50 protein-coding genes (2 of these 50 running past the window's edge) are annotated in these 56,187 nt (G+C 71.8%); 26 read left to right on the top strand and 24 right to left on the bottom strand.

The genetic code is table 11. The annotated features are described in order from the left end of the window. Positions 1-830: the 5' portion of a universal stress protein gene (locus ACYSUO_RS01215; RefSeq protein WP_461774072.1), read on the bottom strand. 52 nt of this gene lie to the left of the window's left edge; only the first 830 of its 882 coding nucleotides appear in the window; it begins with the start codon at positions 828-830; the stop codon falls past the left edge of the window. A gap of 243 nt (positions 831-1,073) precedes the next feature. On the opposite strand from ACYSUO_RS01215, the gene ACYSUO_RS01220 reads away from it, so the two are divergent. From ACYSUO_RS01220 to ACYSUO_RS01230, 3 genes are all read left to right on the top strand, one after another. Next, positions 1,074-2,279 (top strand): serine hydrolase domain-containing protein, encoded by a 1,206-nt coding sequence (locus ACYSUO_RS01220; protein WP_461774073.1) that lies wholly within the window; start codon positions 1,074-1,076, stop codon positions 2,277-2,279. Between the two features lie 30 nt (positions 2,280-2,309). Then, positions 2,310-3,023, top strand: coding sequence for a TetR/AcrR family transcriptional regulator (locus tag ACYSUO_RS01225; RefSeq protein ID WP_461774074.1), 714 nt, complete (start codon positions 2,310-2,312; stop codon positions 3,021-3,023). A gap of 139 nt (positions 3,024-3,162) precedes the next feature. After that, a complete protein-coding gene (locus ACYSUO_RS01230; RefSeq protein ID WP_461774075.1) occupies positions 3,163-3,927 on the top strand; it encodes a hypothetical protein in 765 nt (254 codons plus the stop codon). Here ACYSUO_RS01230 and ACYSUO_RS01235 read toward each other — a convergent pair. Continuing rightward, entirely contained in the window at positions 3,899-5,554 is a 1,656-nt protein-coding gene (locus ACYSUO_RS01235) for a tetratricopeptide repeat protein (protein WP_461774076.1), read from the bottom strand. The two genes, ACYSUO_RS01230 and ACYSUO_RS01235, sit on opposite strands and share 29 nt — an antisense overlap. 169 nt (positions 5,555-5,723) lie before the next feature. Between ACYSUO_RS01235 and ACYSUO_RS01240 the strand changes: the two genes are divergently transcribed. From ACYSUO_RS01240 to ACYSUO_RS01250, 3 genes are all read left to right on the top strand, one after another. Continuing rightward, a complete protein-coding gene (locus tag ACYSUO_RS01240) occupies positions 5,724-6,125 on the top strand; it encodes a DUF3592 domain-containing protein (protein WP_461774077.1) in 402 nt (133 codons plus the stop codon). A gap of 114 nt (positions 6,126-6,239) precedes the next feature. Further along, positions 6,240-6,734 carry a hypothetical protein gene (locus ACYSUO_RS01245; RefSeq protein WP_461774078.1) on the top strand — a complete coding sequence of 165 codons (495 nt, stop codon included), beginning with the start codon at positions 6,240-6,242 and terminating at the stop codon, positions 6,732-6,734. Between the two features lie 556 nt (positions 6,735-7,290). After that, positions 7,291-8,841: an MFS transporter gene (locus tag ACYSUO_RS01250; RefSeq protein ID WP_461774079.1), complete on the top strand. Its 1,551-nt coding sequence runs from the start codon at positions 7,291-7,293 to the stop codon at positions 8,839-8,841. A 370-nt stretch (positions 8,842-9,211) separates the two neighbouring features. Here ACYSUO_RS01250 and ACYSUO_RS01255 read toward each other — a convergent pair whose 3' ends face one another. Further along, entirely contained in the window at positions 9,212-11,329 is a 2,118-nt protein-coding gene (locus ACYSUO_RS01255; protein ID WP_461774080.1) for an ATP-binding protein, read from the bottom strand. Positions 11,330-11,692: 363 nt separating this feature from the next. Here ACYSUO_RS01255 and ACYSUO_RS01260 point away from each other — a divergent pair, with 363 nt between their 5' ends. The 8 genes from ACYSUO_RS01260 (at position 11,693) to ACYSUO_RS01295 (ending at position 21,419) form a co-directional block, all read left to right on the top strand. After that, a complete protein-coding gene (locus ACYSUO_RS01260) occupies positions 11,693-12,220 on the top strand; it encodes a cupin domain-containing protein (RefSeq protein ID WP_461774081.1) in 528 nt (175 codons plus the stop codon). Positions 12,221-12,413: 193 nt separating this feature from the next. Further along, positions 12,414-13,208, top strand: a complete 795-nt coding sequence (locus ACYSUO_RS01265) for a triphosphoribosyl-dephospho-CoA synthase (protein WP_461774082.1) — start codon at positions 12,414-12,416, stop codon at positions 13,206-13,208. 114 nt (positions 13,209-13,322) lie between these two features. After that, a complete protein-coding gene (locus tag ACYSUO_RS01270; RefSeq protein ID WP_461774083.1) occupies positions 13,323-15,143 on the top strand; it encodes a PP2C family protein-serine/threonine phosphatase in 1,821 nt (606 codons plus the stop codon). A 184-nt stretch (positions 15,144-15,327) separates the two neighbouring features. Then, positions 15,328-16,968, top strand: coding sequence for an AMP-binding protein (locus ACYSUO_RS01275; protein ID WP_461774084.1), 1,641 nt, complete (start codon positions 15,328-15,330; stop codon positions 16,966-16,968). A gap of 42 nt (positions 16,969-17,010) precedes the next feature. After that, positions 17,011-18,219: an acyl-CoA dehydrogenase family protein gene (locus ACYSUO_RS01280; protein WP_461774085.1), complete on the top strand. Its 1,209-nt coding sequence runs from the start codon at positions 17,011-17,013 to the stop codon at positions 18,217-18,219. Then, positions 18,216-19,574 carry a phosphotransferase family protein gene (locus ACYSUO_RS01285; protein ID WP_461774086.1) on the top strand — a complete coding sequence of 453 codons (1,359 nt, stop codon included), beginning with the start codon at positions 18,216-18,218 and terminating at the stop codon, positions 19,572-19,574. The genes ACYSUO_RS01280 and ACYSUO_RS01285 overlap by 4 nt, the downstream gene beginning before the upstream one ends. Before the next feature lie 44 nt (positions 19,575-19,618). Next, positions 19,619-20,449, top strand: coding sequence for a crotonase/enoyl-CoA hydratase family protein (locus ACYSUO_RS01290; RefSeq protein WP_461774087.1), 831 nt, complete (start codon positions 19,619-19,621; stop codon positions 20,447-20,449). A gap of 43 nt (positions 20,450-20,492) precedes the next feature. Beyond that, positions 20,493-21,419 (top strand): enoyl-CoA hydratase-related protein, encoded by a 927-nt coding sequence (locus tag ACYSUO_RS01295; protein WP_461774088.1) that lies wholly within the window; start codon positions 20,493-20,495, stop codon positions 21,417-21,419. 23 nt (positions 21,420-21,442) lie between these two features. On the opposite strand, the gene ACYSUO_RS01300 is transcribed toward ACYSUO_RS01295, so the two are convergent. The 4 genes from ACYSUO_RS01300 to ACYSUO_RS01315 all read right to left on the bottom strand — a co-directional run bounded on the left by ACYSUO_RS01300 (position 21,443) and on the right by ACYSUO_RS01315 (position 26,152). Beyond that, entirely contained in the window at positions 21,443-22,282 is an 840-nt protein-coding gene (locus ACYSUO_RS01300; RefSeq protein WP_461774089.1) for an aldo/keto reductase, read from the bottom strand. Between the two features lie 93 nt (positions 22,283-22,375). Beyond that, the gene (locus ACYSUO_RS01305) at positions 22,376-23,401 is read right to left on the bottom strand and encodes a phosphotransferase family protein (RefSeq protein WP_461774090.1); all 1,026 of its coding nucleotides are present in this window, start codon (positions 23,399-23,401) and stop codon (positions 22,376-22,378) included. Next, positions 23,398-24,960, bottom strand: coding sequence for an acyl-CoA synthetase (locus tag ACYSUO_RS01310; RefSeq protein ID WP_461774091.1), 1,563 nt, complete (start codon positions 24,958-24,960; stop codon positions 23,398-23,400). The genes ACYSUO_RS01305 and ACYSUO_RS01310 overlap by 4 nt, the downstream gene beginning before the upstream one ends. Before the next feature lie 124 nt (positions 24,961-25,084). Continuing rightward, entirely contained in the window at positions 25,085-26,152 is a 1,068-nt protein-coding gene (locus ACYSUO_RS01315; RefSeq protein WP_461774092.1) for an AraC family transcriptional regulator, read from the bottom strand. A 259-nt stretch (positions 26,153-26,411) separates the two neighbouring features. On the opposite strand from ACYSUO_RS01315, the gene ACYSUO_RS01320 reads away from it, so the two are divergent. Then, positions 26,412-27,542 (top strand): NDMA-dependent alcohol dehydrogenase, encoded by a 1,131-nt coding sequence (locus ACYSUO_RS01320; protein ID WP_461774093.1) that lies wholly within the window; start codon positions 26,412-26,414, stop codon positions 27,540-27,542. Positions 27,543-27,579: 37 nt separating this feature from the next. Here the strand turns inward: ACYSUO_RS01320 and ACYSUO_RS01325 are convergent, their stop codons facing one another. Continuing rightward, positions 27,580-28,263 carry a GAF and ANTAR domain-containing protein gene (locus ACYSUO_RS01325; RefSeq protein WP_461774094.1) on the bottom strand — a complete coding sequence of 228 codons (684 nt, stop codon included), beginning with the start codon at positions 28,261-28,263 and terminating at the stop codon, positions 27,580-27,582. 111 nt (positions 28,264-28,374) lie between these two features. After that, positions 28,375-29,187: an acyl carrier protein gene (locus ACYSUO_RS01330; protein WP_461774095.1), complete on the bottom strand. Its 813-nt coding sequence runs from the start codon at positions 29,185-29,187 to the stop codon at positions 28,375-28,377. Positions 29,188-29,545: 358 nt separating this feature from the next. Here ACYSUO_RS01330 and paaI point away from each other — a divergent pair, with 358 nt between their 5' ends. Then, complete coding sequence (gene paaI / locus ACYSUO_RS01335; RefSeq protein ID WP_461774363.1) at positions 29,546-29,926, top strand: hydroxyphenylacetyl-CoA thioesterase PaaI; 381 nt, start codon at positions 29,546-29,548, stop codon at positions 29,924-29,926. On the opposite strand, the gene ACYSUO_RS01340 is transcribed toward paaI, so the two are convergent. The 10 genes from ACYSUO_RS01340 to ACYSUO_RS01385 all read right to left on the bottom strand — a co-directional run bounded on the left by ACYSUO_RS01340 (position 29,907) and on the right by ACYSUO_RS01385 (position 40,541). After that, positions 29,907-30,407 (bottom strand): nuclear transport factor 2 family protein, encoded by a 501-nt coding sequence (locus ACYSUO_RS01340; RefSeq protein ID WP_461774096.1) that lies wholly within the window; start codon positions 30,405-30,407, stop codon positions 29,907-29,909. The two genes, paaI and ACYSUO_RS01340, sit on opposite strands and share 20 nt — an antisense overlap. Before the next feature lie 92 nt (positions 30,408-30,499). Next, entirely contained in the window at positions 30,500-31,660 is a 1,161-nt protein-coding gene (locus tag ACYSUO_RS01345; RefSeq protein WP_461774097.1) for a thiolase family protein, read from the bottom strand. Positions 31,661-31,708: 48 nt separating this feature from the next. Then, positions 31,709-32,467 (bottom strand): 3-hydroxyacyl-CoA dehydrogenase, encoded by a 759-nt coding sequence (locus ACYSUO_RS01350; RefSeq protein ID WP_461774098.1) that lies wholly within the window; start codon positions 32,465-32,467, stop codon positions 31,709-31,711. A gap of 67 nt (positions 32,468-32,534) precedes the next feature. After that, positions 32,535-33,692: an acyl-CoA dehydrogenase family protein gene (locus ACYSUO_RS01355; RefSeq protein WP_461774099.1), complete on the bottom strand. Its 1,158-nt coding sequence runs from the start codon at positions 33,690-33,692 to the stop codon at positions 32,535-32,537. A 105-nt stretch (positions 33,693-33,797) separates the two neighbouring features. Next, on the bottom strand, positions 33,798-34,700 hold the full coding sequence (locus tag ACYSUO_RS01360; protein ID WP_461774100.1) for an acyl-CoA thioesterase: 903 nt from the start codon (positions 34,698-34,700) through the stop codon (positions 33,798-33,800). Continuing rightward, the gene (locus tag ACYSUO_RS01365; protein ID WP_461774101.1) at positions 34,697-36,376 is read right to left on the bottom strand and encodes a class I adenylate-forming enzyme family protein; all 1,680 of its coding nucleotides are present in this window, start codon (positions 36,374-36,376) and stop codon (positions 34,697-34,699) included. The genes ACYSUO_RS01360 and ACYSUO_RS01365 overlap by 4 nt, the downstream gene beginning before the upstream one ends. Positions 36,377-36,399: 23 nt before the next feature. Continuing rightward, entirely contained in the window at positions 36,400-37,545 is a 1,146-nt protein-coding gene (locus ACYSUO_RS01370; protein ID WP_461774102.1) for a CaiB/BaiF CoA transferase family protein, read from the bottom strand. Further along, a complete protein-coding gene (locus ACYSUO_RS01375; RefSeq protein ID WP_461774103.1) occupies positions 37,542-38,309 on the bottom strand; it encodes a crotonase/enoyl-CoA hydratase family protein in 768 nt (255 codons plus the stop codon). Before ACYSUO_RS01375 ends, ACYSUO_RS01370 begins: the two co-directional genes overlap by 4 nt. Before the next feature lie 212 nt (positions 38,310-38,521). After that, positions 38,522-39,397, bottom strand: a complete 876-nt coding sequence (locus tag ACYSUO_RS01380; protein ID WP_461774104.1) for a universal stress protein — start codon at positions 39,395-39,397, stop codon at positions 38,522-38,524. Positions 39,398-39,560: 163 nt separating this feature from the next. Next, on the bottom strand, positions 39,561-40,541 hold the full coding sequence (locus ACYSUO_RS01385) for an aldo/keto reductase (protein ID WP_461774105.1): 981 nt from the start codon (positions 40,539-40,541) through the stop codon (positions 39,561-39,563). A gap of 83 nt (positions 40,542-40,624) precedes the next feature. Here ACYSUO_RS01385 and ACYSUO_RS01390 point away from each other — a divergent pair, with 83 nt between their 5' ends. Together ACYSUO_RS01390 and ACYSUO_RS01395 are read left to right on the top strand one after the other, a co-directional pair. Beyond that, positions 40,625-41,266 carry a TetR/AcrR family transcriptional regulator gene (locus ACYSUO_RS01390; protein WP_461774106.1) on the top strand — a complete coding sequence of 214 codons (642 nt, stop codon included), beginning with the start codon at positions 40,625-40,627 and terminating at the stop codon, positions 41,264-41,266. 138 nt (positions 41,267-41,404) lie between these two features. Continuing rightward, on the top strand, positions 41,405-42,427 hold the full coding sequence (locus ACYSUO_RS01395; RefSeq protein WP_461774107.1) for a hypothetical protein: 1,023 nt from the start codon (positions 41,405-41,407) through the stop codon (positions 42,425-42,427). A 10-nt stretch (positions 42,428-42,437) separates the two neighbouring features. Here the strand turns inward: ACYSUO_RS01395 and ACYSUO_RS01400 are convergent, their stop codons facing one another. Continuing rightward, complete coding sequence (locus ACYSUO_RS01400) at positions 42,438-42,815, bottom strand: VOC family protein (RefSeq protein WP_461774108.1); 378 nt, start codon at positions 42,813-42,815, stop codon at positions 42,438-42,440. Positions 42,816-43,042: 227 nt separating this feature from the next. Here ACYSUO_RS01400 and ACYSUO_RS01405 point away from each other — a divergent pair, with 227 nt between their 5' ends. The 6 genes from ACYSUO_RS01405 (at position 43,043) to ACYSUO_RS01430 (ending at position 48,191) form a co-directional block, all read left to right on the top strand. After that, positions 43,043-43,951, top strand: coding sequence for a LysR substrate-binding domain-containing protein (locus ACYSUO_RS01405; protein WP_461774109.1), 909 nt, complete (start codon positions 43,043-43,045; stop codon positions 43,949-43,951). Between the two features lie 16 nt (positions 43,952-43,967). Next, entirely contained in the window at positions 43,968-45,071 is a 1,104-nt protein-coding gene (locus tag ACYSUO_RS01410; protein ID WP_461774110.1) for a mandelate racemase/muconate lactonizing enzyme family protein, read from the top strand. Between the two features lie 43 nt (positions 45,072-45,114). Next, positions 45,115-45,969: a catechol 1,2-dioxygenase gene (gene catA / locus ACYSUO_RS01415; protein WP_461774111.1), complete on the top strand. Its 855-nt coding sequence runs from the start codon at positions 45,115-45,117 to the stop codon at positions 45,967-45,969. 6 nt (positions 45,970-45,975) lie between these two features. Then, complete coding sequence (gene catC, locus ACYSUO_RS01420) at positions 45,976-46,272, top strand: muconolactone Delta-isomerase (protein WP_461774112.1); 297 nt, start codon at positions 45,976-45,978, stop codon at positions 46,270-46,272. Then, positions 46,235-46,906 carry an alpha/beta fold hydrolase gene (locus tag ACYSUO_RS01425; protein ID WP_461774364.1) on the top strand — a complete coding sequence of 224 codons (672 nt, stop codon included), beginning with the start codon at positions 46,235-46,237 and terminating at the stop codon, positions 46,904-46,906. Before catC ends, ACYSUO_RS01425 begins: the two co-directional genes overlap by 38 nt. Positions 46,907-47,015: 109 nt before the next feature. Beyond that, a complete protein-coding gene (locus ACYSUO_RS01430; RefSeq protein WP_461774113.1) occupies positions 47,016-48,191 on the top strand; it encodes a pyridoxal phosphate-dependent aminotransferase in 1,176 nt (391 codons plus the stop codon). 18 nt (positions 48,192-48,209) lie between these two features. Here the strand turns inward: ACYSUO_RS01430 and ACYSUO_RS01435 are convergent, their stop codons facing one another. The 3 genes from ACYSUO_RS01435 to ACYSUO_RS01445 form a co-directional block, all read right to left on the bottom strand. Further along, positions 48,210-48,524 (bottom strand): EthD family reductase, encoded by a 315-nt coding sequence (locus tag ACYSUO_RS01435; protein WP_461774114.1) that lies wholly within the window; start codon positions 48,522-48,524, stop codon positions 48,210-48,212. A gap of 103 nt (positions 48,525-48,627) precedes the next feature. Further along, positions 48,628-48,825: an antitoxin gene (locus tag ACYSUO_RS01440; protein ID WP_461774115.1), complete on the bottom strand. Its 198-nt coding sequence runs from the start codon at positions 48,823-48,825 to the stop codon at positions 48,628-48,630. Positions 48,826-48,935: 110 nt separating this feature from the next. Beyond that, the gene (locus ACYSUO_RS01445) at positions 48,936-51,038 is read right to left on the bottom strand and encodes a glycoside hydrolase family 3 N-terminal domain-containing protein (RefSeq protein ID WP_461774365.1); all 2,103 of its coding nucleotides are present in this window, start codon (positions 51,036-51,038) and stop codon (positions 48,936-48,938) included. 178 nt (positions 51,039-51,216) lie between these two features. On the opposite strand from ACYSUO_RS01445, the gene ACYSUO_RS01450 reads away from it, so the two are divergent. Together ACYSUO_RS01450 and ACYSUO_RS01455 are read left to right on the top strand one after the other, a co-directional pair. Beyond that, a complete protein-coding gene (locus ACYSUO_RS01450) occupies positions 51,217-52,029 on the top strand; it encodes an endonuclease/exonuclease/phosphatase family protein (protein ID WP_461774116.1) in 813 nt (270 codons plus the stop codon). Positions 52,030-52,062: 33 nt separating this feature from the next. Then, on the top strand, positions 52,063-53,673 hold the full coding sequence (locus tag ACYSUO_RS01455; protein WP_461774117.1) for an alpha-amylase family glycosyl hydrolase: 1,611 nt from the start codon (positions 52,063-52,065) through the stop codon (positions 53,671-53,673). Positions 53,674-53,759: 86 nt separating this feature from the next. Here the strand turns inward: ACYSUO_RS01455 and ACYSUO_RS01460 are convergent, their stop codons facing one another. Further along, positions 53,760-56,187, bottom strand: the 3' portion of a protein-coding gene (locus ACYSUO_RS01460; protein WP_461774118.1) for a beta-galactosidase. The gene runs 116 nt beyond the window's last position; only the last 2,428 of its 2,544 coding nucleotides appear in the window; its start codon lies off the right edge, out of view; its stop codon occupies positions 53,760-53,762.

Below are 56,187 nucleotides of genomic sequence, written 5' to 3' on the forward strand. Positions count from 1 at the left end.
TGAAGGAGCAGGGCCTGGCTGACCGAGCCCATGATCAGGCCCTTGAAGCCGCCCCGGCCCCGGGCGCCCACGACGATCATGCGCGCCTCCTTCGACGCCTCGATCAGGACCGGGCGCACCCTGCCCTCAAGGAGTCGCCGCTCCACGGAGATGTGCGGGTGCGCGGCAAGCCCGGGGGCGAGGGCGTCGGTGAGGGTCTGTCCGGCCTGCTTGCGCAGTTCGCTGATGTTGGACACGAGCGGGCTCAGCGCGCCGTGGTGGCCAGGTCCCTCGGCGGACCAGGTGTTCCAGACGTGCAGGGCGAGCAGTCCGGTGCCGCGGCGCTCGGCCTCGCCGAACGCCGCGTCGACCGCGGCCTGCGCGTCGCCCGACGAGTCCACGGCGACGGCGACGAGGCCGTCCGGCTCCGCCCGCCCCCGAACGACGAGGACGGGGCATTCGGCGTGGGCGGCCAGGTACACGGCGACCGAGCCGATCAGCAGCCCGGTGAAGGCGCCCAGGCCTCGGCTGCCGACGACGACCAGGGCCGCCTCCTTCGAGCGGGCCGTCAGGACGGTCAGCGCCTCGCCCGTGACGACCTCGCCCTCGATGTCGCCCAGGTCCGGCTCCGCGGCGCGGGCGTGCTCGACGGCCGCCGTCACCACGGAGCCGGCCTGCCCGCGCAGCGCTTCCGCCGCCGCTGCGAGCCCGGCGGCACGCATGTGCGGCCAGATGAACGCGTGCACGATACGCAGCCCGAGGCCACGCTCCCGCGCCTCCCGGGCCGCGACCGACACGGCCTCCAGACTCGACTCGGACCCGTCGGCCCCGACCAGCACATGGCCTGCCATGCGTGCACTCCCTGTTCCCTGACGTTCCCCGTCGTTCCCTGTCGTTCCCTGGCACCGTCCGTGGCCGTCTTCGCGGCCCGGTTCCAGCGTGACCCGGCCTGCCGGGCGGCGCACGGCGAGCCCCGGGAGGCCGGGCCCCCAGCCCGTCGTCGACACCCCATTGCCCTGGCCGAACCAGCGGTGTCACCATTGGTTCATAAATCGCTGGTTCATCAGTCGGTTCGAGCCCCGGGGAGCACACGTATGGCACGCACAGCGCGATGGATGGCGGGCGGCACGGCGGTCGCGGCCGCCGGGGCCGGGATGGCGTGGCTGTGGCGGCACCAGGAGGAGGTCGCGTTCCGGCGGCCCCTGAACGAGTGGACGTTCACGCACATGTCGACGGTGCTGCCGGTGGCGGCCGTGCCCGCCGCCGAGCAGGTGCGCCCGCTGCCATCGGGTGACATGCCGCCCGCGTTCACGTACGAGTTCCGCGGCACGCGCCGCACCCTGGAGGAGCTGCACGCGCGGACGCACACCACGGGGTTCGCCGTCCTGCACCGCGGGCGGCTCGTGCACGAGAGCTATCCGGGCCGGTTCGGCGGGCCCGCTCGGCGCTTCCAGCTCTTCTCCCTCACCAAGTCGGTGACGTCGGTGCTGCTCGGTATCGCCCTGGCGGAGGGCACGGTGGGCTCGGTCGACGACAAGGTGGTGACGTACTGCCCCGAGCTGGCCGGGTCGGCCTTCGACGGGCCGACGATCGCGGATCTGCTGGACATGACGAGCGGGGCCGGCGGCGTCGAGGACTACGAGGACCCGCAGGCGCCCGTCAACCGTCTGATGCGGGCCGTGACCGGGCGTGGGTCGGTGCTCGACGTGGTTCGTTCCGTCGATCCCGGAGCGGCCCCCGGCACGTTCTTCAACTACTCGACCCTCGATACGCAGGTCCTCGGCTGGGTGGTCGAGGCCGCCACCGGCATGCCGCTTGCGCAGTACGCCTCCGAGCGGCTGTGGAGCAGGATCGGCGCGGAGACGGCCGCGTACTACGGACTCTCGCGCAGCCGCCCCCGGACCGCCGTCGGCGGCGGGTCGTTCAATGCGACGGTGCGGGACATGGCCCGGGTGGGGCTGCTCATGGCGCGCGGCGGGGCCGTCGACGGGGAGCAGATCGTCCCCAATGAGTGGGTCGAGCGTGGCCGTGGGAGCGGTAAGGAGTTCCTGCGGCCGGGGGCGCTCAGCGAGTTGTACCCCGCGCACTACGGCTACGCGAACCAGTGGTGGACGCTCGGCGGCAAGCACCGCGCCTTCACCGGGCTCGGCATCTACGGGCAGTTCCTGTGGGTCGATCCGGTGGCGGACGTCGTCGTGGTGAAGACGAGTGCCTGGCCCGCGGCCGAGGATCCGGACCGGGACGCCGAGACCGTGGCGGCGCTTTCGGCCCTGGTCACCCACCTCGCCACGGCGGAGTGATCGGGCGGGCCGGTGCATAGGATTGGCGCCATGACAGACCACGGCGGCAGCACGCCGGCACCGGCCGCCCGCACCGCCCGGCGCGGCCGGCCACCGTCCACCGCCCTCAACCGGGACCGGATCCTGGACGCCGCCCGCGCCCTCCTCGCACGCGAGGGCCCGGACGCCCTCACCCTGCGCCGCCTCGGCGCCGAGCTCGGCTCCAACCACACTGCCGTGCTGCGCCACTTCTCCGGCAAGGAGGAGATCCTCCTCGGGCTCGCCGAGCAGCTGATCGAGGAGGCGGTCACGGGGTACGAGCCGACCGATTCCTGGCGCGAGACCCTGGCCGGCCTCGCCCGCCGGGTACGTGGTGCCTGCCTCACCCACCCGCAGGTCGCCGCCGCCGTGGCCGGCCGGGTCTCCCGCCGCGACGCCGAGTTCCGGGGCGCGGACCTCGTCATCGGCGCGCTGCGGCAGGCCGGTTTCGGCGACCGCGAGGCCGCCCGCTACTACCGCGCGCTCGCCGACACCGCCCTCGCCATGGGCGCCCAGGAGGCGGCCGTCGCCGCGCTGGACAGCACGGCCCGGGAGGGCGACCGGCTGGCGTGGCGGCGCGAATACCTGGCCGTGTCGCCGACCGCCTATCCGCACCTCGCGTCGGTCGCCCCGCACCTGGCCGACGCCGACGAGGACGACCAGTTCGAGACCGTACTCGGGCTGCTGCTCGACGCGGTGGAGATGCGGGCGCCGCGAAAGCCTTGATGAGGCAAGTCGCGGAAGCCTTGATGAGACGATATGGCCCCGCGGCCGCCGAACATCCACGACGATGGGGCGCGGAGACGATGGGGCGGAGACGATGGGGGCGCCGACCATCGTCGCGTCGGGTGAAGGAGACCGGGCCGTGTTCGGATTGCTGTCCAAGCTCGCGGAGTTGCTCGCCCAGTTCGGCGCGGGTCTCGTCACGCTCCGGCGCACCGCGCAGGACACCGATGTGGCGGCCGCGCTGCTGCGCTGCGCGGTGGAGCTGCAGGATCTGTGCGTACGTGGTGACCGGCTGCTGGCCCTCGCCGACGACCTGCTCGACGGTGCCGACGGGCCGGGTACGGCGCAGGAGTTCGTGCGTCTTGTGAACGTCCAGGCGGAGGCGGTCGGCGCACTGCGCGGCACCCTCGTCGAGTGTCAGGTGCTGATGGCCACCGTCGACGCGGAGGTCTACGTGCAGCTCGCGCCCCTCCTCGACGCGAAGTCCGGCCTGCTGGCGCGGTGGCAGCACCAGGCCACGATGAGCGCGCTGTCGACGACGACCCTGTTCTTCCTGCCGAGAGCGGCGCTGGACGAGGCCCTCGCCGTCGGCAGCGCCCACGCGACCCCGGACGGGCTGGCCGACGACCGCACGGACTACCTCCTGGCCGTCGGCGAAGGCATGCGCGCCGCACGCGCCCGCGAGGTGCGCGACCTCAGCCGCGCCGCGGCGACGCGCCACGCTGCCGCCGTCAGGGACGAGTTGGCGGACGCCAGGGACGAACTGGCGCGCGCCGGCGCCCTGTGCCAACAACTCGTGGACTCCGTGCAGGAGGCCGTGGGCCCCGAGGCGATGGCGCGGCTGCGGCGGCAGTTGGTGCCGAAGCAGGGGGTGGCTAGGCCCGGCCGGACCCCTGCCCAGTAGCGGGCTTGTTCACCTTCTCGTACAGCTCGGGGTCCCGTGGGAACCCCGCCTTGGCGAAGGCCAGAGAGCCCGCGCCGGTGGCCAGGATCCGGATCGCGTCGAGGCTGAGGGCCCCGGCGAGCCGCTCGGTGTTGAACTGCAGGCGCTGGAAGAGTCCGCTCCCCCGCGCGTCCGCCGCGATGCGGACCTCGTCCATGGTGATGTCCTTCGTCCGGAAGTCGAACCGGAGTTGCAGCACGGCCCGGTTCTCCCCGCCGTCCCGCAGCACCAGGTCGACGCTGCCGGCACCCTCCGGGTAGAGAACGACCTCCGCCTGTGCCCCGGTCAGCCGGTCCAGGAGCAGATCGGTGAACGTCGCCGGGGTGATCGGCACCAGCGACTTCCAGATCTCGATGAACTCCTCGTCCAGCCGGCCGACGAGCAGCCTCGGCTCCAACGACCTGAACTCCGCGACCGTGAGGCCGGCCACCAACTGCCTTTCACCTTCCCTGACTTGGGCGCGCGGCGCCGCAACGTTTGGTTCCAGTACCAGACCGACCCCGCAGCGCACCAGATGGTCCCAGACCGGGTCCTTCGGGAAGGGCGGCAGACTCCAGTCGTCCGCGCACGCCTCCCAGCCCCGCTGCCACCACGCGACGGCCTCCAGCGAACGCAGACCGAACCGGAGCGCGCCCGCGATCTCGCAGCGCACCAGCAGACCCCTCGCCGAGACGGTGTCGAGGTTCACGCCCGGCTCCCCGGCGGCCGTCGCGAAGCGCTCGGCGGTGGCGAGGGTCTCGGCATGGCTGATCAGCGGCGGCGCGTCCGATACCACCACCGGAATCGGCGACTGGAGCACCCGCACCGGGTCCTCAGGGGCGAACACCACGTCGTCGGCGAGGACGATCAGCGGCCTGACGTCGTCGCCGTCGATCATCACGAACTCGAGCGCCGGGTCACCCGTCGGTGTGTGACTCCTCGTGACGCGCTTGATGTCACAGACGGGCAGGCTGAGTGTCTCGCCGATCGCCGGTATCTCCACGCTGATCCGCCCGCCGTCCACGGTGGGCCACAGCCCCAGTACCTCGGTGAACGCCGTCGCGATCTCACGGGTCAGCGCGCTCTCGTCCCGCTCACGCCTGGCGGGCAGGACCTTCAGGGAATCGAGATTGGCACGCACCGTCCCGGTCAGCGCGTGCCCGTCGCCGAGCACGCGCAGACAGTCGGCGAGGGTGTGCTCGAAAGCCGCGGCGGCACGCTCGGCCTGACCGGACGTCAGATATGCGGTGGCGAGGTCGTTGCGCGCGGAGAGGGTGCCGGGATCATCGGGCCCGCTGACCCGTCGCCGCTCCGCGACGGCCAACTCATAGAGCGGCACGGCCTGTTCGGGCCGATCGTCCGCGAGCCATCCGGCGAACCAGATGGAGGCGAGGTTCGCGAGCGTGGACACGGTGACGTGTTCGTCCGCCCCGACGACCCGCACCACACCGGCCAGGAGCCTCTCCTGCGCCCCGAACGCCTCTACGTAGTTCCGCTCCCGGTAGTACGCATGGGCCAGCTCCCCGCAGGCAGCGAGCGTACGCGGATGATCCTCGCCCAGCGTGCGGACACTGTCGTCGTACTGCCGCCTCAGACCGTCGATCCCCATGCAACCGATGGTCCCTCAACGGGCCTTGCTTCATCTCCAACTTCCGTGACCTGCACGCCGTGCGCGCCGAGCCGAAGAAGGGTGCGAAGGTGGATGCTGGCTCCTGGGCCTTCCGTACCTGGGAGCCGTTGAGGTGTGCACACCGCGATCGAGGAGGAGACAAGAGTTCATGGGGCCAGTGGAGGCGGCGATATCTCTCATGGCATTCGGTGCGGTGTTCGGGGTCGCGGGCGCCGGGAGCCTGTTCAAGAGGCGATGGCTGCGGCGCAACGGCGAGCGGGCGTCGGGCACCGTCGTCCGGTTGGACGCGAGCTCCGGCCGTGACGGGACGTCCTACCACCCGATCGTCCAGTACCGGGCCGGCGACGGCAGTCTGGTGGAGTCCCGGTCGTCGTTCGGAAAGGGCCGGTCCTCAACGCTGCGACCCGGCACACCGGTCACGGTCTTCTACGATCCGGCCAAGCCGCGGCGGATGGCCATCGACGGCTACGCCACTGGCGGGCTGTTCCTCTTCTCCCTCGTCGGAGCCGTCATCTTCGCTGGTGGCGTGTTCGTGCTCGGTCGAGGGTGACCTGACGGTACGGCGCAGGATGCCGTACGGCGTGCGTACGAGTTCCTGGACCGGCGGGTCGACGACGCGGCCGGTAGCCCGCACGGTCTGCCGCGCAGCTACACCGGTGGGTACATGGCGCGGCACCACTCCACGATCGCCTTCACGTACGACGTCGCCCTCGTGGTCATCGCCTACTGCGCCCGGGGCACGGACGCCGACCTGAAGCGGGCCGGCGTGCCCGGGTACGCCGGGGGTGTCAACGCGCAGGGTGATGTCGTGCGTTGGAAGTCCAGCGAGCACAACGCCGATGTCGCGGGCTTCTATCGTGGTCTCGCGGCGGCGGGCGAGAGCGAGTGGGCCGGCCGGGCGGACGTCGCCGGCGACTTCCTCGATGCCATGTGGGACCGCGACCACGGTGCCTTCTGGACCGGGACGGGAAACGACGGCCGGACCGTCAATCGCACGCCGGTCCCGGAGGACCCGCAGACCTGGTCGTGCCTGGTTCACCTTGGCGGCCCGGCGGGCCAATCCGTTCGTAGTGACCCGATGAGCCAGGGGCGCAGGACTACTCGGCACCTGGGGCGTGCTGGACGTCAAACCCCTTCCGTGTGCGCGGGCGGTCGGTAATTCCGGTCGCGCGGTGGCGTCGATGGGTTATCGTGTCCGGGATTTCGCGCGGCAGGTCCTCTGCCGCCCCGCTCGGCGCGCTCGGCGTCGACACGCACCGCGTGCCCTGCCCGGAAGGAGGCGAGAGACATGGACCGTGCTGAATGCGTTGCGGCCATAGTTGCCTCCGGCCGTGTGCCCTCCCTCCTCTTCGGCGCGCGGTAACTCTTCCCCCTTCTTGTTTCTTGTCTTCGGCATCTTCCTGAGATGCCGCGTCACGAGATGTCCTGGCCTGCCCGGTTGGTCGCCGCGCGGTCCGCGGGGGCGCGTGCCCGAAGACGGGCCCTTCTTTTGCTGGTCACCGTGATCTCGGCACTTTCCGCCTCACGACCGGCAAGAGCACCGGCGTGAGTTGACACGTAGCTGGTGAGGCAGGCCCCGGGTGCTGTCCGCGGTTCCCGCTGCCCTGTCGCCATGCCGTGTCCCCGTGCTGCGTACACCGGCCCGTCGCCGCCACTGCGACCGTCCCTGGCCGGCTGTCTCGACAGCACTTCGACACGAAACGTGCGTGATCGCCATGAGCAAGAAACGTCCCGGAGGGGAATCCCTCCCGTCCGCCCCTTCCACCGCTGCTACCGACCGTTCCCCGGACCGCGAGGTTCTCGCTGCGCCTCCAGCGCCGTCACCGGATCCGAAGCGCTGGTGGGCGCTGGCCGTCATCGCCCTCGCCCAGCTGATGGTGATCCTTGACGGCACCATCGTGAACATCGCGCTGCCCTCCGCCCAGCACGCTCTCGGCATGTCGGACGCCGACCGGCAGTGGGTGATCACCGCCTACACACTGGCCTTCGGCGGGCTGCTGCTGCTCGGCGGGCGGATCGCCGATCTGGTGGGCCGCAAGCGCACCTTCGTCATCGGCCTGGCCGGGTTCGCCGCGGCGTCCGCGCTGGGCGGCGCGGCGGCCGGTCCCGGGATGCTGTTCGCGGCGCGGGCCCTGCAAGGCGCGTTCGCGGCGGTCCTGGCGCCCTCGGCCCTGTCGCTGCTGTCGACGACGTTCACCGATCCCAAGGAGCGGGCCAGGGCGTTCGGGGTCTACGGTGCGCTGGCCGGCGGCGGCAGCGCGGTCGGGCTGATCGTGGGCGGTCTGCTGACCGAGTACCTGAACTGGCGCTGGTCCCTGTACGTCAACGTGCCCATCGCGCTGGCCGCCCTGCTCGGCGCACCGGCCTTCCTGCGCGACCGCTCCGGCCGCCGGGCCGGGCACCTGGACGTGCCGGGCGCGCTGCTGGCCTGCGGCGGGCTCGTCGCCCTCGTGTACGGCTTCAGCGAGGCCCAACCTCGCGGCTGGTCCAGCCCGTTGGTGCTCATGCCGCTCGTGGCCGGCGTGCTCCTGCTCGTCGCCTTCGTGTGGTGGCAGAGCCGCGCGGCGAACCCACTGCTGCCGCTGCGCATCGTCAAGGACCGCGTCCGGGCCGGATCGCTCGCGACGATGGGCCTCGCCACCATCGGCATGTTCGGCGCCTTCCTGTTCCTGACGTACTACCTGCAGGTCGTCCTCGGCTACCCGCCGGTGCGAACGGGCCTGGCCTTCGTGCCGATCTCGGCCGGGATCGTCATCGGCGCGACCCAGATCGCGGCCCGCCTGCTGCCACGCACGGCACCGCGCACCCTGATGTCGTCCGGCATGGTGCTGGCCGCCGCCGGCATGGTGCTGCTCAGCGGCCTGACCGTGCACGCGCAGTACGTCACGCACGTGCTGCCCGCCCTGCTGCTGCTCGGTCTGGGCATGGGCCTGACCTTCATGCCGGTCTACGCGACGGCCACCGCCGGTGTGCCCGCGCAGGACGCCGGTGTGGCCTCGGCCGTCCTCAACACCGTTCAGCAGATGGGCGCTTCGCTGGGCACCGTACTGCTCAACACCATCGCCACCGGCGCCACCAGCCGTTACGTCCACTCGCACGTGCACGATCCAGCCCACGGTGGGTCGACCCTCGACGAAGGCATGGTGCACGGCTTCTCCGTCGCCTACTGGTGCTCGGCGGGCGTCCTGCTGCTCGCCGCCCTGGTAGCGGGCCTCACCGTACGGCTCAAGACGCCGAAGCACACCGGAAACGACGCACCGGCCTAGCGAGCCGGGGCCGTGTCGTGGCCGTCCCGGCCCGCGGCGGGCGATCCGTAACCGCTCCAGCACGGGAACGAGCATGGGGTTGTCGCCCCGCTGGCCGGGCGAGGTCTGCCAGACCAGCGGGTGGGACCGGTCGTCGACCAGGAAGCGACCTTCCCCCTTTTTTGTGGGAAGTCACTTGGCGGCCGGTGCCGGGCTCGGGCCGCATGCTGGTGAGCGCGGCAGGAGGTGGAGTCGATGTTCACCCGGCGGTGATCCGCCCATTGCCCGCCCGGGGCACCGTTCACCGGCAACAGTGACTCGACCTTCTGCCTCTGCGCGTCAGTACACCGACGCTGATTCACCCACCCCAGCAAGAGCCATCAGAAACGCCCTAGACCGGTGCCTGCGGCGGCGTCGCGCCGGGCGTGCTGAGGGCGTACGTGATGCCGGTGTCCAGGTCGGTGTCGTAGCCGACACGGAAGGCGGTCTCGTAGGCGTGGTCCCCGATGAGACGGCGGGCCCGTGCTTCGCATTCTTGGCGGGAGGCCACGAGTGACGGGGTACCCATCTGGGGCCGGCCGAGGGCGCGCCAGGTCTGGTCGGCGACGCCGAGGAGGCGGGCGGCCTGTTCGGCGCGCCCGGCCGCGACGGTCGCGCAGGCGAGTACGTCGACGGCCATGGCGATGCCGACGCCGTTGCGGAAGCGGCGCTTGCCGTCGAGGGCGGTGCGGGCGTGGGCCGCCGCCTCCTCGGCCCGGCCGAGGCCCAGCGCTGCGAGGGCCAGTACGTAGTCGCCCCAGGCGCGGGCCCAGGTCTCGCCACGCCGGGCGCCCTCGGCGCACACGTCGCTGCCGACGGCCACGGCATCGGCGAACTCCCCGAGGTAGACGTGGACGAAGCCGCGGGTGGCCTTCACCGAGAACCACGCCGGGTCGTACGGGCCGCTGCCCGGCCGAGTGCGCGGCGCCGCGTCGAGCGCCTCGGCGGCCTGTGCCAGCTGACCGCGCAGCGCGAAACTGATGCCCTCCAGGAAGGCGGCGACGAATCCGGCGCCCTCGTCCGTCTCCTCCGCCACGGCCTCCCGGAAGGCGGCGGCGAGCCGCAGGCCGGCCTCGGCGTCCCCCAGAATGATGGCGACGTGGCCGCAGGCCCACAGGGCCTTGGCCTGGTGCAGCCCGGGGGCCGGGTCCTGGGCCAGGGCGCGGTCCAGATAGTGCCGGCCCTCCTTGGCGTATCCGCAGGAGGTCCAGAAGAACCACAGCGTCCCGCCAAACTCCAGGGCCCGGTGCCCGTCCTCCTCGGCCAGGCAGAACTCCAGCGCTGCACGGAGGTTGGCGTGCTCGGTGACCATGCGTTCGTACCAGGCGGTCTGCTGCGGCCCCATCCAGACGGCCTCCGCCCGGTGGGCCAGCGCCTGGTAGTGGTCCCGGTGGCGTCGGCGCAGCGTGTCGTCCTCGCCCACGGCGCGCAGCCAGTGGGCACCGTACTCGCGGATCGTGTCCAGCATCCGGTAGCGCTCTCCGCCCCCGGTGGGCTGCCAGATCAGGATCGACTTCTCCGTCAGCGCGCCCAGTACGGCGGGGATCTGCTGGGCGGGGAGGTGGTCGTCGGCGCAGACCTGCCGGGCCGCTTCGGCGTCGAAGCTGCCGGCGAAGACCGAAAGGCGGGCCCACAGGAGCCGTTCGGCGGGGGTGCACAGCTGGTGGCTCCAGCCGATCGCGGTGCGCAGGGCCTGATGCCAGGGCGGATCGGCGTCGGTGTCGATACCGTCGGTGTCGCCGAGGACGGCGAAGCGGTCGTCGAGGCGGTCGGTCAGGTCCCCTACCGGCAGGTCGCGCAGGCGGGCCGCTGCCAGTTCGATCGCCAGGGGCAGGCCGTCCAGGCGTCGGCAGAGCCTCACCAGTTCCGCGTGTTCGGCGTCGGTGACCGTGAAGCCGGGCACCGCCTCCTTTGCGCGCATCGTCAGCAGGACCACCGCATTCGCCGTGCCCGCCCGGGCGTCGTCGGCGTCGGGCACGGGCAGCGGCTCGACCGCGAGGACCCGTTCGCCGTCCGCGTTCAGGACGCGGCGGCTCGTGGCCAGGATCCGCAGACCGGGCGCGGCCTTCAGGAGGGACTGGGCGAGGAGCGCGCAGTCGTGGACCAGGTGCTCGCAGGTGTCGAGAACCAGCAGCAGCTCCCGGTCGGCCAGATACTCCGCGAGCACCTCGGTCATCGGGCGGCTGGTCTGGTCCGCCAGCGGCAGGGCCTCGGCGATGACGTGCGCGAGCAGATCGCCCTGTTCGCGCAGCGGGGAGAGCTCCACCAGCCAGGCCCCGTCGTGGAAGCGGGGCTGGAGCGCGGCGGCGGCGTCCAGTGCCACCCTTGTCTTGCCCACGCCGCCGACGCCGGTCAACGTCACAAGGCGTACCGGATCGTCGGGGGAGGCGTCGGTGAACAGCCGCTCGATCTCCGCCACTTCCTCCCGGCGGTCGACGGTCCCCGTCCGCGGCGCGGTCAGGTTCCCCATCCGCCGCTCTTCGCCAGGCTCCCCGGCCCGCCACTTCGCCGCCACAACGACTGCCCTCCTCGGCCCGGCCCACGCCCTGCCGCGTGCACTGACGGCAGCCTGCACCCGTGCGTCACGCCGCGTGACCATTGACAGCAAACTGCCCGCATCCGCCGTACAGCGGATCGCGGCGGATCACGTGGGATCGCTTGGGGGTTCGGGCTGACCTTTTCGGTGTGTAACCCCCACGTCCAAGAGCCATCAGAAGCGCCCTAGGGCCTTGGACCTCCTACGGCTGGTCCGCGTCAATCATTCACGGGCCCGATGCCGCGTTCGGCCACGCCGGGGCAGTGTTGTGGCGGACCCGCCGACAAGGAGCGCACGATGTCGTACTTCGAGAACATGCAGTACCCCGAGCCCCGCTACCATGGCGACAAGGGCGAGGTGAGCGCGTCGTTCCGCTCGGCCGACACCCCGCCGGAGGTGTCATCGCCCGGCGGGTCCACCAGTTACCTCGCCACGCAGGAGTCGACCGGCGGTGAATTCGGGCTCTACAAAGGCGTGTTGGGGCCGCGGTCCGCCGGTGCGAAGGAGCACTTCCACCGGGCGATGTCGGAGTCGTTCTATGTCCTGTCCGGCGAACTCGAGCTCTACGACGGCGAGAAGTGGGTGACCGGCCGGGAGGGAGACTTCCTGTACGTGCCCGCCGGCGGTCTGCACGCTTTCAAGAACGTGACCGACGACCCCGTGTCCATGCTCGTGCTCTTCGCTCCCGGCGCCCCGCGCGAGGACTACTTCGAGCGGGTCGCGGAGATGTCGCAGCGCGGTCCCGAGGAGCTCAAGGAGTTCCGCGTCCGGCACGACAGCTACTTCGTGGAGGACTTCGACTTCGGGGCGGGACGGGCGCAGTAGCCGGCGGGCCCGGCGCCCACCGGTTTCAGAGCAGCCACCGCGCGCGGTGTGGACGACGCAGGCCGCTGCGGCGAAGAGGACTTTGGTCCCGGTTTGCCCGTCTCGTGCCGGGCAGTACGACCGATGCGTCCGGCCCTCCGCCGGCCCGTGCACCGAACCGTCCGACCGAACCACCCAGTGGAAGCGACAGAGCATGCCCGCCAGCAATCCGAACGACTCCGCCGACCGCCTCGCCGATCTCGCCGTCGCCGCCTTCACCCGCGAGGTGTTCCTGACGCCGAAGCCGGGGCTGCCGGACTGCCGGACCGCGCAGACCCCGGCCAACACCGTGTTCTCCTCCCTCGTCGACGCCGGTGTCGGCCTGCACGGATCGTTCCGCGCCGCCGCCGAGGCCGGGGCCGACCTGGACCGGCTCGCGGCGGCCTGCGCCGACGCGCAGCGCCATGTTCCCTACGTCGCTTCCCTCAACGGCCTCGACGTGGCCGCCCGCTCGCTCTGCCTGCTGTCGGCCGCGTGGGCGCAGGGCGTCGAGAGCGCCGACGACGCCTGCCGCCTCGCCCTGGACCTCGACGCGCGCGTCGAACCCACCGGGGACTTCCGTGACGGCTACCGGGCCATGACGGCCGAGGACAGGGAGCGCCACCTGGCCACCGCGCTCACCGTCCTGCCGGAGCTGCGCGCGGCGCGGGAGCGGGGCGTCCCCGAGGAGACCGCGCAGCTCGACGCGCTCCTCACTCTCATCGCGTCCCTCGACGACATCCGGGTGGCACAGGACAAGGGCCCGTTGGCCGTCCGCATGATCCGGCAGGACGCCGCCGCCGTGCTCGCGGCGGGCGGATCCGGCACCGCGGAAGGGAGCCGGCTGCTGTCCGAGCTCGACGAGGAGATGCTCCGCTACGGGATCTGCCCGGCGGCGAGCGGCGCCCTGCACACGGTGCTGCTGTTCCTGGACTCCGTCGTCGAGCGCCCGCTGCAGGCCGCGGCCTGACCCGCGGTCCCGGAGCGGCAGCACCGTGTGGCGTACGCGGACTGGCCCGGCCCGGCCCCGACACCGAGGCTGATGGGCACCGGCCACGTCGCGTACAGGAGGCATTCCCCCCGCATGGACGCCACCTCACCGGTGCCCGACGCCCGCACCCACCTGGCGCTCCAGTCGATCCGGGAGCTCCTGGCCGCCCAGCGCCGACGAATCAGGAAGTACGCCGAGTCGTACCAGGACGGGGACCGCGGTCGGGACCGGGATCAGGAACAGGAACAGGGCCAGAGCCCGGGCCAGGGCGAGGACCAGGACCAGGACCAGGACCAAGGCGCCGCCGCACCGACGGCCCCTGTCTCGTCCACTCCCCTGCCGCCGACGCCCTCCGGACGTGAGGTGCTCGAGGCACTGTCCGTTCCTGCGCTCCTGGTGGCCCCGCTCCTGGACGACGACGGCCGGATCCGGGACGCCCTCCACGTCGCCCGGAACGCGGCGGCCCTCGCCTACGCCGGCGAGCGCCTCCCGCAGGGCGGTGTCCCCCAGTGGAGTCGACCCGCCTCGCTGTTCGAGCGGTTTCCGTCCCTGGCCGGGTCGCCGCTTCCCGACATGCTGACCGAGGCCCTGCGCCGGGGCGCACCGCAGGGGCCCACCCTGGTCGAGTGGGTGATGACCACGACGCACGGCCCGGTGCGGATCAACGATCAGGTACGGGTGGCCCCGTGCGGCGAGCATCTGCTGATCACCTGGGAGCGCGGCCACCGGCTGCACATGGCGACGGCCGCCCAGCAGCTGGTGCGCACCTGCTGGGCGGAGTGGAACCTGGGCGACGGCGGGGTCGATCCGTCGCGCGGCTTCCGCCAGGTCCTCGGCATTCCCGGCCACGCGGACATCCCCACGCTGTCCGAGCTGGCGGAGACCGTGACCCCGGAAAGCCTGCCCGATCTCTACCGGACGCTGTACGACGTCATCCTGCGCAAACGCGCGAGCGTCTGCGAACTGCGCATGAGCGGAGCCGGTTCCCGGGTGATCCGGATGACCGCGGAGCCGGTGCGGATCGCCCCCGGCAGCCTGGTGTGGGCGCTGCGGGCCGTGCTCACGGACGTGACCGCCGAGCGGCGCCGTCGCGCAACGGCCGAGCGCGCGGAGCGCGAGGCACGGCGCCAGCGCGAGCGCGCCGAGGCCGTCGTCGAGGTCGCCGGCGTCCTGCGCGAGGCGGTCCTCCCGCATTTCCAGGACGAGCCGGCCGCCTATGGGCTCGAGGCCACCACCGTGTACCGGCCCGACGCCCGGGAGGCCGGGGTCGGCGGCGACTGGTACAAGGCGCGCAGGCTCCCCGGCGGGAGTCTCCTCGTCGCGCTCGGCGACGCCCGCGGGCACGGTCTGGCCGCCGTCACCCTCATGGCGAAGCTCCGCTACGCGCTCGCGGGCCTCGCCTACACCGAGCAGCGCGTCGAGCAACTCACGCAGTGGCTCAACGAGTTGGCCTGCGCCGACGGCACCGAGTCCACCGCGACCGCGATCATCGCCCGCTACCACCCGGACGAGGGCCTGCTGCGCTGGACCTGCGCGGGCCATCCGCGCCCGGTCCTCCTGCGCGACGGCACGGCCCGCCAACTCCCGGACCCGGAGGGCGGACCCGGCCTGCCGCTTGGGGTTCTGCCGGGGACGCCGTACACCACGGCGGAGGTGTCCTTGCGCGTCGGCGACATCGTCCTGATGTACTCCGACGGGCTGACCGAGCGCCGCGACAGCGACCCCGACCTCGATACGCAGCGCTTCCTCGACGCGGCACAGGAGTGCCTGGGCGGCACCGCCCCCGGCGCGGGGCACGAGGCGCTCAACGAGTACGCCGAGCGAATCGTCGGCGTACTCGACGGTCCGCACCGGTCCGACGACGCGACGCTCCTGGTGCTGCGGCGTACCGCGATGTCCCCCTCGGCGCCTTAACGACCGCTCAGCACCCTTCCCCGCCACGCCGGTGGACCTGGCCTGAACAACCGCGTTTCGCGCCGCGGGGGTTGTCGAAGGTCCGCGGGCCTCTTAACGTTCGATCAGTCCTGGATCGGGTCCCCGCAGGCCGCCGCGGCCGGGGTGGCCCGGGCCGCCCGGCAGCCGTCGACGGGAGCCCCGCGTGTCCAACGCGACCGAAGCAACTGAAGCCGCTGACGCAATCGACACATCCGGTCCCACCGCACCGCCCGCCTCCTCGCCCGACACGTCCCTGCGGGCCGGGCGCCGTCTCTCGCTCGCCCACCAACTGGCACGCCAGGCGCGGCGTACGCCCACCGCCCCTGCCCTGCGCCACCGGGACCGGGAGATCACCTACGCCGCCCTCGACGCGCGGGTGAACCGGCTCGCGCGCGCCTACGCCGCCCGGGGTGTCGGGCCGGGCGACCGGGTCGCCGCGCTGACCACGAACCGGATGGAGACGGTGGAGGTCTGGTTCGCCGCGCTGCGGCTCGGCGCGATCGCCGTGCCGATCAACTTCCGTCTGGTTCCCGCCGAGGTGGCCCATGTCCTCGCCGACTGCACGCCGACCGTGTTCGTGGTCGACGAACCGCTGACCGAACTGGGCCTGGAGGCGCGGCGCCTGGCCGGTTCCGACTGCCGAGTGCTGCACCTCGGAGAAGACGGGAGCAACGCACCGGAGGGCACGGAGAGCCTCACCGCGGTGCGCGATGTCTGTGACGACGGGCCCGTCGAGGTCGACGTCGACGAGAACCACCCGGCGTTCCTGATGTACACCTCGGGAACCACGGGCCGCTCCAAGGGGGCCGTGCTCAGCCACCTCAACCTGGTCGTGAACACCCTGCACATGGCGGAGGTCCAGGCGCCCAGGCCCACCGACCGGGGCCTGTTGAACATCCCGATGTTCCACATCGCGGGCGTCGACTCGGTCGTCGCCTCCATGCTCTACGGCACCTGCACCGTCATCGGTGCCACCGTCGGCTTCGACGCCGCCGAGACGGTCGACCTGCTGGAGCGGGAGCGGATCACCGGCTGCTTCCTCGTGCCCAGCCAGTGGAAGGCGATCTGCGAGGTGGCGGGCATCCGGGACCGCAAGCTCGTGCTGAACAGCCTGAGTTGGGGTGCGTCCGTCGCACCGCCCTCCGTCCTGGAGGCGATGAACGACACGTTCCCCGGCGTCGTCATCAGGAGCGCCTTCGGGCAGACCGAGATGGCCTCGGTGACCTGCTACCTCGACGGCGAGGACGCGGTGCGCAAGCTCGGCTCCGTCGGCAAGCCGGTGCGGCACGTGGACGCGCGGATCGTGGACGAGGAGATGCGGGACGTGCCCGTGGGCGAGGTCGGCGAGATCGTCTACCGCGGCGGCAACCTGATGCTGGGCTACTGGAACAACCCGGAGGCCACCGCCGAGGCGTTCGAGGGCGGTTGGTTCCACTCCGGTGACCTGTGCCGGATGGACGACGAGGGCTACATCTACGTCGTCGACCGCAAGAAGGACATGATCATCTCGGGTGGCGAGAACATCTACTCCGCCGAGGTCGAGGCCGTCATCGACCAGCACCCCAAGGTCGCCGAGGTGGCCGTCGTGGGCGTGCCGCACCCCGAGTGGGTGGAGACCCCGCGCGCGTACGTCGTGCCGAAGGACCCGGCCGACCCGCCCACCGAGGCGGACATCACCGACCACTGCCGCGAACGGCTCGCCTCGTACAAGAAGCCGACCTCGGTCGTCGTCATCGAGGCGCTGCCGCGCAATGCCGCCGGGAAGGTGCTCAAGGTGCGGCTGCGTGAATCCACCCGCGACTGACCGGACTCCCCGACGCCCGCCCCTTCGACTGGACGGATCCGCATGCCTGACCTGACACATGAAGACCTGACACACGAAGAGCTGACCGAACTGCGCGCCCGGATGGCCGCCTTCATCGACGACGAGGTGATCCCCGCCGAGAAGGCGCTCGCCGGCCGCACTCCCGAGGCCCGCGCCACGCTCGCGGCCCTTCAGGAGCGGGCGAAGAAGCTCGACCTGTGGATCCTCGGCCACCCGGCCGAACTCGGCGGCAAGGGGCTGCCGTTGTACGAGTTCGCGCTCGTCAACGAGATCATCGGGCGTTCCGAGTACGGGCAGTTGGCCGTCGGCACGTACACCATGCAGGACTCCATCATGCTCGACCTGTACGCCTCACGGGCGCAGCGCGAGCGCTGGCTGAAGCCGCTCGTCAATGCCGAGATCAGCCCGAGCGTCGGGCTCACCGAGCCGGAGGTGGCCGGCTCCGACCCCACGCGGATCGCGACGACGGCCGTGCTCGACGGCGACGAGTGGGTCATCAACGGCCACAAGTGGTTCACCACCGGGGCCAGCCGGGCCGCATTCACCACGGTCTTCGCCCGCACCGACGAGGACGCCGCGAGCCCGCACGGCGCCGTCTCCGCGATCATCGTCCCGGCCGGCACGCCCGGCCTGGAGATCTCCCGCGTCCTGGAGACGATGGGTGACACCGAAGGCGACCACTGCGAACTGCGCCTCACCGACGTACGGGTCCCCGCCGACCATCTGCTCGGCGAGCGCGGCGAGGGGTTCACCATCGCGCAGCGCCGGCTCGGCCCCGGCCGCATCTTCCACTGCATGCGCTGGCTCGGACAGGCGCAGCGTGCCTTCGAGTTGATGGTCGAGCGGGCCAACAACCGTTACGCGCATGGCTCGTTGCTTGCCGAGAAGGGCGAGATCCGGCGGTACGTGGCCGAGTCGGCCGCCGAGATCCAGGCCGCCCGCCTGATGACGCTGGACGCGGCGCGCCGCTACGACCAGGACGGGCAGGCCCGCCTGGAGATCAGCATGGTGAAGTTCTGGGGTGCGCAGGTCCTGCACAACGTCGTCGACCGCGCCATCCAGGTGCACGGCGCGCTGGGCGTCACCGCGGACACACCGCTGGAGGGCATGTACCGGCGCGCCCGCTACGCGCGCATCTACGACGGCCCCGACGAGGTGCACCGGATGGTCGTCGCCCGCAAGCTGCTCGGCGACGTGAGCAGGGCGCCGTGGGCGGGGCTGCCCGCGTGAGTGAAGCGTTGCGGGAGGAACTGCGGTCCCGGCTGGCCGAGTTGTGGGGCGGGCCCGTGGCGGTCGAGGGCTGGCGGCGGCTGTCCGGTGGCGCCAGCCGGGACACCTTCTCCCTCGACGGCACGGCGGCCGACGGCATCGCGCACCCCCTGATCCTGCGCTGCGATCCACCGGGCAGGCCGAGCCCCGAGGTGATGGCGCGGGAGGCCGCGGTCTTGGCGGCGGCGGCCGAGGCCGGGGTGCCCGTGCCCCGGCTGGTCGACCATGGCACCGTTCTTGGGCGCGCCCACCTGCTCATGGAGCGCGTCGACGGCGAGACGATCCCGCGCCGTCTGCTGCGGGACGAGCGGTTCGCGGCCGTCCGCCCGAAGCTGGCGCGCGAGCTCGGCCGGGTCCTCGCGCGCATCCACACGATCCCGGTCGCGTCCGTCCCAGACCTGCCCGAGGACGAGCCACTGCACCAACTGACCACTCTCTACCGCCAGTTCGAGGACCCGCGCCCGGCCGTCGAACTCGGCCTGCGGTGGCTCGCCGACCACCGGCCACCGACCGCCGACCCGGCCCGCGTTGTGCACGGCGACTTCCGCAACGGCAACCTCATGATCGACGGGACGGGTGTGCGCGCCGTCCTCGACTGGGAGCTCACCCACGTCGGCGATCCCGTCGAGGACCTGGGCTGGCTGTGCGTCAAGGCCTGGCGGTTCGGCTCGCCGGAGCCGGTGGGCGGCTTCGGCCCGCGCGAGGAGCTGCTCGCCGGGTACGCCGAGATCGCGGGGACCCGCCCGGGCGAGGACGAACTCCACTGGTGGGAGGTGTACGGCACGCTCCGCTGGGCGGTGCTGTGCCGTATGCAGGCCGAGCGCTTCCTGTCCGGCGCCGAACAGGCCGTCGAGTACGCCGTATTGGGGCGCAAGGTCTGCGAGCAGGAGTACGACGTGCTGCTCGCGCTCGGCATCACCGAACCCGGCCCGGTACCCGATGTCCTCGCCGACCGCGACGACACCGCCGCCGCTCCCCCGCACGACCGGCCCGGCGCCGACGCGCTGCTGCGTTCCGTCCAGACCTTCCTGACCGGGGAGACGGCGGGCGATCCCCGGCTGCGCTTCCTGTCGAAAGTGGCGGCCAACGCCGTCGCCATCGCCCGCCGCGAGGCGCTGCTCGCGCCCGCCCAGGCCGACACGCACGCCCGCCGCCTGGCCGTGCTCGGCCTCGCCGACGACCGCGCCCTCGCGGAGGCGATCCGCGACAGGGCCTTACCGGCGGACGACGCGGCGGTCCTGGAAGCCGTACGAGGAGGAGTCAGGGACAAGCTGGCGGTCGCCAACCCGGCGTACGCCGCACAGGTCGCCCGATGACCCCCACCCCGAACCCGTAGGAACGAGAACCGAGGAGCACACGCATGACCAGCACAAGGACCGACCCCGAGACGGCGCAGCGGGTGACGGTCACCGTGACCGACGGCGTCGCCGACGTACGGCTCAACCGGCCCGAGAAGCGCAACGCGCTCGACCCGGCCATGTTCGAGGCGCTCGTCGCCACGGGCGAGCGGCTGAAGACCGAGGAGGGCGTCCGGGCCGTGGTGTTGTCCGGTGCGGGGCCCGACTTCTGCGCCGGGCTCGATTTCACCTCCTTCCAGGCGATGCGGGACGGGGAGCGCCTTTCGGGGCTCGCCGCGCCGCCGCCGTCGGACGGGCCCGCGCAGGCGGCCGGGCAGCGCGCCGCGTACGTCTGGGCCGAGCTGCCGGTGCCGGTGATCGCCGCGCTGCGCGGCAACGCGCTCGGCGGTGGGCTCCAGATCGCGCTCGGCGCCGACATCCGCATCGTCGCGCCGGATGCCCGGCTGAGCGTGTTCGAGGTGGCGTGGGGCCTGGTGCCCGACATGACGGGCACCCAGCTGCTGCCCGAGCTCGTGGGCCGCGACGTGGCGAAGGAGCTGACCTTCACCGCCCGGACCGTGGGCGGCGAGGAGGCCGCACGCATCGGCCTTGCCACGTACACGGCGGACGATCCGGTGGCCGCCGCCCTGGAGACCGCTGCCCGGATCGCGGCACAGAGCCCGGACGCCGTACGCGCCTCCAAGCGGCTCCTCGACCTCGCGGGCCGCACCGACCTCGCGACCGGCTTCGCCGAGGAACAGAAGGAGATCGGCGCGCTCATCGGCAGCCCGAACCAGGTCGAGGCGGTCGCCGCCCGCTTCGGGAAGCGGGCACCCCGCTTCACCGACAGCTGACTCCCTTTACGCACCACGGACTTGAGGACTTGAGGACAACGACATGACTGACGCTCAGCGGGCCACCGAAGCCACCGACGTGGGCACCGACTTCACGCAGATCCAGCTGCGGATCGCCGACCACGTCGCCACCATCACCCTGCACCGGCCCGAGCGGCTGAACGCCTTCACGCACATCATGGCCGAGGAGCTGATCGCCGCGTTCGACGTGACCGACGCGGACGACACTGTCCGGGCCGTGGTCGTGACCGGCGCGGGGCGCGGGTTCTGCGCGGGCGCCGACCTGGCGGGCGGCGCGGCCACGTTCGACCACCGGGCGGCCGGACGGGAGGGCGGGCGTACGGACTTCGGCACCATCGACGGCGCGCCGCGCGACGGCGGCGGGTGTGTGGCGCTGCGCATCGCCGCCAGCGTGAAACCGGTCATCGTGGCGGTCAACGGGCCCGCGGTGGGCGTCGGTTCGACGATGACGCTGCCTGCCGACATCCGGATCGCCGCGGAGTCGGCCCGCTTCGGCTTCGTGTTCGCCCGCCGCGGTCTGGTCCCGGAGGCGGCGTCCAGCTGGTTCCTGCCGCGGGTCGTGGGCATCTCGCAGGCGATGGAGTGGGTGGCCACCGGCCGGCTCTTCGACGCGGCCGAGGCGCTCGCCGGGCGCCTCGTCTCGCGGGTCGTCCCGGACGACGAACTCCTGCCGACCGCGTACGCGCTGGCCGCCGAGATCGCCGAGAACACCTCCGCGGTATCGGTCGCCCACGCGCGCCGCCTGATGTGGTCGATGCTCGGCGCGGCCTCACCGTGGGACGCGCACCGCCTCGACTCGGCGGCCATGGTCCGCCTCGGCCAGGGGCCCGACGCCGCCGAGGGCGTCACATCATTCCTGGAGAAGCGCCCACCGAAGTTCCCGGCCACCCTCGCCGACCACGCGGACACCCTGCCCGCGTGGCCGGAGCCGCCGGAGGACGTGCGCTGAGCACACCTGTGGTGCCGCGTTCGCTACGCCGCTACGGACAGCCCGTCGAGACGGTCGCGCTGGGCCTGGGTCAGCTGGAGGTGTTCCGCGGCGACGTTCTCCTCCAGGTGGTCCAGGCGGGCGGTGCCGGGGATGGGGAGGACGACCGGTGAGTGGCCGAGGAGCCACGCCAGAGCCACCTGGGTGGGAGTGGCGTCGAGTTCCGCCGCCACGGCGGCGACCTCGGCGGTCGCTCCCGACCCTCCCCAGGCGACGGGGCGCCACGGCAGGAACGCGATTCCTGCCGCCGCGCACGCCGCGAGCACGGGTTCGTGCTCGCGGTCGAGCAGGTTGTACCGGTTCTGCACGCTCGCGATGTCGACGATCTCGCGCGCCCGGCCGAGTTCGTCGACGGTCACCTCGGAGAGGCCGATCCGGCCGATCTTGCCCTCGGCCCGCAGATCCCCCAGCGTGCCCACCTGGTCAGCGAGCGGTGTCTCCGGGTCGATGCGGTGCAGCTGAAGCAGCTCGATCCGCTCGACGCGCAGCCGGAGCAGCGCCCGCTCGACCTGATCGCACAGGACGTCCGGCCGCCCGTCGAGCTTCCACTCGCCCGCGGGGCCCGACCGGGCGACCCCGACCTTCGTGGTGACGAGCAGCTCGTCCGGGTAGGGGTGCAGGGCCTCGACCAGGAGTTCCTCGTTGGCTCCCCCGCCGTACATGTACGCGGTGTCGATCAGTGTGACGCCCAGCTCGACGGCCCGCCGGGCGACCGCGAGGGAGTTCTCGCGGGCCGGGCCCGGCTCCGTGGGCAGGTGCATGGCCCCGAATCCCAGCCGCCGCACTTCCAGATCCCCGCCGATGTGAAACGCATTCGCTGTCACGTCGCGCCCTCTCCCCTCACTCAAGGGGCAACGCTAACAGGGCAGTTGGCCTCGACATCGGTGCCGATCAGTGACGATCGGGGTCCAGCGACCTCAGAGTCGTCCGAGGTCGCCCACCGCCTCGTACGCGGCCTCGCTCTGGCGCAGTACCTGGCGTTCCAGCTCCTGGACCGGCAGTTCGTTCTCGCCCATCACGCCGGCCGCGAAGCGGGCCGCGACGCCGGCTCCGATGCACGCCGAGCGCCAGCGGGAGAACGCCACGTAGTACGGCAGTGGGGACACGTCGACGCCGGAGGCCTTCGCGTAGGCGTCGATCAGGTCGGCGCGGCTGCAGAAGCCAGGGGCGGCGCTCGGTCCGGCCGTCGTCGGCGGGACCGTGTCGCCCGGCTGCTCCCACGTCGAGACGAGCCAGCCGAGGTCGGCCAACGGGTCGCCCAGCGTGGCCAGTTCCCAGTCGAACACGGCGATCACCGTACCGTCGGGCGCGAAGGAGAGGTTGCCCGGGCGGAAGTCGCCGTGCACGATTCCCGTGCGCTGCGCCGGTACGCGGACGAGCAGCGCGTCGTGCACCGTGTCGAGGAGCTTCAGGTCGGGGGCGCCCGAGCGGTGCACCTGCCGCTGCCAGCGGTGCAGTTGGCGTTCGACGTAGCCGCGGGGGCGCGCCATGTCGCCCAGGCCGACCTCGGCGGGATCGAGGTCGTGCAGCGCGGCGAGGACCTCGACGAGGCTCGTGCCGGCCCGGCGACGGGCCCGCTCCGGCCAGTCGCGTACGGCGTCCTGGTCGGCGCCCACCGTGCCGTCGACGAAGTCCATGACGTAGAACTCAGCCCCGGTGACCGAGGTGTCCGCGCAGTAGGCGAGCGGCGTGGGCACCGGCACCGCGGTGGGTGCCAGGGCGGTCAGGAAGCGCCACTCGCGGCTCATGTCGTGCGCGGTGCTCAGGACGCCGCCCGTCGGCGGCCTGCGCAGCGCCCGCACGGTGCCGCTCGCGTCGGTCACCCGGTAGGTGAGGTTCGAGCGGCCGCCGGACACGAGGTCGAAGGTGAGCGGAGGGACGACGCCGGGGACGTGTGCGGCCACCCACTTGGCCACCGCGGGCTCGACGCCGGCCGTCGTCACGCCCGGCCTTCTCGCTCGGCGGGCTGCGCGTAGCGTGCCTTGAGTTTTCCCTTGACTAGCTTGCCCGTTGGCGTGCGCGGCAGTTCGTCCACGAAGTCGACGCTGCGCGGCGCCTTGTAGTGCGCGATCCGTTCCCGTACGTACGCGATCAGCCGCTCCTCCAGTTCGGGGCCCGGTGTCACGCCCGGCGCGGGCTGTGCCACCGCCTTGACCGCCTCGCCCATCTCCGGGTCGGGGACACCGATCACCGCGACGTCGGTGATATCGGGGTGGAGGGCGAGGACGTTCTCGATCTCCTGCGGGTAGATGTTCACCCCACCCGAGATGATCATGAAGGTCCTGCGGTCGGTGAGGAAGAGGTAGCCGTCCTCGTCGAGATGGCCCACGTCGCCGAGCGTCACCCAGTCCGTGTGCTCCGGGTGCTGGGCGCCCTTGGTCTTCTCGGCGTCGCCGAGGTACTCGAAGGTGCCGTCGCCCTCGCGTGCGAAGTAGACCGTGCCGGTCTCCCCCGCGGGCAGCACGCGCCCCTCGTCGTCGCAGATCCTGGGCTGCCCGAGGATGGGCCGGCCCACCGAGCCCGGCTTGGTGAGCCACTCCTCGGAGGTGATCAGCGTCATGCCGATGCCCTCGGTGGCGGAGTAGTACTCGTACAGCTTCGGCCCCCACCAGTCGATCATCGCGCGCTTGACGTCCGGCGGGCAGGGCGCGGCGGCGTGCACGACGACCTTCTGGCTGGAGAGGTCGTAGGCGGTGCGGACCTTCTCGGGCAGCCGCAGCAGGCGGATGAAGTGGGTCGGCACCCATTGGCTGTGCGTGATGCGGTAGCGCTCGATGGCGCGCAGCGCGTCCTCGGGGTCGAAGCGCTCCATCATGACGACCGTCCCGCCGAGCGCGTGCACGGAGGCGCCGTAGCGCAGCGGCGCCGCATGGTAGACGGGCGCGGGCGACAGGTACACCGCGTCCTTGTCGAAGCCGTAGAACAGGCGCAGCAGTTCGACCAGCGTGTCGCCCGCCTCGCCGACCTGGCGGTCCGGTAGCTCGGGGCGGATGCCCTTGGGGCGGCCGGTGGTTCCGGAGGAGTAAAGCAGATCGGCGCCGCGCGGCTGGTCGGCCGGCGGCTCGGCGGACGACCCCGCGAGCGCGGCCGCGTAGTCTCCGTACCCGTCGACGCTCCCGCCATAGGCGAGCCGCACGCGGACGGTGTCGGGGATCAGGCCCGCGACGTCCCGCGCCAGATCGGCCAGGGCGTCCGAGACGACCAGCGCGGCGGCGCCGGAGTCGCCCACGATGTACGCGACCTCGGGCGCGGACAGATGGTGGTTGACGAGGGTGATGTAAAAGCCGGAGCGGACCGCCGCCCAGTAGACCTCGTACGCGTGGATCGAGTTGTCGGTCAGCAGGGCGACCACGTCGCCGCGGCGCAGACCCGCCTCCCGGAACACGTGGGCGAGCCGGACGGAGCGTTCGTCCAGCTCCCCGTACGTCAGCTGTTCGCCGGTCGACGCCATGATGACGGCGGGCCGCTGCGGATCACTCTGGGCATGGGCACCTGGATACACGGGACGCCTTTCGCATGGACGTGGACGCCGGTGGCCGTGGACTCTTTGTAAGTCACCCCGCGAGGCGGCAGCAAGACGTACGACGGAATGAATTGATCGTTCGTTCAGGGCGGGCGGGCGCGGCTCAACTTCCTTCGGAACGGCCGGAGTCGGCGGCCGTCCAGCGGCGGAAGGCCCGCATGAAGCTCGACGGCTCCGAGTAGCCGAGCCGGTGCGCCAGCTCGGCGGCGGACAGCCGCTCGTCCCGCAGACCGTCCTGTACGAGGGTGAGCCGTACGTCGTCGAGCAGGCGCCGGTAGGTGGTGCCCTCGGCCGCGAGTCTGCGGCGCAGGGTGCGCGAGGTGATGTTCATGCGGCGCGCGACGTACTCGATGCCGGGGTCGGGGCCACCGCCCGCCAGCAACTGCCGGCGCACCGTGCGGGCCGCGCCGTTCGCGCCCGCCCGCTGCGCCACGAGGCGTTCGCACAGCTCCCGGCAGATCTGCGCGGTGTGCGGATTGCCGTGCGGCAGCGGGCTGTCGAGGATGCCGTTGTCGTAGACGAGGGCGGTCGTCGCGGCGCCGTAGCGGACCGGCGCGTCGAGCACCGTGGGCCGTGCGGCGCCCGGCGGCTCGGGGAAGGCGAGGTCGACGCGGCGCAGCGGTACGGGCGGGCCGCCGGCGAACACCTGGCGGCCGAGGACGATGTTGGCGGCGCAGTCCCGTTCGACGAGGAAGCGTCGTACGTCGGCGGGGATCCGGCCGCCGTCCATGCGGTGCAGGACGTCGCCCGCCGCGTCCACGACGGCGCTGTGCCGGGCGAAGCCGAAGGTGAGCGCCGAGTACCGCAGCCCGTACCGGAACACCTCCCGCATCGTCGGGGCGCTGAGCAGCGCGTAGCCGAACAGGCCGAACGTGGTGACGTGGTAGCGGGCCCCGACCTCGATGCCGAGCCCCGGGCGGTCGCCGAGTCCGTGCAGCAGATTGCGGACCACGGCGATCTCCTGCGTGGCCTCGACGAGGTGGTGCGGGTCGCCGAGCGAGGCCGCTTCGATGCCCGTGCCCGCGAGGCAGTCGGCCGCGGCGAGGCCCCGTTCCGCGGCGAAGTCGAGCAGCAGGACGACGCCCGAGGCGGCGCGCGGAAAGTCCCAGTCGGTGAATCCCTCGGCGATGACCTCCGGCTGCGCGGCAGCCGTGTCCACCGGCACGGTCATGACCGGCCCTCCGTTTCCCGCCGTCACACGGCCAACGCCCGCACCCGTCAGGGGAGTTCATGACAGCACGGTGCTCTCGGCGGCCACAACCCGGCTGCGTGTCCGAATCTGTCCCGGCCTTGTCCGCTTTGGTCATGGAGGCGCTCGGGCGTGCCGCCCTAGCGTGAGGCAAGTGTGTCCGGCCCTGTCCGGCCGTCCGGTGGTTCGTGACGGGGGCGCGGTCGGGCGCGGCAATGTTGCCGAAGCAGGGAGGATGCGCATGCAGACCAAGGGAGCCCTGCTCCACAAGCCCGGCGAGGACTGGACCGTCGAGCCGATCGAGGTCGGCGACCCGGTCACGGGCGAGGTGCAACTGCGCCTGGCCGCCTCGGGCTTGTGCCACTCCGACGAGCACTTCCGGGCCGGCACGACCTTCGCCGCCACGTACCCGCTCCTCGGCGGGCACGAGGGCGCGGGTGTCGTGACGAAGGTCGGCCCCGGTGTCGCCGGCGTCGAGGTGGGCGATCACGCCGTTCTCGGCTTCATTCCGGCCTGCGGCGTGTGCCGCCCCTGTTCGCAGGGCCTGCAGAACCTGTGCGACCAGGGCGCCAACCTGCTCACCGGGCAGTCCATCGCGGACGGCACGTTCCGGACGCGCACGGCGGGCGGGGCCCCGGTCACGCCGATGTGCCTGCTCGGCACGTTCGCCCCGTACGTCACCGTGAGCCAGTCCTCCGTCATCAAGATCGAGAAGGATGTGCCGCTGGAGACGGCCGCGCTGCTCGGCTGCGGCGTCGCCACCGGCTGGGGCTCCGCCGTCTCCATCGGGGACACCCGGCCCGGCGACACGGTGGTGATCGTCGGCGTCGGCGGTGTCGGCATCAACGCGGTGCAAGGCGCGGCGGCGGCCGGCGCGCGCTTCGTCGTCGCGGTGGACCCCGTCGAGTTCAAGCGGGATCAAGCCAGGGAGTTCGGTGCCACGCACACCTTCGCCTCCATGGAGGAGGCCGCCGGACCACTCGCCGAGCTGACCTGGGGCGCGCTGGCCCGAACCGTCATCCTCACCGTCGGCGAACTCCAGGGCGACCAGCTCGCCCCGGCGCTCGCGATGACCGCCAAGGGCGGCCAGGTCGTCGTGACGGCCATGGGAGACATGCAGCAGATCGACGCGAAGGTCAGCCTGTTCGACCTGTCGATGATGCAGAAGCGGATCCAGGGCGCCATCTTCGGCGGCATCAGCCCGCGCACCCAGATCCCGCGCCTGCTCGAGCAGTACCGCACCGGGCAGCTCAAGCTGGACGAACTCACCACGCGCACCTACCGCCTGGAGGAGATCAACCAGGGCTACCAGGACATGCGGGACGGCAAGAACCTGCGTGGCGTGGTCCGTTACACCGAAGCGGACTACTGAGCCACGACCGGTCGGTGAGGGGCGGGGCCCTGGAAGGTCATAGGCTGCCCCGTTCGCTCACCTGGCGGGCCACGTCACGGAGTTTGACGTTGTTCTCCTGCGAGTAGCGGCGCAGCGTGGCGAACGCCTCGGCCTCGGTCAGGTCGTGGCCGGCCATGAGGATGCCCATGGCCTCGCCGATGATGTGCCGGGTCTCCACGGCGCGGTACAGGGACGCGTGTTCGCGGGCGCTGGCGAAGGCCACGGCGGCGTGTGAGGCGAGGAGCCAGCCGGCGGTCTCACTGGCCTCCGTGAACGCTCCCGGCTTCTTGGAGTAGATGTTGAGAGCCCCGAGGTCACCTTCGTTCTCGGTGTAGAGCAGGAAGCCCATCATGCTGCCGATACCGAGCTCGTGGGCGCGCGGGGCGTACTCGCGCCAGCGTGTCGTCTCGGTCGAGAGGTCCTTGAGGCGGAACACGGGGTGCCCGGTGCGGGCCGCGTCGAAGCACGGTCCCTCGCGGAGGCGGCCCTGGAGCCGGTCGCTGTCGACGACGAGTTGATCGGTGGCGGCCAGCGTCTCGACCTGGCCCTTGCGCAGGACCAATATGCCCGCCGAGTCGCAGCCCTCGACCTGGTCGACGGCCCAGGTGGTGATCTTGTGCAGCGTCGCGTCCACGGACTCCTGTGCCAGGAGTTCGCGCGCCATGGCCGCCATATTCAGGGCGAAATCACGCCATTCCATGTCGCGCTCCTCGGCTTCGGGGTACGTACGTTCCTTGCGATGAGGCCTAGCCTCCCACGCCCGCCCCGGTCGTAATCCGTCGCGGTCCGGGGCGGGCGGGGCAGGGGTGTGTCAGCCGGTCGTTGCCGAGGTGTTGGTGACCGGGAGTGTCTTCTCCGCTCCGGCCACGTAGAGGTCCCGCGGGGCCGTGCGCAGCACGAACTTGTTGTCGTCGCTGTCGACGCGCACGGACATGACGAAGAAGCCGTCGTGTTCGGTGGTCGTCTTCACGTCGTACTGGCTCTCCCAGTACGTCTGCAGAAAGACCTCGGTGTCGTAGGGGTCGACGCCTTCGGGCGTGGTGACCCGGCCCTGGACGGTGAGGATGTCGCCCGCCTTCACCTTCCGCTTGTTGACCTGGTAGCTGACGGTGCTGGACCTGGTGTCGACACCCACGGTGGTGTCCGCGTAGTAGCCGTCCTGCGGGGTGTCGAGGTCGCCGTCCTCGTCGTAGAGGGCCGTGATCTGCACCTCGTGCTCGGCGTTGAGCAGGCTGCTCGCGCCCACGTGGTCGATGCTGACGTTCGGGATGGTGAACTTCCCCTTGGCGTCACTGACCGGCGTGCCCAGTTCCCGCGGCTCGTAGTAGTTCGGGTCGATCGGGTCGCCCCACGGATTCCAGGTGGTAAAGCGGACGACTTCCTTGACGGTGACGGGGATGTTCGGCGCCGGGGTGCCGTCGGCCTTGGTGACGGTGCCGGTGACATCGACGCGGCGGTTGTCGTAGTCGGTGCCGGTCGGGTTGGTGGTCACGTTCAGGACGTACGCGTCGCCGGGCGCGGCGTCCGCGCTCTGCGCCGAGGCGGCGGGCGCGGACAGGGCGCCTGCGGCGAGCAGCAGCGCGGCGAGGGCGGCCGTCCGCGTCGGAAGGGTGTTTCTGGGCACGGTTCAACTCCAAGTTCGGTCAGTTCGTGAGGAGTTGCGCCGGGCGGTACCGGTCCCACCGCAGCGCGTGTGTGCATCACACACGGTTCGACGGCCGGGGTGGGACGCCAGTTGCCCGCGGTACGGGCGCCGTTACACGGCTGTGGCGGGGGACCGTTTTGCCCAGGTTTCGCGTTCACCAGGATGTCGCTCACGGGACACGCACGCTCGCCGCGGACCCCCTTGACAAGCCTTCCCTGCCTTGATTGCTTGGCTCCACCACACACCGAATGGTCGGTCGGTCTATCGAGCGGGAGGGGAAGCCGGCGTGAGGGAAGACAGGGTGACGGAATCCGATGAACCCGGCCCCGCGGAGCGCATGTTCGCCGCGGACCTGGCCTCCCAGCTCCTCGGCATCGAACTCCTGGAGCACGGCGCGGGACATGCCACGCTCCGGATGAAAGTGACGGCGGCCATGGTCAACGGCCACGGCATCGCCCACGGCGGCTACGTCTTCCTCTTCGCCGACACGGCCTTCGCCTGCGCATGCAACAGCGAAGGCCCCGTCACCGTGGCCTCAGGAGCCGACATCACCTTCGTCGCGCCGGCGCACGAGGGCGACGCGCTGGTGGCCACCGCCCATGAGGTCACCCGCTTCGGCCGCAGCGGCCTCTACGACGTGCGGGTGACGCGCGGGGAGTCGGTGATCGCCGAGTTCCGGGGGCGCAGCCGCAGCGTCGCTACAGGCCCAGGTCGCTGAGGCCCGGGTGGTCGTCGGGGCGGCGGCCGAGTGGCCAGTGGAAGGCGCGGTCCTGCTCGGCGATCGGCAGGTCGTTGATGGAGGCGTGGCGCCTGCGCATCAGCCCGTTGTCGTCGAACTCCCAGTTCTCATTGCCGTACGCGCGCTTCCAGTTGCCCGCGTCGTCGTGGCACTCGTACGCGAAGCGGACCGCGATGCGGTGGCCGTCGAACGCCCACAGCTCCTTGATCAGCCGGTAGTCGAGCTCCTGGTTCCACTTGCGCGTGAGGAAGGCGACGATGTCGGCGCGCCCGACGGGAAATTCGGCGCGATTGCGCCACTGACTGTCCGGTGTGTAGGCGAGCGAGACGCGCTGCGGGTCGCGGGTGTTCCAGGCGTCCTCCGCCAGGCGCACCTTCTGCACGGCCGTCTCGCGTGTGAACGGCGGAAGCGGCGGGCGGGCGGTGGCGGACTCGGGCGCAGGGGCGGTGTGGTCGGTCATGGGGTGACTCCTCCCCCGCCGGGCCGCTCGCGCAACACCCGCTTGGGGAGCTTCCCGCCGGGGCGGGACGACGGGTGTCGCGCGAGCCGGTCTCAGAGCAGTTCGAGCACCGTCGCGTTGGCCATGCCGCCGCCCTCGCACATGGACTGCAGGCCGTAGCGGATGCCGTTGTCCTTCATGTGGTGCACCAGCGTGGTCATCAGGCGGGCGCCGGAGCCGCCGAGCGGGTGGCCGAGGGCCATGGCGCCACCGTTGGGGTTCAGGCGCGCGTAGTCGGCGCCGGTCTGGCGCTGCCAGCCGAGGGAGACGGAGGCGAAGGCCTCGTTGATCTCGTACGTGCCGATCTCGTCGAGGGAGAGGCCTGCGCGCCGCAGGACCTTCTCGGTGGCCGGGATCGGGCCCTTGAGCATGGTGATCGGGTCGACGCCGGTGACGGTGCCCGTGTGGAAGCGGGCCAGCGGCGTCCAGCCGTTGCGCGCGGCCACCTCGGACGTGGTGACGAGGAGGGCGGCGGCGCCATCGGAGATCTGCGAGGCGTTGCCCGCCGAGATGACCCCGTCCTCCTTGAACGGGGTCTTCAGTGCGGACAGCTTCTCGACCGTCGTGCCGCGCCGTACGCCCTCGTCGGTGTCGAAGAGCGTGCCGTCGGCGAGGGTGACCGGGGTGATCTGGTTCTTGAAGCGGCCCTCGTCGATGGCGCGGGCGGCCTTCTCGTGCGAGTCGGCGGCGTGCTGGTCGAGCTCGGCGCGGGTGAGTCCGAACTCCTCGGCGATCATCTCGGCGCCGACGCCCTGGTTGAAGACGACGTGGTCGTAGCGCTCGCCGACGAGCGGGCCGAACGGCTTGCCCGCCTGGCCGCCCGCGCGCGAGGAGCCCATGGGGACGCGGGACATGGACTCGACGCCGCCCGCGATCGCGATGTCGTACTGCCCGGCGATGACCCCGGCGGCGGCCTGGTGCACGGACTGCTGCGAGGAGCCGCACTGCCGGTCGATGGTCAGGCCCGGCACGGACTCGGGCCAGCCGGCGGCGAGCACCGCGAACCGGCCGACACCGCCCGCCTGCTCGCCGACCTGGGACACACAGCCCCAGATGACGTCGTCGACGGTGGCCGGGTCGAGGCCGTTGCGCTCGGCGAGGGCCTTCAGGACATGGGCGGAGAGGTCGACGGGGTGGATGCCCGAGAGCGCGCCGCCCGGCTTGCCCTTGCCGACGGGCGTCCGTACGGCGTCGACGATGACTGCGTCACGCATGGTGAACTCCTCAACGTAGTAAGCGGGTTGGCACGGTCTGCGGGTGGCCTACTTGGGGGCCATGCGGATGGCGCCGTCGAGGCGGATGGTCTCGCCGTTGAGCATCGGGTTGGTGACGATCGACTCGACCATGTGCGCGTACTCGACCGGCTGGCCGAGGCGGGCCGGGTGCGGCACCTGCGCGCCGAGCGAGTCCTTGGCCTCCTGCGGCAGCCTGCCGAGCAGCGGCGTCTCGAACAGGCCGGGCGCGATGGTCATCACGCGGATGTTCATCCGGGCGAGGTCGCGGGCGATGGGCAGCGTCATGCCGACGATGCCTCCCTTGGACGCCGAGTACGCGCACTGGCCGATCTGCCCGTCGAACGCGGCCACGGAGGCGGTGTTGACGATGACACCGCGTTCGCCCTCGACCGGTTCGTTGCCGGTCATGGCCTGGGCGGCGAGGCGGATGACGTTGAAGGTGCCGATCAGGTTGATCTCGACGACCTTGCGGAAGGTGTCGAGGACGTACGGGCCCTCCTTGCCGACGGTGCGCCCGGCGGAGCCGATGCCCGCACAGTTCACGGCGACACGTAGAGGGGCGAGCGCGACGGCGGCATCGACTGCGGCGGTGGCGTCGGCCTCGCTGGTGACGTCGCCGGCGACGAAGGTGGCGCCGATCTCCTTGGCGACGTTCGCCCCGTCGGAGGTGGGCAGGTCGAAGATGACGACCTTGGCGCCCGTGGCGAGGAGCCGCTCGGCGGTGGCGCGCCCGAGGCCGGAGGCGCCGCCGGTGATCAGGGCGGAGGACTGGGCGTCGATCTGCATGGCAGGTCCCTTGTTCGTCGTGGCAGTCGTACGTCGTACGTAGGGGCAGTGGAGAAGGAGAGAGGGGTCAGAGGCCGAGCGACTTGGCGATGATGGTCTTCATGACCTCGTTGGTGCCGCCGTAGATGCGCGAGACACGGGTGTCGGCGTACAGGCGGGCGATCGGGTACTCGGTGACGTAGCCGTAACCCCCGTGCAGTTGCAGGCACTTGTCGATGACGCGACCGGCGACCTCGGTGCAGAACAGCTTCGCCTTCGCGGCGTCGGCGACGGACAGCTCGCCCTCGTCGTGCAGTTCGAGGGCTCGGTCGGCCATCAGCTGCGCGGCCTCGACCTCGGTGGCGCACTCGGCGAGCACGAACTTGGTGTTCTGGAAGTGGGCGACCGGCTTGCCGAAGACCGTGCGTTCCTTCACGTAGTCGGTGGCGAAGCGCAGCGCCGCCGCGGCCGTCCCCGAGCCGCCGAGGGCGATCATCAGGCGTTCTTGGGCGAGGTTGTGGGACAGGTAGGAGAAGCCCTGCCCCTCCTCGCCCAGCAGGTTCTCGGCCGGCACCTTGACGTCCACGAAGGCGAGTTCGGCGGTGTCGGAGGCCTTGAGCCCGATCTTCTGGAGCTTGCGGCCGACGGAGAAGCCCTCGCTTGCCGACTCCACGACGAGGATCGACAGGCCGCCACGACGGTCCTCGGGATCGTAGGGCGCGGTGCGCGCGACGACGAGGACCAGGTCGGCGAGGGCGCCGCCGGTGATGAACGTCTTGGCGCCGTTGAGGACGTAGTGCGTTCCGTCGGCGGAGCGTTCGGCCCTGGTCTGGATGTTGGCGAGGTCGGACCCTGTACCGGGCTCGGTCATGGCGATCGCCGTCATGAGGTCGCCGGAAGCGAAGCCGGGCAGCCAACGCTCCTTCTGCTCCTGCGTGGCGTACGTCAGCAGGTACGGCAGGATCAGATTCGAGTGCACCGAGTAGTTGCCGAAGGTGACACCGGCGCGCGTCGTCTCCTCGACCGCGACGGCCGCGAATTTGAGGCTGGCCTCGCCCGCGCCGCCGAACTCCTCCGGCACCTGGATGCCGAGTACGCCCAGCTTTCCGAGCCTGCGGTAGAAGTCGCGCGGCGGATGCCCCTGTTCCTCCCACTCCTGGTGGACGGGGGTGACTTCCTTGGCGATGAAGTCCCGCAGCATCCGGCGGAACGCCTCATGGTCCTCGTTGAACAGCGTACGGCGCACAGCGGCCCCTTCTGCCTGTGTAGAACGATCGTTAAGTTACGTCGGCCCGACGGGACCTGACAACCCGTCCTGACAACACGGCCCCATGGACCTTGCACCCGCGCGTCACGAGACCCCGCGCGGCACATGGAGGAGCGCCTCCTGGGTGACCGAGGCGACCAACTCCCCGTCCCTGGTCCAGAATTGCCCCTGTGCCAGGGTCCTGCCGTCACCGGCCACGACGCTGTGGCACGCGAACAGCAGCCACTCGTCGACGCGCGCCGGGCGGTGGAACCACATGGCGTGGTCGAGCGAGGCGAGCGCGATGCCGCGGGGTCGTGGTTCGCCGTAGGCCACCAGGGCGGTGGGGGCGAGCGGGGCGTCGCAGATGTAGGCGAGGACGCAGGCGTGCAGGCCCGGATCGTCGGGCATGGCGCCGACCGTGCGCATCCAGACGTAACGGTCGATGCGTCCGGCGTCGGGGTCGCGCTCCAATGGCACTTCGCGGTACGCGGTCGAGGTGTACAGCGGATGGTCGTGCGGCCGGTGCGTCCAGCCTTCGCGCAGCCCTTCGGGGCCCGGCACGTCGGGCATGCCGGGCTGGCGCCAACTGCCGCCCGGTTGAGGCTGCTTGAAGGAGACGCTCATGGCAAGGGACTCCTTGCCGTCCTGGACGCCGGTCACCTGCCGCATCGAGTAGCTGCGCCCGTCGCGCACCACCTCGGGCGTGAAGCGCACCGGCCGCTCGGGCGACAGGGCGCGCAGGAAATAGGCGTGCAGCGAGTGCACGACCCGGTCCGCGTCCACGCTGCGCCGGGCGGCGTCCAGTGCCTGGGCGAGGACGGCGCCGCCGTAGCTGCGGGCGGCCGCGCGGCCGGCATGGCAGTACCCCTCGTAGGCGCCGTCGCCGGTCGCCTCGACCTGGACGTGTCTGCCCTTCCCCAGCTCACCGAGGGCTACCGGGGCCGCGATGTCCGTCCCCTCGGACGCGTCCCGGGCCGTCGCCTCGTCGACCATGCCGCCGCTCACGTCTGTGCCACTCCCGCTCCGTCGGCGGCCGCGTACCGCTGCCGCAGGTCCGTCTTGAGGATCTTCCCGGCGGCCGAGACCGGGAGGGCGTCCAGGAAGTGGATCTCCCGCAGCCGCTGGTACGGGGCGACGTGCTCGGCCACGAACGCCATGAGTTTCTCGGCCAGTTCAGGGCCGCCCCGATGTCCGGAGCGCGGCACGACGTACGCGACGGGGATCTCGCCGACCCCGGAACGCGGCGCGCCGATGACGCTGGCGCCCGCGACGGCGGGGTGCCGGTGGAGCAGGTCCTCCAGCGGCGTCGGATACACGTTGTACCCCTTGTAGATCAGCATGTCCTTGGCCCGTCCGACCAGGTACAGCCAGCCGTCCTCGTCGACGCGCCCCAGGTCGCCGGTGCGCAGCCAGCCGCCCTGGAACTGCTCGGCCGTCAGGTCGGGGTGGCCCTGGTAGCCGTCGGTGATCTGCGGGCCGCGCGCCCACACCTCGCCGGTCCCACCGACGGGCAGGGCGGGGCCGCAGCCGAGGTCCCTGATCTCGACCTCGGTGTCGAAGACGGGGGCGCCGACGCTACCCTCGGGCACCGGGTTGTCGTCCACCAGCGGGTGCGCGGCGAGCGCCATGGTGGCCTCGGTGAGCCCGTATCCCTCGACGATCGTGGCGTTCGGGAAGAGCGTGGCGAGGCGGTGCATGGTGTCCGTGTCGACGGGCGCGGCGCCGGAGTTGACGCTGCGCACTGAGGAGAGGTCGAGCTCCTCGACGCCGGGCAGGGCGAGCAGGGCGTGGAAGAGGGCGGGCGAGCCGGGCACGGTGGTGACACCGTGCTCCTCGATGAGCCGCGCGAACCGGCGGGGTTCGAAGCGGCCCGCCATCACGACCGTGCTGGCCACCGCCACGCTGACGGACTGGCCGACGAGCCCCATGGCGTGGAAGAGCGGGGCGAGCGCCACGGCGGTGGCCTCGCCCGGGTTCAGGGTGTGCGCGGTCCGGGCCGCGGGCACGGATTCGAGCGTTATCCGGCCCTCGCTGTCGGTGCCGGGCACGGCGGCGCCGCGCCAGCAGGCCATCTGCAGGGCGTTCGCCAGGACGTTGCGGTGCAGCACGCGGACCGCCTTGGAGCGCCCTGTCGTGCCTCCAGTGAAGGCCAGGTGCGCCAGATCGTCCCCGGTGACGGCCACCCGCTCCCCCGGCTCGGCCGCCAGCAGCTCTTCAAGTGGTACGCCGCCGGGCTCGGCGCCCCCGTCGGCGGCGGGCGCGGTGGCCGTCGCCGGGACGAGGACTGTCAGGCGGACGCCCGGTGCGGCGGCCTTTGTGAGCGCGGGCGCGGTCGCCGGGTGGGTGAAGGCGGCGACGGCGCGCGCCTCGTCGAGCTGCTCGCGCAGCGCCGCGGGCGGCAGGGCCGGGTTGAGGGGGACGACGACCGCGCCGGCGAGCAGGATGGCGTAGTACGAGGCGGTGAACCAGGCCGAGTTGGGCTGGTGCAGCGCGACGGCGTCGCCTCGCCCGACGCCCCGTGCGCGCAGTCCGGCGGCCAGCCGCAGCGCGGTGTCGTACAACTCGCTGTAGGTGAAGGCGAGTTCGCCGTCGCGCAGGGCGGTGCGGTCGGGGTGGCGGTGGGCGGTTCCGGCGAGCAGGTCACCGACGGCGGCGTCGGGGTAACGGAGGCTCTGGGGCATGCCCGGGGGCACGTAGCGCGTCGTCAACCGACGATTCCCTTCTCGCGGAGTGTGTCGATGTCGTCGGGGGCGAGCCCGGCCAGCGTGGTGAGGACCTCCGTGGTGTCGGCGCCGACGCGCGGGGCGGGGGCGGGCTCGCCGGGTGGTGTGGTGGTGAAACGCGGCGCGGGCGAGGGTTCGGGGCCGCCGTGGGGGCCGCGCCGGTAGGTCGAGCGGGCGCTGTTGTGGGGATGCTCGGGCGCCTCGTTCAGCGACAGGACCGGGGACACGCAGGCGCCCTGCCCGTCGAAGGCGCGAGCCCATTCGTCGCGGGTGCGCGTGGCGAAGAGTCGCGCCAACTCGTCTTTCATCAACGCCCAGTTGGCGCGGTCGTGCTGGCGCGCGAACCGTTCGTCGCCTTCGAGGTCGAGGACGCGCAGCAGTGCCGCGTAGAACTGCGGCTCGATGGCGCCGACGGCTACGTGCCGGTCGTCGGCGCAGCGGTACACGGCGTAGAAGGGGGCGCCGCCGTCGAGCATGTTGACGCCGCGCTGGTCCTGCCAGCCGCCCTTGGCCAGGAACCCGTACGTCATGGCGAGCAGCAGCGCGGTGCCGTCGGTCATGGCGGCGTCGACGACCTGTCCCACGCCGCTGGTGCGGGCGTGCAGCAGCGCGCTCACGAGGCCGAGCGCGAGCAGCATGCCGCCCCCGCCGAAGTCGCCCACGAGGTTGAGCGGCGGCACGGGGTCTCCGTCGGCGGGCCCCATGGTGTGCAACGCCCCTGCTACGGCTATGTAGTTGATGTCGTGCCCCGGCTCCTGGGCGAGCGGGCCGTCCTGCCCCCAGCCGGTCATCCGTCCGTATACGAGCTTCGGGTTCGCGGCGAGCAGGACGTCGGGGCCGAGGCCGAGGCGTTCGGCGACGCCGGGCCGGAACCCCTCGATGACGGCGTCGGAGCGTCCGATCAACTCCCGTACGAGGGCGGCGCCTTCGGCGTCCTTGAGGTTGACGGCGACGGAGCTGCGGCCCCGCAGGATGACGGGGTGGGGGCTGTCCTTCCCGGCCTCGGCGGGGCGGTCGACCCTGATGACCTCGGCGCCGAGGTCGGCGAGCAGCATCCCGCAGAACGGGGCGGGCCCGATGCCGCCCAGCTCCACGACGCGTATCCCGGTGAGCGGACCGGCGCTCACCGGCCGGTCCAGCGCGGGGCGCGCTTCTCGGCGAAGGCGCGGGCCCCTTCACGCGCGTCGTCGGATTCCATCACCGGCCCCGCGATCTCCCGCATGCGCTGCCACTCCTCGTCGGCGGCCCAGTTGGGCGCGTTCGCGACGATCTCCTTGGTGGCGCGGACGGCGAGCGGCCCGTTGGCGGCGATGGCGCGGGCGAGCGCGAGAGCGCCGTCGAGTGCGGCGCCTGGTTCGGTGACCCGGTTGACGAGGCCGTAGGTGTGGGCTCGGTCGGCGTCCAGGAAGTCGCCGGTCAGGGCGATCTCGAGGGCGACGGAGTAGGGGATGCGCCGCGGCAGCCGCAGCAGCCCGCCCGCCGCGGCGACGAGCCCCCGCTTGACCTCGGGGATCCCGAACTTGGCGTCGCCCGCCGCCACGACCATGTCGCAGGCGAGCGCGATCTCGCAGCCGCCGGCCAGGGCGTATCCCTCGACGGCTGCGATGACCGGCTTGCGCGGCGGCGCCTCGGTGATGCCGGCGAGGCCGCGCCCCTCGATGCTCGGGGTCTCGCCCGTGAGGAACGCCTTGAGGTCCATCCCGGAGCAGAAGCTGCCGCCCGCGCCGGTTATCACGCCGACCACCTGGTCGTCCCTGCGGTCGAGTTCGTCGAGCGCGGCGGCCACGCCTTCCGCGACGACACGGTTGACCGCGTTGCGGGCCTCGGGGCGGTTGAGCGTGATGACGGTGATCCCGTCGGCACGGAATTCGCTGAGCACGGCGTCGGTCATTGCGGAGCTCCCGGAGTGGGTCGCGGACTGCGTACGCTGCGACGGAGCGGTCGACGACCGCTCCGCCCGGCACGGCTCGGCCTCGCCCACCCCGCATTGAACATTCGTTAAGCTACGAGGGTGGGTGCCGGGCTGTCCAGACCCGTGATCAATTCCGGGGTACGGCAGGGATGTTCACGCCGCGCGGCCGCCTGGAGGGAACTGTCGGGCCGTCAGCGACGCGTGACGAGGACCGGGCAGTCCGCGTGGTGCAGCAACGCCTGGCTGACCGAGCCGAGCAGCAGCCCCTGGAAACCTCCCCGGCCGCGCGCGCCGACCACGAGGAGGCTCGCCTCCTGCGAGGTCTCGATCAGGCTCGGGCGCACCCGGCCGTGCACCGAGCGGGCCTCCACCTCGACATCGGGGTGGCGGATCCGCCCGGCGGCCAGCGCCCCGGACAGCGTCTGCTCGCTGTCCTCGCGCAGCTTGTCCGTGTCGTACCAGAGCGGCGCGGGGCCGCCGGGGCCCGCGGGCCCCGTGCCGCTCCAGGTGTTCCACACGTGCACGGCGAGCAGGTCCGTCCCGCGGTGCGCGGCACTGTCGAAGGCCTCCTCGACCGCCGTCTTCGCGGCGTCCGAACCGTCGACGGCGACCGCGACGGGGCCCTCCGGCCGCGCCCGGCCGCGTACGACGAGGACCGGGCAGTCCGCGTGCGCGGCGAGGTGCACGGCGACCGAGCCGATCAGCAGGCCGGAGAAGGCGCCCAGGCCGCGGCTGCCGACGACGATCAGGTCGGCGTCGCGCGAACGGGCGGCCAGGACGGTGAGCGCTTCGCCCGTGACGACCTCGCCCTCGACCGGGGCGAGGCCGGGCTCCTCGGCGCGGACCCGCTCGACCGCCTCCGCGACGATCTCCTCGGCCCGTCGGCGCAGGCCCGCCTCAGGGGTGTCCTCGGACGACGAGCCGTGCCGAATCTTCACCATCGGCGAGGTGAACGCGTTCAGGACGCGCACGCCGAGTCCGCGCCGCCGCGCCTCGTGCGCGGCGACCGCGACCGCCTCAAGGCTCGAATCCGATCCATCGGCCCCGACCAGCACGTGGCCCGCCATGTGTGCGCTCCCTCGTCGGCTCTGCCGTCCTGCCTGCGTGGCTCCGCTCTCCAGCCTGACTCGGGGAGCGGCCCCTCGCACGGCGGGGCGGGTGGGAGCCCTGCGGGCCTGCCTTCAAAGTCCCGCCCGCTCGGCGGCGTGCGTGCCCGCCGCCGTCAACCGCTCACTCGTTCCCCTCGATCTCGATGTCTCCGGATCGCGTCGGCACCGCGTCCAGCTCGGCCAGCGTCGCCGCGTCGAGGGCGAGCGCGCCCGCCGCGACGTTCGCCGCGAGGTGGTCGGCGTTGGCGGTACCCGGGATCAGCAGGACGTTCGGGGCGTGGTGCAGCAGCCAGGCGAGGCCGACCTGGGCCGGGGACGCGCCCAGAGCCTCGGCGGCCGAGGCGACGGCGGGCTCGTCCGTCACCTTGGGCATGCCGGGGAAGGCGCTGCCCAGCGGGAAGTAGGGCACCCAGGCGATGTCCTCGGCGAGGCAGAGCCGCAGCATCTCCTCGTCGCCGCGGGCCACGAGGCTGTAGGCGTTCTGTACGCAGGCGATCCCTGCGGGCAGGCCCCGGCGCAGTTCGTCGATGCCCACGTTGCTGAGCCCGATGGCGCCGATCTTGCCCTCGTCGCGCAGGGCGGTCATGACGGCGAGCTGGTCGTCGATGTCGACTACCTGGTCGCCCTCGGCCCGCAGTCCGGGTCCGGTCTCGGCGCGGCGCAGGTTGACCAGCGGGACCTGGTCGACGCCGAGGCTCTTGAGGTTGTCCTCGACGCCGGCCCGCAGTTCATCGGGCCGTTGGGCGAGCCGCAGCCCGTGCGGTCCGCCCGTGTCGGGGGTGGCGCCGACCTTGCTGACGACGAGGACGTCGTCCTCGGGGCGCAGCGCCTCGCGGATGACCTCGTTGGAGAAGCCGTCCCCGTAGAACTGTGCGGTGTCGATGTGGTCGATGCCCAGCTCGACGGCGCGGCGCAGCAGCGCGACGGCCGCGGCACGGTCCGGGTCCAGGCGGGGCAGCTGCATCGCGCCGAATCCGAGGCGCGAGACGTCCCGGCCGAGGAGCCGTCCGGTGCCGCCGGGGCGCGGGGTGCCGTTCGCGGTGACGGCGGCAGGAGAGGAAGCAGAGGGAGAAGAAGCCGAAGAAGACGCGGAAGAGGTCATGGGAATCCCGCCTCGTGCGAAGATAGAGGAAACGGAGGAACCTCCGTTACGTCGAAGGTAGCACAACCGGAGGAGCCTCCGCTTTGCCTGCGTCCACGAATGCCCCGAACCCGACGCCCAGCGGGGGCAAGGCCGACCGTCCCGCCCGCGCGGACGCGCGCCGCAACCGGGAGAGACTCCTCACCGCCGCCCGTGCCGCCTTCACCCGGGACGACACGACGGTGGCGCTGGAGGCGGTCGCCCGCGAGGCGGGGGTCGGCATCGGCACCCTCTACCGGCACTTCCCCACCCGCGAGGCCCTCGTCGAGGCCGTCTACTCCGCCGAGCTGGACGCCGTGACCGATGCCGTCGAGCCCCTGCTCGGCGAGCTGCCCCCGCAGGACGCGCTGCGGGCGTGGATGGACCGATACGCGGACCTCGTCACGACGAAGCGCGCGATGGCCGGCAGCCTCACCCTCGCCCCGGCCTCCGGACGTGGTGTCACGGCGAACACCCGGGAGCGTCTGACCGCGGCGACCGCCTCGTTCCTGGACGCCGGGTCGCGCGCGGGCACGCTGCGCGGCGACGTGCCCGCCGACGACGTGATCACCATGCTGCTCGGCGTGTTCCTGTCCACGACGGCGGGCGACCGCGCGGACCGCGTCGGACCGCTGCTCGACCTGGTGGTGGACGCGCTGCGCCCGTACGAGGAGACGGACACGGACACCGGGGCCGCGTCGATGTAGCCTCACACACCCGCCCGCGGCCACGTGGCCACGTAACTGAGTGGCTGATCAGCACCGCATGCGTCACCGGCACACGTTTCGCCCCGCACACGTCGGCAAGGCACCCCACGGACGATGATCACTGCGTGGGGAGGCCAGATGCGGACAGTCGGTCACAACGCCGGCCGCGATGACAGCACGGACCCCGGGGCGGGCGGTTCGCGGCGGCGGGTGCTGCTCGCCGCGGGGGCGACCTCCGCGGCCGCGCTCATCGGCGGATGCGGGACGTCCGGGGCCGGCGACCGGCCCTCCGGTACCGAAAAGGCGGCACGCGGACCCTCGAAGTCCCCGCGCTCCCCCTCGCCCAGCCCGACCCACCACCGCCCCGAACTGCCGCGCGGCGGGCGCCGGTTGTTCCCCGAGCACCGGCTCGTCGGCTACTGCGGGCTGCCGGGCGCGACCGCGCTCGGCCGGCTCGGCACGGGTGACCTCGACGACCGTGTCACGGAGCTCGAGCGCCGCGGGCGCGCGTACGCCGACGGCCGCCGTGTGCTGCCCGTCCTCGAACTGCTCGCCACCGTCGCCAACCCCGGCGCGGGCCCCGACGGCACGTACCGCACGCGCACGCCCGACGCGACGATCCGCACCTTCCACGAGGCCGCACGCCGGCACAAGGCGCTGCTGCTGCTCAACATCCAGCCGGGCCGCGCGGACCCCCTCGACGAACTGAAGGCCCTGGAGAAGTGGCTCGCCCACCCGAACGTAGGCATCGCGCTCGACCCCGAGTGGGAGATGGATCCCGGCCAGATCCCCGGCGACACCTACGGACACACCAGCGGCCCCGAACTCACCCGGATCGCCGACCATCTCGCCTCGCTCGTGGACCGCCACGACCTGCCGGAGAAGGCGTTCGTCTACCACCAGGTCGCGGAGTCGGTCGTCCACGACGAACCGGCGCTCGACGTCCCCGAGGGCGTCGCCGTGATCAAGAGCGCCGACGGCATAGGCAGCCCCCAGCTCAAGCGGCACACCTGGGACCGCCTGGTCGACAAGATGCCCGACCGGCTCCACACCGGTTTCAAGCTGTTCCTCGACGAGGACACCGAGGGCGGCACCCACCTGATGACCCCCGACCAGGTCCTCGGCCTCCGCCCGCGCCCGTCGTACGTCATGTACGAGTGAGGTCGGCCCGTCAGCCCCGGGGCCGGTTGCGGCACAGGCAGAACGGGTGCCCGGCCGGGTCGAGATAGACCTGCCAGCCGTAACCCTCCTCACCGACGAAGCTCTTCTGGAAGGTGGCACCCAGCTCGGTCGCCCGGCGCCCCTCGGGCTCGAACTCGTCGACCTCGAAGTCGAGGTGGAACTGCTGCGGGTGCTCCTGCCCGGGCCAGCTGGGCGGCCGGTAGTTCTCGACGCGCTGGAACGACAGCTCGATGCCGTCGTTGCGCAGGTTCACCCACTCCTCGGTGCTGATGCCGGTGTTGATCTCCCAGCCGAGCAGCTCGGCGTAGAACCCGGCGAGCTTCCACGGGTCGGGACAGTCGAGGATGACATCGGTGAACGTCAGCATGACGTCAGCATAGATCCGGGCATGCCCGCTCCAGGGGTGATCACAGCTCTGGAGGAGTCGCCCCCCGGACATTCCCGCCCGGGCTGTCCCAGGGGTGCCGCCCCAGGCGGTATTGATATCGCGGTCCTCTCAATAGCCTGCAACAAGATATTTGTGGGGTATGGGGTCCGCTCCCTACGCTGAAGCGCAACGAGGGCCCCGCCGAACCGCAACAAAGGGGCAGTCGGATGGAATTGAGGCACCTGCGCTACTTCGCGGCCGTCGCCGAGACACGTCACTTCGGCAAGGCCGCGCAGGCGCTGCACATGGCTCAGCCGCCGCTCTCCCAGGCGATCCGCCGCCTGGAGACGGAGCTGGGTGTGGAGCTGTTCACCCGCACCACCCGGCAGGTGTCCCTGACCGGCGCGGGTGAGGTGTTCCGCACCGATGTGGAGCGCATCCTCACGTCCGTCGACGAGGCGGTGGCCCGCGTGGGTCGGTTCGCCACCGGCGTCGAGGGGGTGCTCCGGGTCGGTCTGACCGGGTCCGCCTCGTACCGCCAACTGCCGTCCCTGGCACGGCTGGTGAAACAGGAGATGCCGCACGTACGGATGGAGGTGCACACGGAGATGCTGACACCCGCCCAGGAGCTCGGCCTCATCGAGCGGCGCCTCGACGTCGGCGTGCTGCGCCCGCCCATCCGCCAGGAGGGCATCGCGCACCGGCTGATCGCCGACGAACCGCTCATCGCGGCCGTACCGGAGGGCCACCGGCTCGCCGACGCCCAGGACATCCGCGTCGAGCAGCTGCGCCACGAGGACTTCATCATGTACGGCGCGACGCTCGGCTCCGTCGTCAACGACGCCGTCGTCCGCTCCTGCCTGGCCTCGGGTTTCTATCCGCACCGCGCGTACGAGGTCACCGAGACCTCGGCCGCGCTCGCCCTGGTCGCCGCCGGTCTGGGGGTGGCGGTGCTGCCCGCCTCGATCCGCTCCGCGCCCCGCGAGGGCGTGGTGTGCCGGGCGATCGAGGACGCGCTGACCGTGCCGCTGGCGCTGGCCTGGCGCCGCGAGGACGAGACACCACTGATCAGGCAGCTCCTTGACGTCCTGGAGCGGCACGACCTGTTCGCACGAGAGACCGAGGAAACCCTATGAGCACCGGGGGAATGACATGAAGATCGTCAAGGTGGAGGCCATTCCCTTTGCCATTCCCTACGTCAAGCCGCTGCGGTTCGCGAGCGGCGAGGTGCACACCGCCGACCATGTGCTGGTCCGCGTGCACACCGACGAGGGCCTGGTGGGAACCGCCGAGGCGCCGCCCCGCCCCTACACGTACGGCGAGACGCAGGAGTCCGTCGTCGCGGTGATCGAGAAGATCTTCGCGCCGCAGATCCTCGGACTCACCGTCCTGGAACGGGAGGCGGTGCACGCCCGCCTCGACCGGACCGTGGGCAACCCGGCCGCCAAGGCCGCCGTCGACATGGCCCTGTGGGACCTGCTCGGCCAGCACGCGGGACTGCCGGTGTCCGGACTGCTCGGCGGCTTCGGCGACCGGATGCGCGTCAGCCACATGGTCGGCTTCGCCCCGGCCGACGCGATGGTCGCCGAGGCCGAACGGATCCGGGACACGTACGGCATCACCACCTTCAAGGTGAAGGTCGGCCGCAACCCGTACTCCGAGGACGTCGCCGCCTGCCGGGCGCTGCGTACGACCCTCGGCCCGGACGTGGAGCTCTACATCGACGGCAACCGCGGCTGGTCGCCGTCGGACGCGGCCCGCGCCCTGCGCGAGATGGCCGACCTGGACCTGACGTTCGCGGAGGAACTCTGCCCCGCCGACGACGTGTTGGGCCGGCGGTGGCTCGTCGCACAGAGCCAGGTCCCCTTCATCGCCGACGAGAGCGCGACCCGGGCCGCCGAGGTCACCCGCGAGCTGCTCGGCGGCTCGGCGACCGCCATCAGCATCAAGACCGCCCGCACCGGTTTCACCGCCTCCCAGCGGGTGCTGCACCAGTGCGAGGGCCTCGGCGTCGAGGTGGTGATGGGCAATCAGATCGACGGGCAGATCGGCACGTTGTGCTCGGTCGCGTTCGGCGCCGCCCACCGCACCTCCTCCCTGCACGCCGGCGAACTCTCCAACTTCCTCGACATGTCCGACGACCTGCTCACCGAGCCGCTCACCGTCGCGGACGGGACGCTGCGCGTCCGCGAGGGCGCGGGCCTCGGGATCGACATCGACCCCGAGAAGCTGGCCCGCTACCGCCAGGACGTCTGACACACCCCACGACACCTCCACTCCATCAAGGACGGGACACACCATGACCGACACCGCCACCGAGCAGGCCACGGCCGCCGCATCGGGCAACGCGGCCACCGAGCAGTTCCGCAGCAAGCAGCGCGCCGGGGCCCCGGCCGCCGACACCGGGCGGGTGAACACCCTCGTCTCCGAACTCCTGGGCGCCACCCACGACATCATCCGGCGCCACAAGGTGACCTACGCCGAGTACGACGCGCTCAAGTCGTGGCTGATCCAGGTCGGCGAGGACGGCGAGTGGCCGCTGTTCCTCGACGTGTGGGTCGAGCACGTCGTCGAGGAGGTCGCGAACCAGAACCGTGAGGGCAGCAAGGGCACCATCGAAGGCCCGTACTACGTCCCCGACGCCCCGGAGCTGCCCGCCGAGGCCACCCTGCCGATGCGCGAGGACGAGGGCGGCACACCGCTGCTGTTCCAGGGCCAGGTGCGGACGGTGGACGGCACCCCGCTGCCGGGCGCCACCATCGAGATGTGGCACGCCGACGACGACGGCTTCTACTCCCAGTACGCTCCCGGCCTGCCGGAGTGGAACCTGCGCGGCACGGTCGCCGCCGACGAGCAGGGCAACTTCAAGATCCACACGGTGCAGCCGGCCCCGTACCAGATCCCCACCGACGGCTCCTGCGGCAAGCTCATCTCGGCCGCGGGCTGGCACGCCTGGCGCCCGGCCCATCTGCACCTCAAGGTGTCGGCGCCCGGCCACCAACTCGTCACCACCCAGCTGTACTTCAAGGGCGGCGAGCACGTGGCCGACGACATCGCGGACGCCGTCAAGCCCGAGCTGATCCTCGATCCGACGCCGGTCGCCGCGGGCGACGGGCGCGAGGTGACGTACGACTTCGTTCTCGACAAGGCGTGATGCACGATGCTGTTCGCCGTACGCATGGACGTCGACATCCCGCGCGACCTCGCGCCGGACGACCGCGCCGACCTGGTGGCCCGCGAGAAGGCCTACTGCCAGGAGCTGCAGAAGTCCGGTGAGTGGGTGCACATCTGGCGGTGTGTCGGCCAGTACTCCAACCTCAGCGTCTTCGACGTCGCCGACAACGAGGCACTGCACCGCATCCTGTGGAACCTCCCGCTGTTCCCCTTCATGTCCATCGAGGTGACACCGCTGGCCCAGCATCCGTCGGACCTCGCCGCCGGGGGCCCGGGGCAATGACGGCCGGCACCGCCGAGGTGCGACGCCAGGGCAGGCCGGGGCGGCACCTGCTGCACCACGAGGTGAGCGGTCCGGCCGACGGGCCGCCGCTCGTCCTCGGCCCGTCCCCCAATTCCACTACGCAGGCATCTCTCTGGGCGGCGCCGTCGGAGCCCACCTCGCCGCCCATCACCCGGACCGCATCGCATCCTTGGCCCTGGTCTGCTCCTCGGCACACTTCGGCCCGCCCGGCCCCTGGCACGACCGGGCCCTCCTCGTCCGCGACGAGGGCATGGCTCCGCTGCTTGCGACCTCTCCGGGCCGCTGGTTCGGCGACGAGTCCTTCGCCACCACGAGCTCCGGTCGCCGCCTGCTCGACGCGCTGGCGGTGACGGACCCCGAGGGCTACGCGGCCTGCTGCGACGCCCTCGCCACGTACGACCTGCGCGACCGCCTCGCGGACATCACCGCGCCGACACTGGTCGTGGGCGGTTCGCAGGACGTGGCGACACCGCTTCCGCATGCCCACGAACTCGCGGCCGGCGTCCCGCGGGGCCGACTGGAAGTCCTGGAGTGCGGTCATCTGGCCGCCGAAGCGGGTGCACCACTGCTGGACGCGCTGCGGGGGCACCTGAGCCGCGGCCCCGCCCGCTGAAATATGATCACGCCATGCCCGACACCACCGCGAAAACGCCCGGACGGCCCGCCCCGACCAGCTGGAGCAGCTCCGAGCTCCCCGTCGCGATCATGACGGAGGTCGCGGCATGAAGATCTCGCAGCGTGCGCGGAACGTCGCCCCGTTCTACGCGATGGAGTTCGGCAAGCAGGCCGCGGAGCTGGAGGCCGCAGGCCACCACGTCGTCAAACTCAGCATCGGGGAACCGGACTTCGGGGCGCCCCCTGCGGTGCGGGAGGCGATGCGCGAGGCCATGGACGGGCGGCCACTCCCCTACACGCAGGCGCTGGGCCTGCCCGCGCTCAGGGAGGCGATCGCCGGTTTCTACCGGGAGCGGCACCACGTCGAGGTCGACCCGTCCCGCGTCGTCGTGACCGCCGGTGCCTCCGCCGCCCTGGTGCTGGCGACGGCGGCTCTCGTCGACGCCGGCGACGAGGTGCTGATCGGGGACCCCTCGTACCCGTGCAACCGGCAGATCGTCGAGAGCTTCGGCGCGCACGTCACCCTCGTACCCACGACCGCGGAGACCCGCTTCCAGCTGGACGCGGCATCGGTCCGGAAGCACTGGACGGACCGGACGTCGGGCGTCATGGTCGCCACGCCCTCGAACCCGACCGGGACCTCCGCGCCGATCGACGAGCTCGACGCGATCTGCCGGTTCGCACGCGAGCGCGACGCGTGGCGGATCGTCGACGAGATCTACCTCGACCTCAGCGACCACGACGAGCAGGGTCGGCCGCCGCGCAGCGCGCTGTCGGTCGACCCGGACGCCATCGTCATCAACAGCTTCTCGAAGTACTTCGGCATGACCGGCTGGCGGCTCGGCTGGTGCGTCGCGCCGAAGGAGCTGGTCCCGGCGCTGGAGCGGCTCGCCCAGAACTACTTCCTGTGCGCCTCGGCCCCTGCCCAGCGGGCCGCTCTGGCGTGCTTCACCCCGGCGTCCCTCGCGGTCTGCGAGGAGCGCCGCACCGAGTTCGGCGAGCGGCGCGCGCTCGTCCTCGACGGCCTGCGGCGGATCGGTCTGCCCGTGCCTGTCCCGCCCGACGGCGCGTTCTACGTGTACTTCGATGTCGCCGGCACCGGTCTCAGCTCGTGGGAGTTCTGCGAGCGGGCCCTGCAGGAGGCACATGTGGCGCTCACCCCGGGCCGCGACTTCGGAACGCACACGGCCGACACACACGTACGGCTGTCGTACGCGGCGTCGGCCGATGAACTGCGCGAGGGCATCGAGCGGTTGGGCGGGTTCGTGGCCACCCTGCGGTGAACCTGAACAGCGGCGCCCTCAGAGCGGGTAGGTGATGACCTCCGAGAAGCTCACGCTGACCCCGCCCGGGGCGACGAAGTTGGCGATGTCGTCGGCGCCCGCCTTGCCGGCCGGTGTGGCGAGCGCGGCGAACGCGTCCTCCTTGGAGTCCCAGTCGAGCGCCGCGACCACGAAGTGCGGCGGCCGCGAGCCGTCGGGCATCTCGGACACGCTCCACTGGAAGGAGCGCAGCCCCGGCGTCTGGGAGGCCAGCGGCGCGTGCACCTCCCGGTAGTGCTTCAGGAACTTCTCGGGGTCGGCGGGGTGATCGTAGATGACGGTCATCCGGTACATCGGTCGGCCTCCTCGTGGCACGGTCCGCTCAAGGTGAGGGCCGTGTTCGGCACGGCCCTCCCGCACCACTGTCACCTTCCCCGGCCGGGACGGAGCAGTCCGGCTACTTCTGCGACCCGTCCTGCCCCTTGTCCTTGTCCGCTCCCAGATACTTCTTGGCGTGGTCCTGGGCGGAGTCGACCTGGGAGCGGTACTTGTTCCCAGTCTTCTTGTCCACGGCGTCGCCCGCCATGTCGATGCCCTTGCCGGCCTGGGACTCGCGCCCCTTGATCATCTGCTTGATCTTGTCCATCGCAGACATTGCAACCTCCTCGTGGACCTCTCCTGTCATCCAGGATCGCCCCTGTGGGCGTTGCTCGCATGCGCGCGCATCCGCGGGGGCACGAAGCGGGACCCCGGGCACGCCCCAGGTCACAGCACGCGCAGCGTCCCGTACGCGCGCGTGGTCGAGCTGGTCCCCGCGTACACGTCGAAGCGTCCCCGCTCGACGCGGAAGGTGCCCGCCGGGTCGTTGGTCCAGAAGCCCAGGTCCTCCTCGCCGAGGGTGAAGGTGACCGTGGTCGCGGCGCCGGGCGCGAGGGTGACCCGTCGGAAGCCGCGGAGCTTGCGGACGGGCTGGGCAATGCTCGCCGCGACGTCATGGACGTACAGCTGGACGGTCTCGTCGCCGGCGCGGTCGCCGGTGTTGGTGACCGTGACGGACACGTCGACCGTGGCGCCGTCGCCCAGTTCGTCCCGGGTGAGCGACTCGCGGGACAGTGTCGGGGTCGATGTCGTGAACGTCGTATAGCTCAGGCCGTGGCCGAAGGGCAGGCGCGGGCCGTCCTCGAGGTCGAGGTACTTGGAGGTGTACTTCTCGTCCGGGTCGTAGGGGCGGCCCGTGCTCTCGTGGTTGTAGTAGACGGGGATCTGGCCCACCGCGCGCGGGAACGTCACCGGCAGCTTGCCGCCCGGGTTCACCGCGCCGAACAGGGCGTCCGCGACCGCGCTTCCCGCCTCGATGCCGCCGTGCCAGGCCTCGAGGACGGCGGGCGCCGCGTCGTACCAGTCGCCGAGGACCAGCGGCCTGCCGTTGACAAGCACCACCACGTACGGCTTGCCGGTCGCGGCGACCGCGGCGATCAGCTCCTCCTGGCCCGCGGGCAGCCCGATGTCGGCGCGGGCCGCGGCCTCGCCGCTGAGCGCCGGGTCCTCCCCGACGACGACCACGGTGACGTCCGCCTCGCGGGCCGCGTCGGCCGCCTCCGTAGGGTCGGCGCCCGCGTGCGTGACCAAAGCCGACGGGGCCGCGTCGCGCACCGCGTCCACGACGCTCACCGACGGGAAGCGGCGGCAGCCGGGGCCCGCCCACGTGCCGTGCAGGTCGGTCGAGCCGGCGAAGGGGCCGACGACGGCGACCGAGCCGACGTCCGGCGCGAGCGGCAGCGCCGACGCCTCGTTCTTGAGCAGAACCATGCAGCGCGCGGCCGCCGCACGGGCGGCCGTACGGGCGGCGGGGCTCGGTTCGGTGATCTCGACGGACTCGTCGCAGTACGGGGTGTCGAACAGGCCGAGCGCGTACTTCAGGCGCAGGACGCGGGCGACGGCATCGTCGAGGCGGTCGAGCGGCAGCTCACCCGACGCGACCAGGCTCTCGCCGTGCTCGGTGATGTTCGTGGAGACCATCTCCATGTCCATCCCCGCGGTGAAGGCGAGGGCTGCGGCGTCCGCGCCGTCCTCCGCGAAGCCGTGCGCGATCAGCTCCTGGACGCCCGTGTAGTCGCTGACCACGAAGCCGTCGAAGTCCCACTCGTCCTTGAGTATCGCCCGCATCGTGTGCGCGTTGCCGTGCGCGGGAACGCCGCCGACCGTGTTGAACGCGGCCATCACGGTGGCCGCGCCCGCGTCGACCGCGGCCTTGAAGGGCGGCAAGTAGTGGTTGCGCAGCCGCTGTTCGGACATGTCGACCGTGTTGTAGTCGCGGCCACCCTCCGCGCCGCCGTACGCGACGAAGTGCTTGGCGCAGGCGGCGAGCCGGTCGTCGTGCGCAAGCTCGCTGCCGTCGGCCGCGCCCTGGTGGGCCCGGATCTTGGCGACGGCGTAGACCGCGTTGAGGTACGGGTCCTCCCCTGAGCCCTCGGCGATCCGGCCCCAGCGCGGCTCGTGCGTCACGTCCATCATCGGGGCGAACGTCCAGCGCACCCCGTTCGTCCTGGTCTCGGCGTTCGCCACCTCGGCGTCGCTCCGGGACACCTCGGGGTCGAAGGCGGCGGCCTGGGCGAGCGGGATCGGGAACGTGGTCCAGAAGCCGTGGATCACGTCGAGGCCGAAGAGGAGCGGGATGCCGAGCCTGGACTCCTCGACGGCGATGCGCTGCAGCGCGTTGGTGTGCGCCGCGCCGTGGATGTTCAGGACGGAGCCGAGCCGTCCCGCCCGCGCGGCCTCCTCCGTCTCGGCGGTCTGCCCGCCGCCGGGCCCTGTCTCGCCGGTCCACGTCAGCTGCTGGAGCTGCCCCAGTTTCTCCTGGACCGTCATCCGGTCCAGCAGTTCCTTGACTTGTGGTTCGTACGCTCGCAGCACGGGGTGACCTCGAAGCCTTCTCTGCCTGTTGCCGTATCGATGTCCGCGAAGTTAACGTTCTCGCGCGGCATGAATGTAAGCGCATTCAATTGGTGGCGACAAGGCCCCCACCGGGCCTTCCCGGAGGTTTCCCATGACGGACGACGAATCGGGACTGCTCCGGGTCATGACGCTCAACCTGCATGTGGACTGGCCCGGTTCACCCCGTCCGTGGCGCGGGCGCCGCCCGCTCGTCGCGGAGCTGCTGCGCGCCGCGCGGCCCCATCTGCTCGGTACGCAGGAGGGTCTGCGGGAGCCGCTGCGCGACCTCGCCGACGATCTCGGGCGCGAGCGCTACGCGTGGGTGGGGCAGGGCCGGGAGGGCGGCGAGAGCGGCGAGTTCATGGCCGTCGGCTACGACCGCGAGCGCCTTGAGGCCCTGGAGCACGGCGACTTCTGGCTGTCCGACACACCGGAGGTGCCGGGTTCGGAGACCTGGGGCGGCGGCTGCCCGCGCATGGTGACGTGGCTGCGGCTGCGCGACCTCGCGACCGGCACCGAACTCCTCGCCGCGAACACGCACTTCGACCATGCGAGCGCGCACGCACGTAACCGCGCCGCCCACCTCCTTGCGGACCGTCTGGACTCCCTCGCCCCGGGCATCCCCCGCATCGTGACCGGCGACTTCAACACCGCCGCGGGAAGCGATGTGCATGCGGCGCTGCTCGACGCGGCGGGCCTGGTGGACGCCTGGGAGGTCGCCGAGCGCCGCGGGCCCGCCCTCGGCACCTTCCACGACTACGGCACACCGGAGCCGGACGGCGAGCGCATCGACTGGATCCTCGTGTCACCGGGCACGCTGGTCCGCGAGGTCGTGCTCGACGAGTTCACCCGGGACGGCCTGCGCCCGACGGACCACCTGCCGGTGCGCGCGGAGGTACGAGTCCCGCACACGCCCGCCCGCTGACCACAACCACCCGCACCCCGAAGGACGTTCACCGTGTCGCAGTCCGACCGACGCCCCGCCACCGAGTGGCTCGCCGACGCCGTGCTCTACCAGATCTATCCGCAGAGCTTCGCCGACTCCGACGGGGACGGCATCGGCGACTTCGCCGGGATCGAGGCGCGGCTCGACCATCTGTCGTGGCTCGGCGTGAACACCGTCTGGCTCAACCCCTGCTTCGCCTCCCCGTTCCTGGACGCCGGGTACGACGTCAGCGACTACTTCTCCGTCGCGCCCCGCTACGGCACCAACGACGACCTGGCCCGCCTCGTCGAGGCCGCCCGCGGCCGCGGTATCCGCGTCCTGCTCGACCTGGTGGCGGGACACACCTCCGACGCGCACCCCTGGTTCACGGCGTCCGCGAACGACCCCGCCGACCAGCGCTACATCTGGGCGAACCCCGAGGACCCGGCCACGCTCCCCGGCGGCTTCGTCGCCTCGCCCGGCAGCCGGCCCGGCTTCTACCTGCCGAACTTCTTCGAGTCGCAGCCCGCCCTCAACTTCGGCTACGCACGCCAGGATCCGGCCGAGCCGTGGCGCCTGCCGGTCGACGCCGAGGGCCCGCGCGCCAACCGGCAGGCGCTGCGCGACGTAATGGACCACTGGCTGTCGCTCGGCCTGTCCGGCTTCCGCGTCGACATGGCGGCGTCGCTGGTCAAGGACGACCCCGACCAATCGGCGACCTCGGCGCTGTGGCGGGAGCTGCGCGGCTGGCTGGACTCCGCGCACCCGCACGCCGCGCTGCTCTCCGAGTGGGGCGACCCGGCGACCTCGGTCCCCGCCGGTTTCCACGGCGACTTCTTCCTCCAGTTCGGCCCCGTCCAGGACGGCATCGCCCTGCGGTCCCTCTGGAACAACTTCGAGGGCACGGTGAGCGAGCCCTGGGAGCCCCTGGAGCCGTACTTCGGGGCGGAGGCGCAGGGCTCCCCGCGTACGTTCCTCGACATCTGGCGCTCGACGACCGACACCATCGGCGACGCCGGGTTCGCCTGCCTGCCCACCGCGAACCACGACTTCTCCCGCCTGTGCTGCGGCCCGCGCACGGCGGAGCAACTCCCCGCCGCGTTCGCCTTCCAGCTGACCTGGCCGACGCTGCCGGCGATCTACTACGGCGACGAGATCGGCATGCGCTACGTCCCCGGCCTGCCCGACCACGAGGGCAGCCGGCTCGGCCCGCGCTACAACCGGGCCGGTTCGCGTACGCCGATGCAGTGGGACGCCACCGAGAACGCGGGCTTCTCCACCGCCCCGGCCGACAAGCTGTACCTGCCGCTCGACCAGGAACCGGCCCGGCCGAACGTCGCGGACCAGCGGGCCGACCCGAACTCGCTCCTCCACCTGGTCCGGCGCCTGATCGAACTGCGCAGCTCACGCCCGGAGTTGGGCTCCCGGGGCTCGACCCGTGTGCTGCACGACGGGTACCCGCTGGTGTACGTACGCGGTGAGCACCATCTGGTGATCGTCAACCCGGGCCGCGACGCCACCACGTTCGAGCTGCCGTCCGCGTACGCGGGCCGGGCCGCGACGCCGCTGCTCGCGCAGGGCGTGGAGGTGGCCGGAGGAGCGGTGCGGGCGGCCGGGTTCGGCTTCGGGATCTTCGAGTTCTGACGTATTCGATTTCTGACGTATGCGAGTTCTGGCGTGGACGTCAGTGGGGGCCGGCCACGGGGACGGCCCCCACTGACGCGTCTCTCTCAGCCCTTGCGGACCGTGAACTCTTCGCGCCGCACACGCAGCACCGTTCGCCCGCCCTCGGTCGACACCTTGGCGCCCACGCACTGTGCCGGGCCGTCGACGGCGACCACGGCCTCGGCGCCCAGCGCGCGGAACGTGACCTGCCCGTCGCCGACACCCGTGATCTCGGCGGTGGCGTAGGCGAGGCGCAGGCCGCCCGCCGTCACCCCCAGCGGCAGGATCGCCGCGCTGCGGCCGGGGATGTGGAGGCGTTCGCCACCGAAGAGGGCCTTGCCCTTCTCGGTGACGGCGACGTCCTCCGCGTACCCGGAGGTGACGTTGAAGGTGTGCAGCAGGCGGCCGCCGTCGGCGTCGCGCGTGGTGAGCAGGAAGACGCCGGGGCGGGTGGCGGAGTGCCGCACGGCGGGTGTCGCGCCGAGTTCGCGGAAGGCGCCCAGCCAGAAGTCGAGGTCGCAGCGGTAGTCCGTGGCGACGACGACGGCCCGCCCCTTGCCGACGGGGATGTCGAAGCCGCAGCCCTTGCCGGTGGTGAGTTCGCGCAGGATCGTCGCGCCCCGGCTCGCCGTGCTCAACTGCGCTTTGCCCACGCGGATTTCGGCGATGCCCTCGGCCCAGCCGTGCGCGGACACGGACAGCCAGAACCGGTCGGCGTCGGTCATGGTCCTCTCGGGCCTCAGGCCGAGCGCGTCCTGGAGGACCGTGCAGGTGATGCCCGCCATGTCCTTGCCGGGCACCTTCCCGGACAGGACCAGCCTGCCGCCCGCCTCCAGGTAGCGCACCAGCCGCTTCTGCAGTGGGGCCGCGAGGTACTCGCCGGTGGCGAGCGCGAGCACCGGCACGTCCTTCGGGTCGACGTCCCCCGCTTGCAGGTTGATGCTTCGGTAGCGGAAGCCTCCGAGGAGCATGGCGCGGGTCAGGGCGCCGCCGGGACCGTATCCGCGGGTGCCCTGCACATCGGCGAGGACCGCGTCGGCCTTGTCCCGCCCGGGCGGGTGGTACTCGGTCAGGTAGTGGTCGGGTACGAAGGCCAGTGCCACGTCGTCGTACTCGGGTCGGGCCGTCGCGAGGAGCGGGGCGAGCGCGCGGACCGAGCGGGCGCTGCGGCGGGTCGGCTCGAAGCTGACGCCGCGCCGGCCCTCGGGGTCGACGGGCGCGGCGAAGCCGTGGCGTTCGCCGGTGATGCCGATGCGGTCGTTGCCGTCGCCCGTCGGCCGTTCGAGCTTGGGGTTGAATCCGCCTGCGAACAAGTAGTAGTTGAGCATCTTGTTGCCCTGGGCGAGGCAGAGGCGGGTCTTGAGCCAGGTGCTCTCGGCGTCGCTCTGGTCCGACAGGGTGTTGCCGTAGTCGGCGTGTCCGGCGTCGAACTCCAGAGCAGACAGGGGCTGTTCGTCGTCGCCGACCGCGTCCATGAAGGCGTTGATCAGGTACAGGTCGGTGACGTTGTGGACGTCGAGGTCGCCGAGGTAGAAGTCGGCGCCGGCGATCATTCCGGGCCTACCCGCGTAGGTCTTCATGAGCTGGCTGATACCGATGGGGAAGTTCTCCGCGGTGCCGCCGCCGGTGCCGTGGATGTTGATGCGGAAGGGGATGCCGGAGACGCCGCCGTCGTGCGCGTAGCGCTTCAACTCGTCGACGTAGCGGGCGAATCGGCCGCGCATCAACGTGCCGAGGTCGTGCATGAGCGCGGCGGAGTACGCGTCCTTGGGGGCGCGGATCGCCTTGTCGCGCTCGTCGGCGGACGCGCCCGCGAAGGGGTAGCGGCCCTTGAGACCGTCGCCGTATGTCGTGTCGAGCCAGTCGTTGAAGTCGGCCAGGAGGCCCGGGGTGAGGTTCGGGCCGTTGCTGACCCACGCCAACATGCCGATCTCGTTGTCGAGTTGGCAGGCGATGACGCCCGGCCGCCCCTTTCGGTGCAGGCGCTTGGCGAGCACCGGCATGACGGCCGCGTACCAGCGCTCGACCTCTTTGAGGTAGCCCGGGGCGAGGTAGTCGAGGGCGGCGGTGGTGGCCTCGGCGCCGTCCCAGCCGGTGCCGACGATCTCGGGATGTTCCTTGCCGACACGGAGCGGCACGCCCTCGCCCTTGAGTTCGGCCATGGTGAAGGGGCCCGGCCGGGCGATGACCTTGAAGCCGTTGTCGCGGCACAGGTCGAGGAAGGCGCCGAGGTCGCGTTCGGGACGGGTACGTCCGGTGACATCAAGGCTGCCCTCGCCGGTCTCGTGCCACATCCAGGGGATGTACGTGGCGATGGTGTCGAGCCCGGCCTCCTTCGCGCGGTCCAGGCGGGACTGCCAGTCCGCGCGCTTCAGCCGGAAGTAGTGGATCTCGCCGGCCATCACCACGGTGGGCTCGCCGTCGATCCACAACTGCTTGTCGCGGAAGGTGACATCGGCCTCGATGCGAGTGCCGGTGTCGGGCTCGGCGGCG

The sequence above is a fragment of the Streptomyces sp. UC4497 genome (assembly GCF_054871485.1).

What these genes read in the sequence shown, in the direction of transcription:
- ACYSUO_RS01250 (WP_461774079.1), top strand. Translation starts at nt 7,291, where the DNA reads ATGAGCAAGAAACGTCCCGGAGGGGAATCCCTCCCGTCCGCCCCTTCC.
- ACYSUO_RS01245 (WP_461774078.1), top strand. Translation starts at nt 6,240, where the DNA reads ATGGCGCGGCACCACTCCACGATCGCCTTCACGTACGACGTCGCCCTC.
- ACYSUO_RS01440 (WP_461774115.1), bottom strand. Translation starts at nt 48,825, where the DNA reads ATGTCTGCGATGGACAAGATCAAGCAGATGATCAAGGGGCGCGAGTCC.
- ACYSUO_RS01295 (WP_461774088.1), top strand. Translation starts at nt 20,493, where the DNA reads ATGACTGACGCTCAGCGGGCCACCGAAGCCACCGACGTGGGCACCGAC.
- ACYSUO_RS01220 (WP_461774073.1), top strand. Translation starts at nt 1,074, where the DNA reads ATGGCACGCACAGCGCGATGGATGGCGGGCGGCACGGCGGTCGCGGCC.
- ACYSUO_RS01405 (WP_461774109.1), top strand. Translation starts at nt 43,043, where the DNA reads ATGGAATTGAGGCACCTGCGCTACTTCGCGGCCGTCGCCGAGACACGT.
- ACYSUO_RS01435 (WP_461774114.1), bottom strand. Translation starts at nt 48,524, where the DNA reads ATGTACCGGATGACCGTCATCTACGATCACCCCGCCGACCCCGAGAAG.
- paaI (WP_461774363.1), top strand. Translation starts at nt 29,546, where the DNA reads ATGTTCGCCGCGGACCTGGCCTCCCAGCTCCTCGGCATCGAACTCCTG.
- ACYSUO_RS01325 (WP_461774094.1), bottom strand. Translation starts at nt 28,263, where the DNA reads ATGGAATGGCGTGATTTCGCCCTGAATATGGCGGCCATGGCGCGCGAA.
- ACYSUO_RS01235 (WP_461774076.1), bottom strand. Translation starts at nt 5,554, where the DNA reads ATGGGGATCGACGGTCTGAGGCGGCAGTACGACGACAGTGTCCGCACG.
- ACYSUO_RS01395 (WP_461774107.1), top strand. Translation starts at nt 41,405, where the DNA reads ATGCGGACAGTCGGTCACAACGCCGGCCGCGATGACAGCACGGACCCC.
- ACYSUO_RS01430 (WP_461774113.1), top strand. Translation starts at nt 47,016, where the DNA reads ATGAAGATCTCGCAGCGTGCGCGGAACGTCGCCCCGTTCTACGCGATG.
- ACYSUO_RS01345 (WP_461774097.1), bottom strand. Translation starts at nt 31,660, where the DNA reads ATGCGTGACGCAGTCATCGTCGACGCCGTACGGACGCCCGTCGGCAAG.
- ACYSUO_RS01280 (WP_461774085.1), top strand. Translation starts at nt 17,011, where the DNA reads ATGCCTGACCTGACACATGAAGACCTGACACACGAAGAGCTGACCGAA.
- ACYSUO_RS01385 (WP_461774105.1), bottom strand. Translation starts at nt 40,541, where the DNA reads ATGACCTCTTCCGCGTCTTCTTCGGCTTCTTCTCCCTCTGCTTCCTCT.
- ACYSUO_RS01400 (WP_461774108.1), bottom strand. Translation starts at nt 42,815, where the DNA reads ATGCTGACGTTCACCGATGTCATCCTCGACTGTCCCGACCCGTGGAAG.
- ACYSUO_RS01265 (WP_461774082.1), top strand. Translation starts at nt 12,414, where the DNA reads ATGCCCGCCAGCAATCCGAACGACTCCGCCGACCGCCTCGCCGATCTC.
- ACYSUO_RS01365 (WP_461774101.1), bottom strand. Translation starts at nt 36,376, where the DNA reads ATGCCCCAGAGCCTCCGTTACCCCGACGCCGCCGTCGGTGACCTGCTC.
- ACYSUO_RS01315 (WP_461774092.1), bottom strand. Translation starts at nt 26,152, where the DNA reads ATGACCGTGCCGGTGGACACGGCTGCCGCGCAGCCGGAGGTCATCGCC.
- ACYSUO_RS01290 (WP_461774087.1), top strand. Translation starts at nt 19,619, where the DNA reads ATGACCAGCACAAGGACCGACCCCGAGACGGCGCAGCGGGTGACGGTC.
- ACYSUO_RS01260 (WP_461774081.1), top strand. Translation starts at nt 11,693, where the DNA reads ATGTCGTACTTCGAGAACATGCAGTACCCCGAGCCCCGCTACCATGGC.
- ACYSUO_RS01410 (WP_461774110.1), top strand. Translation starts at nt 43,968, where the DNA reads ATGAAGATCGTCAAGGTGGAGGCCATTCCCTTTGCCATTCCCTACGTC.
- ACYSUO_RS01350 (WP_461774098.1), bottom strand. Translation starts at nt 32,467, where the DNA reads ATGCAGATCGACGCCCAGTCCTCCGCCCTGATCACCGGCGGCGCCTCC.
- ACYSUO_RS01255 (WP_461774080.1), bottom strand. Translation starts at nt 11,329, where the DNA reads ATGGGGAACCTGACCGCGCCGCGGACGGGGACCGTCGACCGCCGGGAG.
- ACYSUO_RS01240 (WP_461774077.1), top strand. Translation starts at nt 5,724, where the DNA reads ATGGGGCCAGTGGAGGCGGCGATATCTCTCATGGCATTCGGTGCGGTG.
- ACYSUO_RS01380 (WP_461774104.1), bottom strand. Translation starts at nt 39,397, where the DNA reads ATGGCGGGCCACGTGCTGGTCGGGGCCGATGGATCGGATTCGAGCCTT.
- ACYSUO_RS01450 (WP_461774116.1), top strand. Translation starts at nt 51,217, where the DNA reads ATGACGGACGACGAATCGGGACTGCTCCGGGTCATGACGCTCAACCTG.
- catA (WP_461774111.1), top strand. Translation starts at nt 45,115, where the DNA reads ATGACCGACACCGCCACCGAGCAGGCCACGGCCGCCGCATCGGGCAAC.
- ACYSUO_RS01340 (WP_461774096.1), bottom strand. Translation starts at nt 30,407, where the DNA reads ATGACCGACCACACCGCCCCTGCGCCCGAGTCCGCCACCGCCCGCCCG.
- ACYSUO_RS01445 (WP_461774365.1), bottom strand. Translation starts at nt 51,038, where the DNA reads ATGACGGTCCAGGAGAAACTGGGGCAGCTCCAGCAGCTGACGTGGACC.
- ACYSUO_RS01225 (WP_461774074.1), top strand. Translation starts at nt 2,310, where the DNA reads ATGACAGACCACGGCGGCAGCACGCCGGCACCGGCCGCCCGCACCGCC.
- ACYSUO_RS01320 (WP_461774093.1), top strand. Translation starts at nt 26,412, where the DNA reads ATGCAGACCAAGGGAGCCCTGCTCCACAAGCCCGGCGAGGACTGGACC.
- catC (WP_461774112.1), top strand. Translation starts at nt 45,976, where the DNA reads ATGCTGTTCGCCGTACGCATGGACGTCGACATCCCGCGCGACCTCGCG.
- ACYSUO_RS01270 (WP_461774083.1), top strand. Translation starts at nt 13,323, where the DNA reads ATGGACGCCACCTCACCGGTGCCCGACGCCCGCACCCACCTGGCGCTC.
- ACYSUO_RS01375 (WP_461774103.1), bottom strand. Translation starts at nt 38,309, where the DNA reads ATGACCGACGCCGTGCTCAGCGAATTCCGTGCCGACGGGATCACCGTC.